Annotated in this window: 56 protein-coding genes (1 of these 56 cut by a window edge); 27 read left to right on the plus strand and 29 right to left on the minus strand. The window is 73.0% G+C overall.

The window, feature by feature from the left end; genetic code table 11:
• Positions 1-554, minus strand: partial view of a HAMP domain-containing sensor histidine kinase gene (locus tag AB0B33_RS26820; RefSeq protein ID WP_360776719.1) — the 5' end (the start) only. It extends 697 nt beyond the left edge of the window; 554 of the gene's 1,251 nt are visible here — the first part of the coding sequence; the start codon lies at positions 552-554; its stop codon lies beyond the left edge, outside the window.
• Positions 551-1,216 (minus strand): response regulator transcription factor, encoded by a 666-nt coding sequence (locus AB0B33_RS26825; RefSeq protein WP_360776721.1) that lies wholly within the window; start codon positions 1,214-1,216, stop codon positions 551-553. Before AB0B33_RS26825 ends, AB0B33_RS26820 begins: the two co-directional genes overlap by 4 nt.
• Before the next feature lie 33 nt (positions 1,217-1,249).
• On the opposite strand from AB0B33_RS26825, the gene AB0B33_RS26830 reads away from it, so the two are divergent.
• The 6 genes from AB0B33_RS26830 to AB0B33_RS26855 all read left to right on the plus strand — a co-directional run bounded on the left by AB0B33_RS26830 (position 1,250) and on the right by AB0B33_RS26855 (position 7,729).
• The gene (locus tag AB0B33_RS26830) at positions 1,250-1,984 is read left to right on the plus strand and encodes a LuxR C-terminal-related transcriptional regulator (RefSeq protein ID WP_360776723.1); all 735 of its coding nucleotides are present in this window, start codon (positions 1,250-1,252) and stop codon (positions 1,982-1,984) included.
• Complete coding sequence (locus AB0B33_RS26835) at positions 1,984-3,630, plus strand: right-handed parallel beta-helix repeat-containing protein (protein ID WP_360776724.1); 1,647 nt, start codon at positions 1,984-1,986, stop codon at positions 3,628-3,630. The genes AB0B33_RS26830 and AB0B33_RS26835 overlap by 1 nt, the downstream gene beginning before the upstream one ends.
• Positions 3,631-3,639: 9 nt before the next feature.
• The gene (locus AB0B33_RS26840; RefSeq protein ID WP_360776726.1) at positions 3,640-4,296 is read left to right on the plus strand and encodes a response regulator transcription factor; all 657 of its coding nucleotides are present in this window, start codon (positions 3,640-3,642) and stop codon (positions 4,294-4,296) included.
• A 92-nt stretch (positions 4,297-4,388) separates the two neighbouring features.
• Positions 4,389-5,039 carry a cutinase family protein gene (locus tag AB0B33_RS26845; protein ID WP_360776728.1) on the plus strand — a complete coding sequence of 217 codons (651 nt, stop codon included), beginning with the start codon at positions 4,389-4,391 and terminating at the stop codon, positions 5,037-5,039.
• Positions 5,040-5,117: 78 nt separating this feature from the next.
• Positions 5,118-6,272 carry a histidine kinase gene (locus AB0B33_RS26850; protein ID WP_360776730.1) on the plus strand — a complete coding sequence of 385 codons (1,155 nt, stop codon included), beginning with the start codon at positions 5,118-5,120 and terminating at the stop codon, positions 6,270-6,272.
• Positions 6,269-7,729: a BTAD domain-containing putative transcriptional regulator gene (locus AB0B33_RS26855; protein ID WP_360776732.1), complete on the plus strand. Its 1,461-nt coding sequence runs from the start codon at positions 6,269-6,271 to the stop codon at positions 7,727-7,729. Before AB0B33_RS26850 ends, AB0B33_RS26855 begins: the two co-directional genes overlap by 4 nt.
• A gap of 123 nt (positions 7,730-7,852) precedes the next feature.
• Here AB0B33_RS26855 and AB0B33_RS26860 read toward each other — a convergent pair whose 3' ends face one another.
• Complete coding sequence (locus AB0B33_RS26860) at positions 7,853-8,536, minus strand: ABC transporter ATP-binding protein (RefSeq protein WP_360776734.1); 684 nt, start codon at positions 8,534-8,536, stop codon at positions 7,853-7,855.
• Positions 8,533-9,600: an ABC transporter permease gene (locus tag AB0B33_RS26865; RefSeq protein ID WP_360776736.1), complete on the minus strand. Its 1,068-nt coding sequence runs from the start codon at positions 9,598-9,600 to the stop codon at positions 8,533-8,535. The genes AB0B33_RS26860 and AB0B33_RS26865 overlap by 4 nt, the downstream gene beginning before the upstream one ends.
• Positions 9,601-9,791: 191 nt before the next feature.
• Here AB0B33_RS26865 and AB0B33_RS26870 point away from each other — a divergent pair, with 191 nt between their 5' ends.
• From AB0B33_RS26870 to AB0B33_RS26885, 4 genes are all read left to right on the plus strand, one after another.
• On the plus strand, positions 9,792-10,994 hold the full coding sequence (locus AB0B33_RS26870) for a sensor histidine kinase (protein WP_360776738.1): 1,203 nt from the start codon (positions 9,792-9,794) through the stop codon (positions 10,992-10,994).
• 70 nt (positions 10,995-11,064) lie between these two features.
• Positions 11,065-11,193 carry a hypothetical protein gene (locus AB0B33_RS26875; protein WP_360776740.1) on the plus strand — a complete coding sequence of 43 codons (129 nt, stop codon included), beginning with the start codon at positions 11,065-11,067 and terminating at the stop codon, positions 11,191-11,193.
• A gap of 124 nt (positions 11,194-11,317) precedes the next feature.
• Entirely contained in the window at positions 11,318-11,449 is a 132-nt protein-coding gene (locus AB0B33_RS26880; RefSeq protein WP_360776742.1) for a hypothetical protein, read from the plus strand.
• Positions 11,446-12,081, plus strand: a complete 636-nt coding sequence (locus AB0B33_RS26885; protein ID WP_247022687.1) for a response regulator transcription factor — start codon at positions 11,446-11,448, stop codon at positions 12,079-12,081. The genes AB0B33_RS26880 and AB0B33_RS26885 overlap by 4 nt, the downstream gene beginning before the upstream one ends.
• Here AB0B33_RS26885 and AB0B33_RS26890 read toward each other — a convergent pair.
• Positions 12,068-13,312 carry a PHB depolymerase family esterase gene (locus tag AB0B33_RS26890; RefSeq protein WP_360776744.1) on the minus strand — a complete coding sequence of 415 codons (1,245 nt, stop codon included), beginning with the start codon at positions 13,310-13,312 and terminating at the stop codon, positions 12,068-12,070. The two genes, AB0B33_RS26885 and AB0B33_RS26890, sit on opposite strands and share 14 nt — an antisense overlap.
• Positions 13,313-13,412: 100 nt before the next feature.
• Here AB0B33_RS26890 and AB0B33_RS26895 point away from each other — a divergent pair, with 100 nt between their 5' ends.
• Genes AB0B33_RS26895 through AB0B33_RS26905 form a run of 3 tightly spaced genes read left to right on the plus strand, consistent with a single transcriptional unit; the run spans position 13,413 to position 16,737 of the window.
• Positions 13,413-13,616: a cation transporter gene (locus AB0B33_RS26895; RefSeq protein WP_360776746.1), complete on the plus strand. Its 204-nt coding sequence runs from the start codon at positions 13,413-13,415 to the stop codon at positions 13,614-13,616.
• Positions 13,617-13,645: 29 nt separating this feature from the next.
• Positions 13,646-14,509, plus strand: coding sequence for a hypothetical protein (locus AB0B33_RS26900; RefSeq protein ID WP_360776748.1), 864 nt, complete (start codon positions 13,646-13,648; stop codon positions 14,507-14,509).
• An 11-nt stretch (positions 14,510-14,520) separates the two neighbouring features.
• A complete protein-coding gene (locus tag AB0B33_RS26905; protein WP_360776750.1) occupies positions 14,521-16,737 on the plus strand; it encodes a heavy metal translocating P-type ATPase in 2,217 nt (738 codons plus the stop codon).
• On the opposite strand, the gene AB0B33_RS26910 is transcribed toward AB0B33_RS26905, so the two are convergent.
• Entirely contained in the window at positions 16,709-17,626 is a 918-nt protein-coding gene (locus AB0B33_RS26910; protein WP_360776752.1) for a LysR family transcriptional regulator, read from the minus strand. The genes AB0B33_RS26905 and AB0B33_RS26910 overlap by 29 nt on opposite strands.
• 89 nt (positions 17,627-17,715) lie before the next feature.
• Between AB0B33_RS26910 and AB0B33_RS26915 the strand changes: the two genes are divergently transcribed.
• The gene (locus tag AB0B33_RS26915; protein WP_360776754.1) at positions 17,716-18,825 is read left to right on the plus strand and encodes a tartrate dehydrogenase; all 1,110 of its coding nucleotides are present in this window, start codon (positions 17,716-17,718) and stop codon (positions 18,823-18,825) included.
• A gap of 288 nt (positions 18,826-19,113) precedes the next feature.
• On the opposite strand, the gene AB0B33_RS26920 is transcribed toward AB0B33_RS26915, so the two are convergent.
• Complete coding sequence (locus AB0B33_RS26920; protein WP_360776756.1) at positions 19,114-19,815, minus strand: GntR family transcriptional regulator; 702 nt, start codon at positions 19,813-19,815, stop codon at positions 19,114-19,116.
• 101 nt (positions 19,816-19,916) lie between these two features.
• On the opposite strand from AB0B33_RS26920, the gene AB0B33_RS26925 reads away from it, so the two are divergent.
• From AB0B33_RS26925 to AB0B33_RS26940, 4 genes are read left to right on the plus strand one after another with little or no spacing between them, the layout of a single operon-like run.
• Entirely contained in the window at positions 19,917-21,185 is a 1,269-nt protein-coding gene (locus tag AB0B33_RS26925; protein WP_360776758.1) for an MFS transporter, read from the plus strand.
• Positions 21,182-22,120: a phosphoglycerate dehydrogenase gene (locus tag AB0B33_RS26930; protein ID WP_360776760.1), complete on the plus strand. Its 939-nt coding sequence runs from the start codon at positions 21,182-21,184 to the stop codon at positions 22,118-22,120. The genes AB0B33_RS26925 and AB0B33_RS26930 overlap by 4 nt, the downstream gene beginning before the upstream one ends.
• Before the next feature lie 5 nt (positions 22,121-22,125).
• Positions 22,126-23,490: an acyclic terpene utilization AtuA family protein gene (locus AB0B33_RS26935; protein ID WP_360776762.1), complete on the plus strand. Its 1,365-nt coding sequence runs from the start codon at positions 22,126-22,128 to the stop codon at positions 23,488-23,490.
• On the plus strand, positions 23,483-23,830 hold the full coding sequence (locus tag AB0B33_RS26940) for a DUF4387 domain-containing protein (protein ID WP_360776764.1): 348 nt from the start codon (positions 23,483-23,485) through the stop codon (positions 23,828-23,830). The genes AB0B33_RS26935 and AB0B33_RS26940 overlap by 8 nt, the downstream gene beginning before the upstream one ends.
• Here AB0B33_RS26940 and AB0B33_RS26945 read toward each other — a convergent pair.
• Positions 23,819-25,216: a hypothetical protein gene (locus tag AB0B33_RS26945; RefSeq protein WP_360776766.1), complete on the minus strand. Its 1,398-nt coding sequence runs from the start codon at positions 25,214-25,216 to the stop codon at positions 23,819-23,821. The two genes, AB0B33_RS26940 and AB0B33_RS26945, sit on opposite strands and share 12 nt — an antisense overlap.
• Positions 25,217-25,276: 60 nt before the next feature.
• Between AB0B33_RS26945 and AB0B33_RS26950 the strand changes: the two genes are divergently transcribed.
• Positions 25,277-25,816 (plus strand): helix-turn-helix domain-containing protein, encoded by a 540-nt coding sequence (locus tag AB0B33_RS26950; protein WP_247022699.1) that lies wholly within the window; start codon positions 25,277-25,279, stop codon positions 25,814-25,816.
• Between the two features lie 47 nt (positions 25,817-25,863).
• Positions 25,864-27,072, plus strand: a complete 1,209-nt coding sequence (locus AB0B33_RS26955) for an FAD-dependent monooxygenase (protein WP_360776768.1) — start codon at positions 25,864-25,866, stop codon at positions 27,070-27,072.
• Positions 27,073-27,102: 30 nt separating this feature from the next.
• Here AB0B33_RS26955 and AB0B33_RS26960 read toward each other — a convergent pair whose 3' ends face one another.
• Positions 27,103-27,375, minus strand: a complete 273-nt coding sequence (locus tag AB0B33_RS26960) for a hypothetical protein (protein WP_360776770.1) — start codon at positions 27,373-27,375, stop codon at positions 27,103-27,105.
• A gap of 234 nt (positions 27,376-27,609) precedes the next feature.
• Between AB0B33_RS26960 and AB0B33_RS26965 the strand changes: the two genes are divergently transcribed.
• The gene (locus AB0B33_RS26965; protein ID WP_360776772.1) at positions 27,610-28,137 is read left to right on the plus strand and encodes a hypothetical protein; all 528 of its coding nucleotides are present in this window, start codon (positions 27,610-27,612) and stop codon (positions 28,135-28,137) included.
• Positions 28,138-28,200: 63 nt separating this feature from the next.
• Here the strand turns inward: AB0B33_RS26965 and AB0B33_RS26970 are convergent, their stop codons facing one another.
• A complete protein-coding gene (locus AB0B33_RS26970) occupies positions 28,201-29,241 on the minus strand; it encodes a ketoacyl-ACP synthase III family protein (RefSeq protein WP_360776774.1) in 1,041 nt (346 codons plus the stop codon).
• Complete coding sequence (locus tag AB0B33_RS26975; protein ID WP_360776775.1) at positions 29,228-29,524, minus strand: hypothetical protein; 297 nt, start codon at positions 29,522-29,524, stop codon at positions 29,228-29,230. Before AB0B33_RS26975 ends, AB0B33_RS26970 begins: the two co-directional genes overlap by 14 nt.
• Before the next feature lie 511 nt (positions 29,525-30,035).
• Between AB0B33_RS26975 and AB0B33_RS26980 the strand changes: the two genes are divergently transcribed.
• On the plus strand, positions 30,036-31,355 hold the full coding sequence (locus tag AB0B33_RS26980) for a GH25 family lysozyme (RefSeq protein WP_360776777.1): 1,320 nt from the start codon (positions 30,036-30,038) through the stop codon (positions 31,353-31,355).
• A 47-nt stretch (positions 31,356-31,402) separates the two neighbouring features.
• A complete protein-coding gene (locus AB0B33_RS26985; RefSeq protein WP_360776779.1) occupies positions 31,403-32,131 on the plus strand; it encodes a D-Ala-D-Ala carboxypeptidase family metallohydrolase in 729 nt (242 codons plus the stop codon).
• A 686-nt stretch (positions 32,132-32,817) separates the two neighbouring features.
• Here the strand turns inward: AB0B33_RS26985 and AB0B33_RS26990 are convergent.
• The 5 genes from AB0B33_RS26990 to AB0B33_RS27010 all read right to left on the minus strand — a co-directional run bounded on the left by AB0B33_RS26990 (position 32,818) and on the right by AB0B33_RS27010 (position 37,555).
• Positions 32,818-33,912, minus strand: a complete 1,095-nt coding sequence (locus tag AB0B33_RS26990) for a helix-turn-helix domain-containing protein (RefSeq protein WP_360776781.1) — start codon at positions 33,910-33,912, stop codon at positions 32,818-32,820.
• Between the two features lie 141 nt (positions 33,913-34,053).
• Positions 34,054-34,794 (minus strand): DUF1206 domain-containing protein, encoded by a 741-nt coding sequence (locus AB0B33_RS26995; protein WP_360776783.1) that lies wholly within the window; start codon positions 34,792-34,794, stop codon positions 34,054-34,056.
• Between the two features lie 97 nt (positions 34,795-34,891).
• On the minus strand, positions 34,892-36,109 hold the full coding sequence (locus AB0B33_RS27000) for a sigma-70 family RNA polymerase sigma factor (RefSeq protein WP_360776785.1): 1,218 nt from the start codon (positions 36,107-36,109) through the stop codon (positions 34,892-34,894).
• A complete protein-coding gene (locus tag AB0B33_RS27005) occupies positions 36,109-36,486 on the minus strand; it encodes a YciI family protein (RefSeq protein WP_247022711.1) in 378 nt (125 codons plus the stop codon). The genes AB0B33_RS27000 and AB0B33_RS27005 overlap by 1 nt, the downstream gene beginning before the upstream one ends.
• Positions 36,487-36,610: 124 nt before the next feature.
• Positions 36,611-37,555: an ABC transporter substrate-binding protein gene (locus tag AB0B33_RS27010; RefSeq protein ID WP_360776787.1), complete on the minus strand. Its 945-nt coding sequence runs from the start codon at positions 37,553-37,555 to the stop codon at positions 36,611-36,613.
• A 927-nt stretch (positions 37,556-38,482) separates the two neighbouring features.
• Between AB0B33_RS27010 and AB0B33_RS27015 the strand changes: the two genes are divergently transcribed.
• Positions 38,483-41,314 carry an AAA family ATPase gene (locus AB0B33_RS27015; protein WP_360776789.1) on the plus strand — a complete coding sequence of 944 codons (2,832 nt, stop codon included), beginning with the start codon at positions 38,483-38,485 and terminating at the stop codon, positions 41,312-41,314.
• Between the two features lie 106 nt (positions 41,315-41,420).
• On the opposite strand, the gene AB0B33_RS27020 is transcribed toward AB0B33_RS27015, so the two are convergent.
• From AB0B33_RS27020 to AB0B33_RS27030, 3 genes are all read right to left on the minus strand, one after another.
• Complete coding sequence (locus AB0B33_RS27020; RefSeq protein ID WP_360776791.1) at positions 41,421-42,539, minus strand: MFS transporter; 1,119 nt, start codon at positions 42,537-42,539, stop codon at positions 41,421-41,423.
• 222 nt (positions 42,540-42,761) lie between these two features.
• A complete protein-coding gene (locus AB0B33_RS27025; protein ID WP_360776793.1) occupies positions 42,762-43,046 on the minus strand; it encodes a hypothetical protein in 285 nt (94 codons plus the stop codon).
• Positions 43,043-43,903 carry a 3-hydroxybutyryl-CoA dehydrogenase gene (locus tag AB0B33_RS27030; RefSeq protein ID WP_360776985.1) on the minus strand — a complete coding sequence of 287 codons (861 nt, stop codon included), beginning with the start codon at positions 43,901-43,903 and terminating at the stop codon, positions 43,043-43,045. Before AB0B33_RS27030 ends, AB0B33_RS27025 begins: the two co-directional genes overlap by 4 nt.
• A gap of 114 nt (positions 43,904-44,017) precedes the next feature.
• Here AB0B33_RS27030 and AB0B33_RS27035 point away from each other — a divergent pair, with 114 nt between their 5' ends.
• The gene (locus AB0B33_RS27035; protein WP_360776795.1) at positions 44,018-44,674 is read left to right on the plus strand and encodes a TetR family transcriptional regulator; all 657 of its coding nucleotides are present in this window, start codon (positions 44,018-44,020) and stop codon (positions 44,672-44,674) included.
• A gap of 1 nt (position 44,675) precedes the next feature.
• On the opposite strand, the gene AB0B33_RS27040 is transcribed toward AB0B33_RS27035, so the two are convergent.
• A complete protein-coding gene (locus AB0B33_RS27040) occupies positions 44,676-45,482 on the minus strand; it encodes an adenylate/guanylate cyclase domain-containing protein (protein WP_360776797.1) in 807 nt (268 codons plus the stop codon).
• 27 nt (positions 45,483-45,509) lie between these two features.
• The gene (locus tag AB0B33_RS27045) at positions 45,510-46,565 is read right to left on the minus strand and encodes a putative sulfate exporter family transporter (protein ID WP_360776799.1); all 1,056 of its coding nucleotides are present in this window, start codon (positions 46,563-46,565) and stop codon (positions 45,510-45,512) included.
• A 98-nt stretch (positions 46,566-46,663) separates the two neighbouring features.
• Here AB0B33_RS27045 and AB0B33_RS27050 point away from each other — a divergent pair, with 98 nt between their 5' ends.
• On the plus strand, positions 46,664-47,410 hold the full coding sequence (locus AB0B33_RS27050) for a GntR family transcriptional regulator (protein ID WP_360776801.1): 747 nt from the start codon (positions 46,664-46,666) through the stop codon (positions 47,408-47,410).
• Here the strand turns inward: AB0B33_RS27050 and AB0B33_RS27055 are convergent.
• Entirely contained in the window at positions 47,395-48,945 is a 1,551-nt protein-coding gene (locus AB0B33_RS27055) for a long-chain-fatty-acid--CoA ligase (protein ID WP_360776803.1), read from the minus strand. The genes AB0B33_RS27050 and AB0B33_RS27055 overlap by 16 nt on opposite strands.
• A gap of 79 nt (positions 48,946-49,024) precedes the next feature.
• Positions 49,025-49,690, minus strand: coding sequence for a GntR family transcriptional regulator (locus tag AB0B33_RS27060; RefSeq protein WP_360776804.1), 666 nt, complete (start codon positions 49,688-49,690; stop codon positions 49,025-49,027).
• A gap of 23 nt (positions 49,691-49,713) precedes the next feature.
• Between AB0B33_RS27060 and AB0B33_RS27065 the strand changes: the two genes are divergently transcribed.
• Positions 49,714-50,487 (plus strand): alpha/beta fold hydrolase, encoded by a 774-nt coding sequence (locus tag AB0B33_RS27065; protein WP_360776806.1) that lies wholly within the window; start codon positions 49,714-49,716, stop codon positions 50,485-50,487.
• On the opposite strand, the gene AB0B33_RS27070 is transcribed toward AB0B33_RS27065, so the two are convergent.
• The 6 genes from AB0B33_RS27070 to AB0B33_RS27095 form a co-directional block, all read right to left on the minus strand.
• On the minus strand, positions 50,456-50,788 hold the full coding sequence (locus AB0B33_RS27070) for a hypothetical protein (RefSeq protein ID WP_360776808.1): 333 nt from the start codon (positions 50,786-50,788) through the stop codon (positions 50,456-50,458). The two genes, AB0B33_RS27065 and AB0B33_RS27070, sit on opposite strands and share 32 nt — an antisense overlap.
• Before the next feature lie 217 nt (positions 50,789-51,005).
• On the minus strand, positions 51,006-51,314 hold the full coding sequence (locus AB0B33_RS27075) for an SMP-30/gluconolactonase/LRE family protein (protein WP_360776810.1): 309 nt from the start codon (positions 51,312-51,314) through the stop codon (positions 51,006-51,008).
• On the minus strand, positions 51,229-51,678 hold the full coding sequence (locus AB0B33_RS27080; protein WP_360776993.1) for a hypothetical protein: 450 nt from the start codon (positions 51,676-51,678) through the stop codon (positions 51,229-51,231). Before AB0B33_RS27080 ends, AB0B33_RS27075 begins: the two co-directional genes overlap by 86 nt.
• Before the next feature lie 61 nt (positions 51,679-51,739).
• Positions 51,740-53,827, minus strand: coding sequence for an iron ABC transporter permease (locus AB0B33_RS27085; protein WP_360776812.1), 2,088 nt, complete (start codon positions 53,825-53,827; stop codon positions 51,740-51,742).
• A gap of 2 nt (positions 53,828-53,829) precedes the next feature.
• The gene (locus tag AB0B33_RS27090; protein WP_360776814.1) at positions 53,830-54,807 is read right to left on the minus strand and encodes an iron-siderophore ABC transporter substrate-binding protein; all 978 of its coding nucleotides are present in this window, start codon (positions 54,805-54,807) and stop codon (positions 53,830-53,832) included.
• 20 nt (positions 54,808-54,827) lie between these two features.
• Positions 54,828-55,619 carry an ABC transporter ATP-binding protein gene (locus AB0B33_RS27095; protein WP_360776987.1) on the minus strand — a complete coding sequence of 264 codons (792 nt, stop codon included), beginning with the start codon at positions 55,617-55,619 and terminating at the stop codon, positions 54,828-54,830.
• Positions 55,620-55,839 lie beyond the last annotated feature (220 nt).

Raw genomic sequence — 55,839 nt, forward strand, 5'->3', positions numbered from 1 at the left:
GTGACCAGCAGCGCGCAGCCGCCGACCACCAGCAGGACGAACCGGGTGTGCTCGGCTGAGGCCGCCGCCGTGTCCTCGACCGCGACCACCGCCGCGAACGGCTTGCCCGTGCGGCTCAGCAGCGGCTCCGCCCGGACCTGGACCAGCTCGCCGCCGGTGCCGCGCTGGTAGCCCGTCACGACCGTGCCGCCGCGGACCGCCTCGGTGGCCAGCCCGTCGAGCACGCCGGCGTCGACCGGCACGCACGTGCGCCGGGACAGGTGCGCCTGGAACCCGGCCGCGCCGCCCGGCAGGATCGCGAACTGCGGGCACTGCTCGTTCAGCACGTCGGTGTTGACCAGCGAGAGGTCGATCGCGGCGTCGTAGCCGACCAGCCTGCTGACCGACGACGTGACGCGCAGGAGTTCGGCGTCGATCCGCTCGGTGCCCTTGTCGGCGTCCTCGCTGATCATGAACCACGCGAACGCGACCAGCCCGATGGCGTTGACCGCGGTGAACAACGCCGTCAACGCCCAGCGCAGCCGGCGCAAGCGGTCGGCCGACGAGCGGTTCACCGGTCGCCCAGCCGGTAACCAAGGCCGCGGACGGCGTGGATCAGCTCCGGTTCCCGCAGCTTGCGGCGCAGCCGCCGGACCGTCACGTCGACCACGTTCGACATCGGGTCGGTCGTGCTGTCCCAGCAGTGCTCCAGCAGCTCGGCCCGCTCCACCGGGTCCCCGCCGCGCACCATCAGGTACTCCAGCACCGCGTACTCCTTGTTCGACAACGTCAGCAGCACGCCCGCCCGGCGCACTTCGCGGCGCGCGCAGTCCATCACCAGGTCGTCGTGCCGCAGCACCGACGGCCGGTCCAGCGAGGCGCGGCGGCAGAGGTTCAGCACGCGCTCGGTCAGCTCCGCCACAGCGAACGGCTTGACGAGGTAGTCGTCACCGCCGTGCTCGAAGCCCGCGACCCGGTCGGCGAGGGCGTCGCGCGCGGTCAGGAACAGGACCGGCGTGCGCCAGCCTTCGACGCGCCTCGCGTGGACGTACCCGATCGCGTCGCCGTCGGGCAGCATCCGGTCGAACACGACGCAGCCGTGCCGGCCCGCGCGCAGGGCCTGGTCGGCGCCCGCCAGATCGCCCGCGACCTCGACGTCGAGGCCGGCCGCGCCGAGCCGCGCGGCCACCGCGACCCGCAGGTTTTCGTCGTCTTCGACGACCAGGACGGTTGTCATCGAAACCTCAGGTGCCCGGGGGAGAGTGGCCACATGCTCGAGCACGTTAACGCGTCGGCGAGCGGAGACCAGCGGATCCGCGGGATCTGGCATGAACCGGCCGCGGCGAAACGAGGGGATGGCGCGATGAACCAGGGAAGCGGGCTCAGTCTCGTCGAGGGGACCGGACCGGACGCGCTGCCGGACACGGCGGTCAGCGAGGTCCTGATCATGAGTGCCGACACTAGTGCGGCGTCCGTCGGCGAGTTCCGCCGGATCGCCCACGCGAACCTGCGCGCGGGGGTGCCCTGCCGGGCGCTGTTCCCCGACTCGGCACGGCTTTCGGGCACCGCGCGGGCGCTCGCGCTCGCCGGCGCGCAGGTGCGCACCGACACGGAAGTGCCGATGGACGCGCTGGTGCTGGACCGCAAGTCCGTCGTGCTGCCCGCTGAGCGGCCGGGCCCCGCGATAGCCGCGTTTCGCTTGCCGGGGATGGTCACCGCGACGGCCGGGCTGTTCGAACGGGCCTGGCGGACCGCGGTGCCGCTCGGGCCGTCGGAGCTGCCCGAGCCGGGCGACGACGAAATGCTGACCGCGCGCGAGCAGGACCTGCTGGTGCTGCTCTGCTCCGGCAGCACCGACGAGTCGGCCGCGGTCCAGCTGGGCATCTCGGTCCGCACGGTCGGGCGGATGGTCGCCGACATCATGAACCGCCTCGGCGCGCGCAGCCGCTTCCAGGCCGGCGCCAAGGCCGTCGACCGCGGCTGGCTGCTGGCCGAGGCGGGCTGATGACCGGCCGCACCCTGGCGGTCGCGGCGCGGCCCGGCGCGTACGCGACGATCGGCGACGCGCTGGCCGACGCCGGCGACGACGCCGTGATCACCGTCGCCGCGGGCACCTACCACGAGGTTTTCGAACTGGCCGGCCGGCGCGTGACGATCGAAGCCGCGGCCGGCGCGGCCGTGATCGTCGACGGCGGTGGCGCCGACCAGCCGGTCTTCGCCATCCACGGCGGATCCCTTGCACTGCGCGGGATCGAGGTGCGCGCCGGGGGCGCGGGCGCGATCTCCGCCGACGACGTCGTGCTCACCGTCCGGCAGTGCGTCTTGGCCGGCGGCCGCGGCCCGGCCATCCGGATCCGGGGGACCGCGGGGTTCGAGGTGACCGGGTGCGCCGTCGCGGGCGGGGAGCAGGGGATCGTCGTCGAAGGCGGGTCCGGCACGCTCGCCGACACCACGGTCCAGGACGTCACCGGCGATGGTGTCATCGTCGCGATGGGCGCCGACCCGGTGATCCGCAACTGCGCGGTGACCGGGTGCGGGCTGCGCGGGCTGTACGTCTACCAGTACGCGCGGCCGGTCGTCGAACGCTGCGAGATCACCCGCACCGGCCAGGAGGGCATCGCGGTGGCGCACCACGGCGCACCCGAGCTGGCCGGCTGCACGGTCCGCGACACGCGGGGCGCCGGGATCGCGTTCGCCACCGGCTGCGGGGGCCGCGTGGCCGGCTGCCGGGTGGAGAACACCGCCGAACCGGGCATCGTGGTGGCACCGGGGGCGACGACCACCGTGGTCGCGGCAAGCGACCCGGCGGCGCCCGGTGGCCTCGGCAGCCAGGAGCTGGACGACCTGCTGGCCGAGCTGGACGCGATGGTCGGCCTGCCGGGCGTCAAGGCCGAAGTGCGGGCGCTCGTCGACGAGCTGCAGGTCAACGAGTGGCGCCGCCGGGCCGGGCTGCCGGTCGGCGCGACCGGCCACCACCTGGTGTTCGCCGGCGCGCCCGGTACCGGCAAGACGACGGTCGCGCGGATCTACGGGAAGCTGTTGAAGGCACTGGGTGTGCTGCCGCGCGGCCAGTTTCGCGAGGTGTCGCGCCGGGACCTCGTCGGCCAGTACATCGGGCACACCGCGGAGAAGACCGCGGTCGTGGTCGAGGAGTCGCTGGGCGGCGTGCTGTTCATCGACGAGGCCTACATGCTGTCGCGGGCGGCGTCGGCGGGCGGCGACTTCGGCCAGGAAGCCATCGACATGCTCGTCAAGCTGATGGAGGACCGCCGCGACGACGTGGCCGTGATCGTCGCCGGCTACACCGCCGAAATGGCGGAGTTCATGTCGGCCAACCCCGGGCTCGCGTCCCGCTTCGGCAAGACGATCGAGTTCGCCGACTACACCCCGGGCGAGCTGCTCGGCATCGTCGGCCGGATGGTGTCGGCGGGGGACTACGCGCTGGACCCGGCCGCGCGCCCGGTGCTGACGGAGTTCTTCACGCGCGCCGCCGCCGAGCCGAACTTCGGCAACGCGCGGGACGCACGGCGGCTGTTCGAAGGCATGCGCAAGGCGCAGTCGCAGCGGTTGCGGCAGCTGGGCCGGATCCCGGACGTGGGCGAACTGCGCGAGCTGCTCGCCGACGACGTCGTGGCAGCCGCCGCACGCTAACGTGCTGGGGTGCGGGTGCTGGTGACCGAGGACGACAAAAATCTGCGGGTGGCGCTCGACGCCGCCCTCCGCGCCGCCGGGTTCGCGGTCGACACCGTGGCTGACCTGCCGGCCGCCGACGAGGCGCTGTTCGTGAACCCGTACGACTGCGCGGTGTTCGACCGGATGCTGCCCTCGGGCGACGCGCTGCGGTACGTGAGCGGGCGGCGCCGCGAGGACTGGCCGATGCCGGTGCTGTTCCTGACCGCCCGCGACAGCGTCGCCGACCGGATCGACGGCCTGCGCTTCGGCGACGACTACCTCGTCAAGCCGTTCGCGATGCCGGAACTGGTGGCGCGGGTGCGCCGGCTGTGCCGCCGCGACCTGACCACGCGGCCGGACGTGCTGCGCTGCGCGGACGTCGAGCTGGACAACGGCAAGCACCAGGTGACCCGCGCCGGCGTGCTGCTCACGGTGACCCGCAAGGAATACCTCGTCCTCGAACGGCTGATGACCGCCGCCGGCCGCCCGGTTTCGCGCACCGCGTTGCTGGCGTACGCCTGGGACGAGGCGGCCGACCCGGGGTCGAACGTGCTGGAGGTGGTGATCGGCCGCCTGCGGCGCAAGCTGCGCGACCCGGTGCTGATCCACACCGTGCGCGGCGTCGGTTATCGCATGACCGGGTGAACGAGTGCGCGGTTTCATCGGAATTTCATGATCGCTCGGCAGCATTCCCCGCGTCGAGGTCAACCGGGCCGCGACAGTTCAAGGGGGTTGCTGTGAAAAAGATTTCGATCCTGCTGACGGGCATTCTCGCGTCGGCCGGGCTGGGCCTGCTTTCCCCACCCGCGGCGCAGGCCGCGTCGTGCGACGGCACTTACACGATCGTGGTCGGCGGAACGGGGGACAACGATTCCAACGCCCCCTATTGGCAGGGCAACATCAGCCAGCGCGTCGGGTACCCGGCCCAGCCGATCGGCTACAACGCCCGCCAGGGCGTCAACGAGCTGAACCGGCTGATCCGCGACCAGCGCAACGCGTGCGGGGGCCAGCACGTCAAGGCGGTCGGGTTCTCGCTCGGCGCCGCGGTGGTGCACACGTGGGTGACCGAAAACTGGCAGACCTTCGACAACGTGAACGCCGTGCTCATCGCGGACCCGAAGCGGGCACCGGGACCGGGCAACGCCGGGGCGGCGGGCCACCCGCTGATCGCGCCCATCGCCGGTTTCCCGCTCGCCGGGGTGGACGACTTCTTCGGGAACATCCCCACGTTGACGTTGTGCACCGATGACGTCATCTGCGACATCGACGCGGCTTCGGGCCTGCCCGGTTACCTCTGGGAAGGCAAGCACGGCAACTACAACTTCAACGTCGACGTCTATTCCGACGACGCCGGCGGCCAGTGGTACAACGGCGTTTACCACCCCTGATCCGCGATATCCGGAAGACAGGCGAGGCGAGCCGGCCGGGTGCCGGCTCGCCTCGCCCTTTAGGGTGAAGGTGTGAGAATGCGGGATCGGCTGGAAGCGAGCCTCGCCCAGTCCCGGATCGCGTTGCCGTGGTGGGTCGCGGTCTGCACGAACGCCTTCACCGGGTTGCTGGCCGCCACCGCCATCGCGCAGCGGGCGGGGGTGCTGCCGCCGCTCGTGCTCGTCCTGGTCGCCCTGCTCGTCGTGGCGACGAGCCTGGTCTGGCTGGCCACCGGCCGCATCCTCCCGGTGTGGACCAAGTGCGTCACGGTGGCCGGCGCGGTGACGATCCTGCTGACCGAACCCCGCCTGCCGGACTTCGCCCCGATCGTGCTCGTGGTGTTGGCCGCCGAGGTGGCCTCGATCGCCCGGCCCGCGGTCGCGTTCCTGTTCCTGGGCCTCGACCTCGCGGTGCTCGTCCTGGCGGCGGCCGGGCCCGGGCTGACCGGGGCGGCGGTGTACCTGGCCGCGGTGCTGCTCGGGCACTCCGGCGGCTTCATGCTCCGCTGGTACGTCCGCGCGCTGGCCGCCGAGCGCGCCGGCCGGGACGCCGAACGCGAGCACACGATCCTCACCGAACGCCAGCGCATCGCGCGCGAGGTGCACGACGTCGTGGCGCACTCGCTCAGCATCACGCTGCTGCACCTGACCGGTGCCCGCCGCGCGCTGCAGCAGGACCGGGACGTCGACGAAGCGATCGAGGGGCTCACCGAGGCCGAGCGGGTGGGCCGGGCGGCGATGTCCGACATCCGCCGCACGGTCCGGCTGCTCTCGCACGCGCCGGCCGAACGGCACACACTGCCGGGCGCCGGTGACATCGCCGGGCTGGTCGCCCACACCCGCGGGGCCGGCCTGGACATCCACTTCGAGCAGGAAGGCGACGCCGCCGACGTGACCGACCTGGCCGGGCTCACGCTCTACCGCATCACCCAGGAATCGCTCGCGAACATCGCCAAGCACGCGCCGCGCAGCACCGCCCGGATCCGGCTGCACGTCGGCCGGAACGAGGTCCGCCTGAGCGTCCGCAACACCCTGCCCGACCGGCCGGCCGAGTTCTCGACCGACGGCTCCGGGCTGACCGGGATGGCGGCGCGGGCCGAACAGATCGGCGCCCGCCTGCGCGCCGGGCCCGACGGCGGCGACTGGCTCGTCGACCTCGCCGTCCCCCCGACGGCGACCGGAGCGGTGTCGTGATCCGGGTCCTGCTGGTCGACGACCAGGAGCTGGTCCGGTCCGGGCTGCGCCGGATCCTGCGGCAGCGCGACGGGTTCACCATCGCCGGCGAGTGCGGTGACGGTGCCGAGGTGCCCGCGGCGCTCGCCGCGGCCGAAGCCGACGTCGTCGTGATGGACCTGCGGATGAAGCACGTCGACGGGATCGAAGCGACCCGTCGGCTGCGCGAGACCGGCCCGCGGCCGCCGGTGCTGGCCCTGACGACGTTCGACGACGACGAACTGCTCGCGGGCGTGCTGCGCGCGGGCGCGGTCGGGTACGTCCTGAAGGACTCGCCCGCCGAGGACCTGATCCGGGCGGTCCGCGCGGTGGCCGCGGGTGACGCGTGGCTCGACGTCGCCGTCACCGCCCGCGTGCTGACCACTTTCCGGCACTCGGCCGGGCAGCCGGAGCCGCGGCCGGGCGCGCTGACCCCGGAGCAGCTCGAGGTGCTGCGCGCGGTCGGCCGCGGCGGCACCGACGCCGAGATCGCCACCTCGCTCGGCATCCCGGAAGCGGCGGTGAAGACCCGGTTCGCCCGCCTGCTGAAGGAACTCGGCCTGCGCGACCGGGCCGCGGCCGTCGTGTACGCGTTCGACCACGGCATCGTGACGGCCGCCCGGACCCCCGCCGTCGTCCCGGCACCGGCGCCGCGGCCTTCGGTGGCGCAGCTGCGGTTCTCGGTGCTGGGCCCGCTGCGGGCGTGGCGCGGCACGGCCGCCCTCGACCTCGGCCCGGTCCGGCAGCAGGCGCTGCTGGCCGCCCTGCTGCTGCGCCCGGACGTCGTGGTCACCGACACCGGCCTCCTCGACGACGTCTGGGGCCTCGAACCCCCGGGCACCGGCACCGGCGTGCTCCCGACGTACGTGCTGCGGCTGCGCGCGTGTCTGCGCGCGGCGAAGGAGACGAGCAAGGAGTCGGTGATCCGCCGCGGCCGCGCGGGGTACTTGTTCGCGAGCAACGGCGTCTGGACCGACCTCACGCGACTGCGCGAACTCGACCGCGAAGCGAAGGCGGCCGCGGACACCGGAGACCTGACCACGGCGGCCGAGCGGTGCGCCGACGCCATCGGCCTCTTCCAGGGCGAGCCCCTGGCGGGTTTGCCGGGCCCCTTCGCCGAAGGCGAGCGGCTGCGCCTGCGCGAGTACCGCCTTTCGCTGGCCCAGCGCAAGGCGGACTCCCAGCTGCGGCTGGGCCGCTACGCGTCGGCCGCGGAGGAGCTGTCCACGGAGCTCGCGGCGCACCCGCACCGCGAGCCGATCGCGGCTCTGCTGATGCGCGCGCTTTATGCCCGCGGACTGCGGACGGACGCGCTCGCGGTGTACCAGCGGATCCACGACCGGCTGCGGCATGATTTCGCGGTGGAGCCGGGCGCGGAGCTGAACCGGACCCGGACGGCGGTGCTGGAGGGCGACGATCGGTCTCTCGGGTTCGCATGAGCGTCGTCGGAGCTTTCAGCCGGCGGGTACCGAGCCCGATCGTGGCTTTGCTGATGGGCGCGCTTTCCGCCCGCCCGGCGCGGAGCTGAACCGACCCGGACCGCCTGAGCACCGCCGGAACGCTCAACCCGCCGGTGCCGAAACCCGCAGGCGGCCGTCGCGCACTTCGGTGATCCGGTCCGCCGCCGCGAGGTGGGCGCGGTCGTGGGTGACGAGGACAGTCGCGGTGGCTCGCTGGTGGGTGAGGCGGGTGACCAGATCGATGACGGCGGCGCCGCGGTCGTGGTCGAGGGCGCTGGTGGGCTCGTCGATCAACAGGACCGTCGGGTCGTTCATCAGGGCCCGGGCGATGTTCACGCGCTGGCGCTGACCGCCCGAGAGCTGGTGCGGACGGCGTCCCGCCTGGGCGGCGAGGCCGACCGCGTCGAGCAGGTCCAGCGCGCGCGTGCGAGCTTTGGCCGCCGAACGCCCGTCGATGCGGGCCATGACCTGGAGCTGTTCGGCGGCGGTCAGGGCGGGCAGCAGGTTGGGCTGCTGGAAGACGATGCCGATCTTGTGGCGGCGCAGGTCCGTGCACTCGCCGCGGCTCAGTCCGGCGGTCGTGGTGCCGTCGACGGTGACCGTGCCCGAGTCGGGCGTGATCAGCGTGGCCGCGACGGCCAGCAGGCTCGACTTGCCGGAGCCGGACGGCCCGACCACCGCGGTCAGGCTGCCCCGCGGGACGGCCAGGCTGACGTCGTCGAGTGCGGTCAGGCGGGTGTCGCCGTCGGGGTAGGTGAGGGTGACTCCGGTCAGGGTGAGGCTCATCGGGCACTTCCCAGGGCGGTCAGCGGGTCGACGGCGGTGACCCGGCGGATGGCGAGCGCGGCACCCAGCCCGCCGAGCAGGACCAGCACGGCGGCCGGGACGAGCACGGTGGCGGGGGTCAGGACGAAGGGGATCGCGGAACCGGCCAGCGCGGCACCGGCGGCGACGGCGAGACCGGTGCCGGCGAGGGTGCCGCCGGCGAGCAGGACGGCGGCTTGGCCGAGTGCGTCCGTGAGCAGCCCGGCCGTGGTGGCGCCCAGGGCTTTGAGGATGGCGACGTCGCCGCTGCGCTGGATGGTCCAGACGGTGAAGAAGGCACCGATGACCAAGGCGGAGATGACGAACAGGAAGCCGCGCATCAGTTGCAGGGAACCGTTTTCGGACCGGTAGGAGCCGATCGCCGACAGCGAGTCGTCCCGGGGGACCGTCCGGGTGCCGGCGGCGTGGTCGGTGGCCGCGAGGTCGGCGCCGGACGTGGTGGTCAGGGCGATCACCGTGGCGTCGCCGCCGGTCGGCGGGGCGATCGCCCGCCAGACGTCGAGGGTGGTCCAGACGACGGGGGTGTGGCTGAACGAGGCGTCGCCGGCCACCGCGGCCACGGTGAGCTGCCGTCCGGCCAGCGTGATCCGGGCACCGGGCCCGGTGTCCAGGTCGGCGGCGGCCGCGACGGACAGGACCACGGTGTGCCCGGTGAGCGCGCCGCCGTCCGGGGCGAGCCCGGATCCGGCTCGGACGCCGAAGGCGGAGACCCCGCTGCTCCGGGCACCGGCGGTGGCCTTGGTGGTGGTGATGCCCAGCGGTTCGGCGCCGGTGATCCCCGGTGCGGCGGCCCACTGACGCCACTGCGCCTCGGTGACGGTGGAGTCGGCGTACGACGGGTCCTGGCCGCCGCCGAAGGCGATCCGGTCGGCGGGTAGGCCGGTGATGGCGGAGACGTTCTGCCTGCCGAGCCCGGCGGTCAGTCCGGACAGCAGGCCGACCAGCAGGGTGATCAGCACGATGACGGTGCCCATCAGGGCGAAGCGCCCCTTGGCGAACTTCAGGTCTCTCCAGGCGACGAACACGGCGTCGGTCTGTCCTTTCGGGAGGGGAGCGGGTACGTCCCCACAGTCGTCGCCGGTGCCCCGGTGGGGCATCCGGCCGGGGACGGCACTTCCCGGGCCGGACGGTGGCGCGCCGGTTCCCCCTTTCGATAGAGGTGGTTCCCGCCGCGGCTCCGTAACCTGGACGCACTGTGAACGCCGCCGCTCCTGCCTTGACGCCGACCACCCGGGTGCTGACCTGGTGCCTGCACCTGCTGCTCGTCGCCCTGCTGGTCCTGGCGGCCGCGCGGGCCGTGGCCGGGGGTCAGCCGCGGGCCGGGGCGGTCGTCGCGGTGGCGGTGGCCTGCGCCGTGGTGTACGCGGCCGGGCCGCTCCTCCCGCCCGTCCGCACGTCCCGGCGGGCCGCCGCGGCGTGGCTGGGCGCGGTCGGCGCCGGGTGGCTGGCCCTGGTGGTGCTGACCGCCGACGGCGTGTGGGTCGCCTTCCCGCTGTACTTCCTCCAGCTCCACCTGCTGTCCCGCCGGGCGGGCCTGCTCGCGGTGCTCGCCACGGCCCTGACCGCGATCATCGCTTTCGCCGCGCACCAGGGCACCTTCGGCCCGGCCGCCGCGATCGGCCCGGCGCTCGGCGCGGCGGTCGCGGTCGCCGTGGTGTGGGGGTACCAGGCGCTCTACCAGGAGAGCGAACGCCGCCGTCGCCTGATCGAGGAGCTCACCGCGGCCCGGGCCGACCTGGCCGAGGCCCAGCACACCGCCGGGGTGCTGGCCGAGCGGGAACGCCTGGCCCGCGAGATCCACGACACCCTCGCCCAAGGGCTGTCCAGCATCCAGCTGCTGCTGCGCGCCGCCGGGCGGTCCCTGCCCGGAGAACCGCAGGGGAACGCGGCCCGCTACGTGGAGCAGGCCCGGCAGGCCGCCGCGGACAACCTCGCCGAAGCACGCCGCTTCGTCGCCGCCCTCACCCCGCCGGCGCTGGACGGCACCACGCTCGCCGGCGCGCTGGAACGCCTGTGCGCCACCACCAGCGTCCGCCACCGGATCACCGCGCGCTTCCACCGCACCGGCGACCCGGCACCGCTGCCGGCGGCGCACGAGGTCGCGTTGCTGCGCATCGCCCAGGCGGCGCTCGCCAACACGGTCCGCCACGCCGGCGCCACCACCGCCGAGGTCACCTTGAGCTACCTCGGCGACGAGATCGCCCTCGACGTCGTCGACAACGGCACCGGCTTCGAACCCGGCGAGCTCCCGGCCCCCGACCCCGGCGAGGGCGGTTTCGGCCTGGCGGCCATGCGCGCCCGCACCCACGCACTGGGCGGCTCGTTCACCATCGAGTCGGCCCCCGGCCAGGGCACGGCGCTGGCGGCCCGCCTGCCGCTGCCCCGGCCCGCCGAAGCCCAGCCGGAGGTGCACCGTTGACCGGCAGCTTGATCGGGTCGGCGACCGAGCCCGGGGCGCGGTTCGCCGAGGTGCAGCGGGAGGCCTGCCGATGACGGAGATGCCGATTCGGGTGTTGCTGGCCGTCGACCTCCTGGTGCGGGTGGGGTGGGTGGCCGAGCCCGGTCTCGAGGTCGCCGGGGCGCGGTTCGCCGAGATGCTGCGGGAGGCCTGCCAATGACGGAGATGCCGATTCGGGTGTTGCTGGCCGGCGACCTCCTGGTGGTACGGGCGGGGCGGGCGGCCGAGCCGGGTCTCGAGGTCGCCGGGGCGCGGTTCGCTGAGATGGAGCGGGAGGCCCGCCGATGACCGAGATGCCGATCCGGTTGTTGCCGGTCGACGACCTCCTGGTGGTACGGGCGGGGCGGGCAGCCCAGCCCGGTCTCGAGGCCGCCGTTGCCCGGGCCGCCGAGATGCAGCCGGAGGCCCGCCCATGACCGAGACCCCGATCCGCCTGTTGCTGGCCGACGATCACCCCGTCGTCCGGGCCGGGTTGCGGGCCGTGCTCGAGACCGAGCCCGGTCTCGTCGTGGTCGCCGAGGCCGCCACCGCCGAAGCCGCGGTGGCGCGGGCCGCCGGTGGGGACGTCGATGTCGTGCTGATGGATCTGCAGTTCGGTGCCGGGATGACCGGAGCCGAAGCCACCGCGGCGATCACCGCCCGGGCCGGGGCGCCCCGCGTCCTGATCGTCACCACCTACGACACCGACGCCGACACGCTGCCCGCCATCCAGGCCGGTGCCACCGGGTACCTGCTCAAGGACGCGCTGCCCGAGGACCTGGCCGCCGCGGTGCGCACCGCGGCGGCCGGGCGCACCACCCTGGCGCCCACCGTCGCCGACCGGCTGGTGGACCGGATGCGCCGGCCCGGTGCCGCGGTGACCCGGCGGGAGATCGAAGTGCTCGCCCTGGTCGCCGACGGCCTGTCCAACCGGGCCGTCGCCGAGCGCCTCCACCTCACCGAAGGCACGGTGAAATCGCACTTGGCCCGCTGCTACACCAAACTCGGCGTCGACTCGCGCACCGCCGCCGTCGCGGCCGCGACGGACCTCGGCCTCATCCGCCGTTGACCTTGCGCGCCATCCACTGCCACAGGTGGGTTCCGCGCGTGCTCGGGTCGTTGCGGGCCGCGTAGATCCACGACCAGTGCCCCGGGAACTGGTGCCCGTTCCGGATCACGTGGTCGTACAGCGTCAGTTCGGCACGCGGGATGAGGTCGTGCGCGTGGACGGAGTTGGCCAACGGGTCCACCGTGTCGTCGTCGCGGGAGGCGATCAGCCAGGTGGGCGTGGTGATCGCGGTCAGCTCGGGGTCGGGGATCAGCGGTGGGTCGCCCGCTTTTCGCCCGGCGACGACGCCGCAGACCGGCACCGACGAAGCGAACGTGCCGGGGTAGACCGTGGTCATCTTCAGGCTCATGTAGCCGCCGTTGCTGCAGCCGGCGACGTGCACGCGGGCGGGGTCGACGGGGTGCGCGCGGACGACGTCCCGGACGATCTCGCGGATGAGCGGGGCGAAGCGGGGGCCGTCGTCCATCCAGGCCGCGGTGCATTGCGGCGCCACGACGTAAGCGCTTTCAAAGGTCGCCTGCGCTTCCCGGGTCGCGAAGCCGAGGGCACCGCGGTTGGCGCGCAGCGTGGTCTCGTTGTCGTAGTAGCCGTCGGGCAGCCAAGCGCCTTCCCCGCCGCCGTGGAGCCAGACGACCAGCGGTCTCCGGCCGTGCCGCTCCGAGGGCGAATACAGCCGGTACTTCATCCCCGAACCCGAGACGTGGTGGGTGAAGGCGTCGACTTCGGGGTTGACCAGCCGGTCCTGGGTGAAGCCGCCGATGTTGACCGGACGGCCGTGCCGCCGGACGGGGGCGTTCTGCGTGATGGTGTAGACCAGGTCGAGCCGGACGTTGCGGCCCTTGCCGTTGATGTAGCCGAGGGTGCCACCGCCCGTCTGGCCTTCGCCGTGGCTCAGTTCGAGCACGATGTTCCCGCGGTGGTCGAGCCGCGCGGCCGTGACGGGCCGGTCGAGGTCGTAGCCGATGTCCTGGCCGCCGGTGTCGATGGGGCTGGTGGCCTTGACGTGCACGCCGAACGTCGTGGTGGTGAGGCTCGCCGGATCGAGCGGGCCGAGCCGGGCGGTGCCGAGGGTGAGCGAGGTGATCTGCTCGCCGCCGTCGAGGGTTTCGGCGTCGAGGGTGAACCCGACGCGGCCGGTCGAAGAGGCTCGGGCTACGCCGGGGAGCGCGAGCCCGGCGGTGATCCCGGGGCCGGTGAGCAGAACGGTGCGCCGGCTGAACGCTTTGACCATGCGGAACTCCTTTGTCCGATGCAAGCGCTTCCATCGTCACGCAGATCCGGGGTGATCGCCATCACTTGAAACCCATACCCCGTAGGGGTACCTTCGAGTCATGGAGAGCACCTACACCGTGACCGGCATGACCTGTGCGCACTGCGTGGCTTCCGTCAGCGAGGAGGTCGGCGCGGTCGAGGGCGTCAGCGCCGTCGCCGTCGACCTGCCCACCGGAACCGTCACCGTCACCAGCGAGCGGGCGCCCGAAGCCGCGCGGATCCGCGCCGCTGTCGAGGAAGCCGGCTACACCTTCGCCGGCTGAGCCGGGCGAACGGATCGAGGGGAGTTGCCATGAACACCGCAGCACGGCTCGCCGCGTTCGGGGGAGCGCTCGCGCTGCTCGCCGCCGGGGGGTTCGCCGCCGGGACCGCGGCCGGGCCGGTCGCCGCCGCGCCGGGGGAAGGCACCGGACACGCGGGCATGGCCGGGGAAAGCGCCGGTCACGCCGAGCTGGCCGCGGCGGGTGAGCTGCCGGGCGGGCTCGCCGCGAGCGGGGACGGCTACACCTTCACCCTCGCCGGCCCGACGCCCGAACCCGGCCGGTTCTCGTTCGCGATCACCGGCCCGGACGGCAAGGCCGTCACCGCGTTCGACGTCGAGCACGAGAAGAAGCTGCACTTGATCGTGGTCCGCCGCGACACTTCGGGCTTCCGGCACGTCCACCCCGATCTGGCCCCGGACGGCACGTGGAGCGTCCCGTTGACGCTGCCCGCCGCGGGTTCCTACCGTGCGTTCGCCGACTTCGCGCCCACCGGCGGCAAGCCGATGACCCTCGGCGCCGACTTTTCGGTCGCGGGGGACTACCAGCCGGTGACCTTCGCGCCCAGCCGCGTCGCGAACGTCGACGGCTACCGCGTGGAGCTCACCGGGGACCTGGTCGCGGGGAAGACGTCGCCCCTGACGCTGACCGTCGGCCGCGGCGGCGTCCCGGTCACCGATCTGCAGCCGTACCTCGGTGCTTACGGGCACCTGGTCGCGTTGCGCGGAGGCGACCTCGCCTACCTGCACGTCCACCCCGAGGGCAACCCCGGTGCCGGGCCCGAGGTGAAGTTCGCCGCCGAGGTACCCAGCGCGGGGACCTACCGGCTGTTCCTCGACTTCCGCCACGGCGGTGTCGTGCGGACCGCCGAATTCACCCTGACGACCGGCCACTGACGGAGGCGACCATGACCGAGATCGAACTCGCGATCGGCGGCATGACCTGCGCGTCCTGCGCCAACCGCGTCGAGCGCAAGCTCAACAAGCTCGACGGCGTAACCGCTTCGGTCAACTACGCGACGGAGAAGGCCCGCGTGCGGGCGCCCGGGAACGTCGATCCGGCCACCCTCGTGGCCACGGTCGAAGCCGCCGGCTACCGCGCGACCCTGCCGCGGCCGGAGCCGGCCGAGCCGGTAGGCCCGGCGACCGATCCGCTGCGGCAGCGGCTGATCACCAGTGCCGTGCTCACGGTGCCGGTGATCCTCCTGGCCATGGTGCCCGCGCTGCAGTTCACGTACTGGCAGTGGATTTCGCTGACGCTGGCCGCGCCGGTCGTCACCTGGGGCGCGTGGCCGTTCCACCGGGCGGCGTGGACGAACCTGCGCCACGGCGCCGCGACCATGGACACGCTGGTGTCGATGGGCGTGCTGGCCGCGTTCGCCTGGTCGCTGTGGGCCTTGCTGTTCGGCACGGCCGGGACGCCGGGGATGACCCACCCGTTCGAGCTGACGATCGCGCCGTCCGACGGCGCCGGCGCGATCTACCTCGAGGTCGCCGCGGGCGTCACCACGTTCATCCTGGCCGGCCGGTACTTCGAGGCGCGGTCCAAGCGCCGCGCGGGCGCCGCGCTCCGGGCGCTGCTGGAACTCGGCGCGAAGGAGGTCGCGGTGCTGCGGGGCGGCGCCGAAGTCCGGATCCCGACGGCCGAGCTGGCGGCGGGGGACCGGTTCGTCGTGCGGCCGGGCGAGAAGATCGCGACCGACGGCGTCGTCGAGACCGGCAAGTCCGCCGTCGACGCCTCGATGCTCACCGGCGAATCGGTGCCCGTCGAGGTCGGCGAGGGTGACGCCGTCACCGGCGCGACGGTGAACGCCGGCGGCCGGCTGGTCGTGCGGGCCACCCGCGTCGGCGCGGACACGCAGCTCGCGCGGATGGCCAAGCTGGTCGAGGACGCCCAGAGCGGCAAGGCCGGCGTCCAGCGGCTGGCCGACCGGATCTCTGGGGTGTTCGTCCCGATCGTGATCGGGCTGGCCGTGGCCACGCTCGGCTTCTGGCTCGGCAGCGGCGCCGGGACCGCGGCGGCGTTCACCGCGGCGGTCGCGGTGCTGATCATCGCCTGCCCGTGCGCGCTCGGCCTGGCCACGCCGACGGCGCTGCTCGTCGGCACCGGCCGCGGCGCCCAGCTCGGTGTGCTGATCAAGGGCCCGGAGGTGCTGGAGTCGACCCGCCGCGTCGACACGGTCGTGCTGGACAAGACCGGCACGGTGACCGCGGGCCGCATGACGCTCACCGGCGTGCACGCGGCCGGGGGCGTCGACGAGGGCGAGCTGCTGCGGCTGGCCGGTGCGCTGGAGGACGCGTCGGAGCACCCGATCGCGGCGGCCATCGCCCGCGGTGCCCGTGAGCGCGGCGAGCTGCCCGCCGTCGAGGACTTCACGAACGTGGAAGGCCTTGGCGTGCAGGGGATCGTTGACGGGCACGCGGTCCTCGTCGGCCGCCCGGCGCTGCTCGAAGACTGGAGCCGGCCGTTGCCGGCGGACCTCACGGCGGCGAAGGCGGCGGCCGAGGCGCGCGGGCACACCGCGGTCGCGGTGGCCTGGGACGGCGCGGCCCGCGGCGTCCTGGTGGTCGCCGACACCGTCAAGCCGACATCGGCCGAAGCGATCGCCCGGCTGCGGGCGCTCGGGCTGACCCCCGTATTGCTGACCGGGGACAACGCCGCGGTCGCGCGCACGGTGGCCGCGGAGGTCGGGATCGACGAGGTGATCGCCGAGGTGCTGCCGGCGGACAAGCTGGACGTCGTCAAGCGGCTGCAGGACGAGGGCAAGGTCGTGGCCATGGTCGGCGACGGCGTGAACGACGCGCCGGCGCTGGCGCAGGCCGATCTCGGGCTCGCCATGGGAACGGGCACGGACGTCGCGATCGAGGCGAGCGACATCACCCTGGTCCGCGGCGACCTGCGCGCGGTCGCCGACGCGATCCGGCTGTCCCGCCGGACGCTGCGGACGATCAAGGGCAACCTGTTCTGGGCGTTCGCCTACAACCTGGCGGCGCTGCCGCTGGCCGCGGCGGGGCTGCTGAACCCGATGATCGCGGGCGCGGCGATGGCGTTCAGCTCGGTGTTCGTGGTCGGCAACAGCCTGCGGCTACGCGGTTTCACCGGCTCGGGCGCCGCGAAGCCGTGATCGCGTCCGGCAGCCGGGCGGCCAGGTGGGTGACCAGCTCGGCCGTCCGGCGCGGGACGTGGGCGTCGTCGGCCAGCAGGGCGTAGATGTCCGCGGGCGGCGTCGGCACGCCGGGCAGCACCCGCACCAGGGCGCCGCTGTCCAGGTGGGGCCGGACCTGCCATTCCGAGCGCATCACGATCCCGCGGCCTTGAAGCGCCCAGTCCGTGACGATGTCGCCGTCGTTGCTCGCCAGGCTCCCGCGCACCCGCACCTGCCGGGGCTGGGCGGCACCGCCGAAGCGCCACACGGCGAAGTCGCCCTCGTTCTCGCGCAGCACGATGCAGTCGTGCGAGGCGAGGTCCTCGATCCGTTCGGGGGTCCCGCGACGGTCCACATAGGACGGTGCCGCGCACGGCACCCGGCGGTTGCGCGCCAGCCGGCGCATCCGCAGCGTCGAGTCCGGCGGCGTCCCGACGTGCACGGCGAGGTCGAACTCGCGCCGGTGCGGCCGCAGCGGCAGCGCCGAGGTGTGGAGCCGGACGCGCACCCGCGGGTGCCGCGCGGTGAACTCGCCGATGAGCGGCGCGACGTGCGCGCGGCCCAGCCCGAGGGTCGCCTGGACGACGATCGGGCCGCGCAGGTCGCCGGCGCGGTGGCCGACCAGGTCGTCGAGCTCGCGCACCTGGTCGAGGATCGCCTCGACGCGGGCCGCGTACAGCTCGCCCTCGGCGGTCAGCGCGAGCCGCCGGGCGCCGCGGTGCACCAGGCGGACGTCTAGCCGTTCTTCCAGTGCCTTCAGGCGCTTGCTGACCACCGGCAGCGAGACGTCCAGCTCGCGCGCGGCGGCGGTGAGCGTCTCGCTGACGGCGACCACGTGGAAGAAACCGAGGTCGTCGAGCCTTTCCATGGGGGAAAGGATAGGTTGCCGCGAGCGATCTTGCCGGGGTGCCGGGCGGCCGTCCACAGTGGCGGGACCCCTACTTCGAGGAGCGGCTCGTGCACCACCGCATCGCGGTCATCCCCGGCGACGGCATCGGGCGGGAGGTCGTCCCGGAAGGTTTGCGCTGCCTGCGTGCCGCGGCCGACGTCCACGGCTTCGGGCTCGAGACGACGGAGTTCGATTTCGCCTCCGCGGACTATTGGCTGGAGCACGGCGAAATGCTGCCGCCGGACTGGCAGGAGATCCTTTCCGGCTTCGACGCGATCTTCTTCGGCGCGGTCGGGTGGCCGTCGGTCGTGCCCGACCACGTGTCGCTGTGGGGCAGCCTGCTGAAGTTCCGGCGCGGGTTCGACCAGTACGTCAACCTGCGGCCGGTCCGGCTGCTGCGCGGGGTGCGGGGCCCGCTGCGCGGCCACGGGCCGGGGGACATCGACTTCCTCGTCGTCCGCGAGAACACCGAGGGGGAGTACTCCAGCATCGGCGGCCGGATCTTCGAGGGAACCGACCGCGAGACGGTGCTGCAGGAGACGGTGATGACCCGGACGGGCGTGGACCGCGTGCTGCGCTACGCCTTCGACCTCGCCGCCGCCCGGCCGCGCAAGCACCTGACGTGGGCGACCAAGAGCAACGGGATCTCGATCTCGATGCCGTACTGGGACGAGCGCGCGGCGGCGATGGCCGCGCGGTACCCGGAGGTCACCGCGGACAAGGACCACATCGACATCCTCGCGGCCAAGTTCGTGCTGAACCCGCGGGCCTACGACGTGGTCGTGGCGAGCAACCTCTTCGGCGACATCCTGTCCGACCTCGGCCCGGCGTGCACCGGCACGATCGGGATCGCGCCGAGCGCCAACATCAACCCCGACCGCACACGGCCGAGCCTGTTCGAGCCGGTCCACGGCTCGGCCCCGGACATCGCGGGGCAGGGCATCGCGAACCCGGTGGCCCAGATCTGGAGCGGCGCGATGATGCTGGACCACCTCGGCGAGCCGCAGGCCGCCGCACACGTCGTCGCGGCGATCGAAGGGGTGCTGGAGGAGCGGCCGGAGGTGCTCACTCCCGACCTGGATGGTTCGGGAACGACCGAGAGTTTGGGTGCGGCGATCGCGGAGCGGATCGGTCACGGGTCGCGGCGGGCGTCTTCCGATACCGGTGCCTCCGCCTGAACCGCCGGCGCGTAGTGCGCGGACCAGTGCGGGTGCTGGTGGAGCGGTCGGAGGTGCTCACTCCTGACCTGGGTGGTTCGGGAACGACCGAGGGTTTGGGTGCGGCGATCGCGGAGCGGATCGGTCACGGGTCGCGGCGGGCGTCTTCCGATACCCGTGCCTCCGCCTGAACCGCCGGCGCGTAGTGCGCGGACCTGTGCGGGCGCCGGAGGTGCTCACTCCCGACCTGGGTGGCGAGGGAACGACCGAGGTCCGGAGTGAGCGATCGCGGAGCGGCTCGTCACCGCGTCATGAGCTCGCGAGCAGGTCCCCGAGGCCGCCCCTGGCGTCTTCCAGTACCAGCGCCTCCGCCTGAACCGAATCGCCCGCCCGCAGCGCGCGGACCAGTGCGCGGTGGGTCTCGTAGCGGTCGAGACCGAACGTCTCGTCCACGCTGACGCGCTCGAGCACCCGCGAGCGCCGCTCCGGGTAGGAGAACACCCGGGTCTGGTCGAGGAGGCGGACGAGCACCGGGTTGCCCGCGCACGACTCGACCAGGCCGTTGAAGCGCTGCAGGGCGTCGAAGAGCCGGCCCACGTGCTTCTCGACGTCCTGGCCGGATTCGTGGCGCTGCTTGATGAGGATGAGCAGGTCGTCGGCCTCGTCGAGGACCGCGTCGAGGCCGTCCAGCTGCTCCGGCGTCGCGTGGCGGGCGGCGAAGCGGGCCACCATGCCGCGCAGGCCGACCTCGACCTCGGCGAGGTCCTGGACGGCGGCGCCGCCGAACACCGCCACCTTCACCGTGCGCGGGCCGGCGCGTTCGATCAGGCCGTCCTGCTCGAGGCGCCGGATGGCCTCGCGCACCGGCGTCGGGCTGACCGACAGCCGCTCGGCGAAGCCGCGCTCGGTGACCTTCTGGCCCGGGCGCAGCTCGCCGGTGGTGATCGCGTCGCGCAGCGCCCGGTACACGCGGTCGGCGAGCGTGTCGGTCTGCAGTGCCTCACCCATCATGCGCCCAGCCTACTGGCCATGGCAAAACTTGTTTGCAACTATTGACCATCTTGCTATAGCAAAAGTACGGTGGCGGCCATGCCCAAGGGAAGGTGCCGACGATGACGTTGACCACCCCGCGCGTCCGGCCGGGACGCATCACGTTCTTCGTGGCTCTGGCGGTCTTCGCGCAGGAGTCGACGTGGAACCTCTACGACTCCCAGGTCCCGCCCCTGCTGCGCGAGCACGTCGGCAGCGCCGCGCTGATCGGCGCCCTGATGGGCATGGACAACCTGCTCGGCATCTTCATCCAGCCGTGGATGGGCAACCGCTCGGACGGCACCCGGACGGCGTGGGGCCGCCGCATCCCGTACCTCGTCGCCGGCATGCCGGTCGCGGCCGTGCTGTTCGTGCTCATCCCGCACGCCGCGGTCTCGCTGCCGCTGCTCGTCCTGGTGATGTTCGGCTACGCGCTCGTCGCGAACTCGTTCAAGCCGATCGCCGAGTCGCTGCTCCCGGACTTCATCGCCCCCGAACGCCGCGGCCGGGCCAACGCGGCGGTCAAGATCGCCTCCAGCATCACCGTGATCGTCGCCGCGCTGATCAGCCTCTTCCTCATCGACGACTTCCCGAAGCTGTCCTTCGCGATCCCGGCGGTCCTGATGCTGGTGTCGATCGGCGTGCTCGCCTGGCGGGTGCGCGACAGCGACTCCCCGGCCTACCGGGCCGCGCTCGAAGAAGACCGCGCCGGCCACGCGGAAAACTCCCCGCGGGTGCGGATGCGGGACGTCCTGCTCGACATCCTGCGGGACACCGACCGCAGCCGGCTGCTGGTCATCCTGGCCGTCTTCGCGTTCGGCGGCGCGTGGTTCGCGTCGCGCTCCCTCGTCACCAACTACGGCATCGAGACGCTCGGCGTGTCCCGCGGTGACGCCGGCGGCCTCACCCTGCCCAGCGGCCTGGCGTTCCTCGCGGCCGCCTACCCGGTGGCGCTGTTCGCCGAACGCTTCGGGCGGCTGCGGGTGATCCTGATCGGGATGGCCGTGTTCGCCGCGGCCATGGTGCTCGGCACCGTCGTGCGGACACCCACCGGCACGATCGTCGCGATGTGCGTGGCGGCCGCGGGCGCGGCGGCGTTCATGGTCAACGCGGCGGTCGTCCTGTGGAACCTCGCGCCCTCGGCCCGCGTGCTCGGGACCTACACCGGGCTCTACACCGTCGGCTGGTCGAGCGGCGGGTTCCTCGGGCCGGCGCTGGTCGGCGGCATGGTCGACGTGACCGGCTGGCCGTTCCTGCTGCTCGACATCGCGCTCGTCACGGCGATCGCGGTGCTCCTTATCGCCCGCGTCGCCGTGCTGCAGCGGCGCCGCACCGACGGGCGCGTCCTGTGAACCGGGTCCTGGTCACCACCGACTACCTGCGCCCCGGCGACGAGGTCGACGAATACCTGCGCGGCGCCGGGCTGGAAACCGTGCACGCTCCGATGAACGGCAAGCGCGATCCCGAGCAGCTGGTCGAGGCGCTCGACGGGATCGACGCGGCGCTGGTCGCCAACGAGCCGCTCTCAGCCGGCGTGCTGGCCCGCGCGCCGAAGCTGCGCGTCATCGTCCGGACCGGCGTCGGCTACGACTCCATCGACGTCGAAGCCGCCGCCCGCCGGGGGATCAGCGTCAGCACCCTGCCCGGCGTCAACGCGAACGCCGTCGCCGAATACACCATGGGGCTGCTGCTCGCCGGTGCGCGGCGGCTCGTGCAGTCGGCGTCCGGGGTGGCGGCGGGAAAGTGGCCGCGCGAGGACGGGCGCGAACTGCGCGGGTCGACGCTCGGGCTCATCGGGTACGGCGCTTCCGCACGGGCGGTCGTGCCGCTGGCGCGCGCGTTCGGGATGACCGTCGTCTGCACGTCCGGCCTGCGCGGCCCGGACGTCCGGTTCACCGGGCTGCCCGAGCTGCTGTCCACTTCGGACTACGTCTCGGTGCACACGTCGCTGACCGACCGGACGCGGGGACTGCTGGACGCCTCGGCGTTCAAGCTGATGAAGCCGGCGGCGGTGCTCGTCAACACCGCCCGCGGCGCGATCGTCGACGAGGCGGCGCTGGTTTCGGCCGTGGTGTCCGGCGAGATCGCCGGCGCGGTGCTCGACGTCGTGTGCGAAGAGCCGTTGCCGCTCGACAGCCCGTTGCGCGGGGTGGCCGGGATCGTCGTCTGTTCGCACCTGGCCGGGCAGACCGCCGAAGCACGCCGGGCCGCCGGTTTGCGCGGTGCCGAAGAACTGGTCGCGGCCCTGGACGGCCGGGCCCGGTACGTGGTGAACGGAGAGGGATGAGGGACATGGACAAGGTGCGCGTACTGGCGCCGAGCGGGATGCTCGGTGCGGGCTGGGACCACGCCACGGTCGAACGCGGCATCGCCCTGGGGGCCGACGTCATCAGCATCGACGGCGGGTCGACGGACTCCGGCCCGTACTACCTGGGTGCCGCGACGGCCAAGACGACCGCCAAGGCCGTGGCGCGCGACCTGCGCAGCCTGTTCACGGCCGCCGCGGGCGCCGGGATCCCGGTGATCGTCGGGTCGTGCGGGACGAGCGGGACCGACGCCGGCGTCGACTGGGTCGCCGGGATCGCCGCCGAGGTGCTCGCGGAGGAGGGCCTGGACCTGAAGGTCGCGAAGATCTACAGCGAGCAGGACGCGGCCGAGCTGAAGGAGCACCTGGACGCGGGCCGCGTGCACCCGTTGCCCCCGTTGGGGGAACTGGCCGCCGAGACCCTGGAAAGCTGCACGCACATCGTCGGCGCGATGGGGCACGAGCCGATCGCCGAGGCACTGCGCGCTGGCGCGCAGGTCGTCCTGGCGGGCCGGGCGACCGACACGGCGGTGGCGGCGGCGTTCCCGCTCCTGAAGGGCATGCCGGCCGGGCCGACGTGGCACGCGGCCAAGATCGTCGAATGCGGCGGCCAGTGCACGGACAACCCGCGCGCGGGCGGCGTCCTGGCGACCATCGACGCCGGCGGCTTCACGATCGAGCCGCTCGACCCGGGCGCGGCGTGCACGCCGATCCTGGTGGCGGCGCACATGCTGTACGAGACGGCGAACCCGTTCGAGATGCGCGAACCCGACGGCACGCTCGACGTCCGCGAGGCGGTGTACACCGCCGTCGACGACCGGACCGTCCGCGTCACCGGGTCGCGGTTCCACGTCGCGGACCAGCACACGATCAAGCTGGAGGGCGCGCGGATCACCGGGTACGAGACGATGTCGTTCGCGGCGATCCGCGACCCGCTGGTGCTGGCCGACATCGACGAGTGGGCCGCCCTGATGCGTGCGCTGATCACGCAGCGGGTGGGTCAGACGCTGGGCCTCGCCGCCGACGAATATGCGTTCGACCTGCGGCTGTACGGTCACAACGCGGTGCTGGGCTCGTTGGAGCCCGAGGCTGGTCCGCCGCGCGAGGTAGGCGTGATGCTGCTGGTCAACGCGCCGGACCAAGCCACGGCGACCGCGGTGGCGAAGGTGGCCAACCCGCTGATGCTGCACCTGCCGACGCCGTCGATGGACTACCTGCCGAGCTTCGCGTTCCCGTCGTCCCCGGCGGAGGTCGAACGCGGGGCGGCGTACGAATTCGTGCTCAACCACGTCGTCGACTGCGCGCCATCGGACCTGTTCCGGATCGAGTTCGAGGGGAAGACCCATGCCTGAAACCACTTTGGCGGACCTGGCCTACGAGGTCCGCTCCAAGAACGCGGGCCCGTTCTGGGTGACGATGGAGTTGTTCATGCGCGACGCCGACGGCTATCGCGTGGCGGCGGACGAGGAATTCCTGAACGAGCGGGTGGTGGCTTTGCTTTACCACGTCGACGAGGCAACGGTGCAGATCTTCCGCATTCCGTCGTTGAACGTCGTGAAGATTTCGTTCCCCCGGCCGGTGAGCCAGGGTTCGCTGCGGGACCGGGACATGCACGCGGGTCAGCACCACGTACCACTGGCGGGAATGGTCGTGCGTCACGCGTCGGATCCCCACCGCGCTTCAGTTCGATGAGGTCGAACGCCTCGAGCCCGGTCGGCCGCGGCCCCGGCGCCGCAGAAAGCGCTTGATCCACCGGCTTCCGCGGTGGTTCGTGCTCTCGGGTCGAGGATCTGTGGAGGGCCGGGCGCGCCGGGAGCCCGGCCGCGCCTGGGCGGCCAGCCACCCGGCGATGTCGGCGACCACCGCCGGGTCGACGTGCTGCGGTACCTCGTACCCCGCGGGCGTCGACGGCCCCTCGCCGCGGAAGAACAGGTGGTCGTCGGCGTCGTGGACGCGGATCGTGACGTCCGGCCGGTGTGCCAGGCCCGCCCGCCAGCGGGCCAGGTCGCCGGCCGCCGTCACCTGGTAGTCGCGGCCGCCCTGCAGGATGAGCATCGGCTTGGCGAGTTCGGCCGCGGTCGCCACCGGGTCGTAGGTGCGGAGGTCCAGCCAGTACGACGCCGGCCAGCCGAAGAGCAGGTCCGCCGCCGGGGTAGCGGGCGTCAAGCCGGGGCTTTCGACGAGCGCGGCCTGCCGGGTGACCGCCTCGACGGCCGCCGTCATGGCCGGGCCGGGGTCCAGCTCGGCGAGGTAGCGGACGACCCGGACCGCGGCCCGGGGCAGCGGCAGCGTGTCCCCGGCGAGGCTCACCAGGCCGGCGATCGACGCGTCGGCGGCCGCGACCCGCGGGGCCGCCTTGCCGCCGCCGCTGTGGCCGAGGACGAAAACCCGCTCGGCGGCCACCGTCCGCTGCTCCCGCAGCAGGCGGACGGCGGCGAGCGCGTGCGGCACGTACTCCTCGGCCATCGTGAACCCGGGTTCGGCGCCGACGTGGGGGTGCGTGCCGGTCACCTTGTCGAACCGGGCCACCGCGACGCCCCGGCTCGCCAGCCCCCACGCCAGGTCCTTGAACGGCTTGTTCGGACCGGTCGTCAGGTCGCGGTCGAACGGTCCCGAGCTGAGCAGCACCAGCCCCGGCCACGGGCCGCGCCCGGCCGGGACGGTCAGCGTGCCGGGCACCGCCGGCGGGCCGGAACCGACGGTGACTTCCCGCTCGGTGAACCGTTTCGGGGTGGCGTAGTCCGGTGGCTCCCAGGCGGCGCCGGCGGGCGGCCCCAGCCGCAGGCCGTGCAGCAGGCCGGCGTGGTCGACCGACATGACCACCGTGAGCCCGCCGCGCTCGCAGGTCACCGGGACGCGTACCCGGACCAGCCCCGCTTCGCCCGGCTCGCTCACCGCGCCCCCGACCGCCGAGACCGGCCCGATCTTGGCGATTTCGCCCTCCCAGCCGACGCGCAGCGTCTCGGCCGAGGCCACCGCTCGCAGCCTCGGCGCGAACAACGCCTCGACGTCGGCGAACCGCCGTTCGGTGGCCAGCCCGACCACTGCCGCGGCGACCGCCGCCGGTTCCTCGTCCACGTTCTCCCCCCACCATTCTCGCTTTTTGCGAACGGTAGCACCGTGTGAGATCGTTCGGTAGTGGACACCTTGGAACTGCTGGCGCACCCGGTCCGGCTGCGGATCGTGCACGCCATGCGCGGCGGCCGGACGCACACCACCGCCCAGCTCTGCGCGGTGCTGCCGGACGTCTCGAAGGCCATGGTCTACCGGCACGTCGAGCTGCTCGCCACGGGCGGGATCCTGCGCGTGGCCGACGAACGGCGCGTGCGCGGCGCGGTCGAGCGCCACTACGAGCTGCGCCCGGAACGCGCGTCGATCGATCCCGAGACGGCCGCGGCACTGTCCACCGAGGACCACCGGCGCGGGTTCGCCGTCGCGGTCGCCGCCCTCGTCGCCGAGTTCAACGCCTACCTCGACCGCGAGAACACCGACCCCGCCACGGATCCGGTCGGTTACCGGCAGCACGCGGTCTGGCTCAGCCGCGACGAACTGATCGCGATGAACGACGAACTGCGCGCCGCCATCCTGCCCCGGCTGGCCCACCCGCCTGCCCCCGGCCGCACCCGGTACCTGCTCAGCCCCATCCTCTTCCCCAGCGAGGAGCCCGCTGCCGACTGACGTGCCGCTGTACTATCCCGGCACTGATCCGAACGGCAGGGGGAACGATGAGCGGTATCAGGGTTTTGGTGTCCGGCGCCAGCATCGCGGGGCCCGCGCTGGCCCACTGGCTGCGCCGCCGCGGGGCCGAGGTGACCGTGGTGGAGCGGGCGCCCGGGCTGCGTCCCGGCGGGCAGGCGGTCGACGCGCGCGGCGTGACCAAGGAAGTCATCCGGCTGATGGGGCTGGACGAGGCGGTGCGCGCGGCCCGCACGCAGACCGCCGGCGCGCACACCGTGGACGCGGACGGGAACGTGCTGGAGACCTTCAGCGCGGAGGACGACGGCGGCGACGGCTACATCACCGAGATCGAGATCCTGCGCGGTGACCTGTCCCAGGTCCTCTACGACGACACGCGCGACGGCGTCGAGTACGTCTTCGGTGACCGGATCGCCGAGCTCAGCCAGGACGGCAGCGGCGTCGACGTGACGTTCGCGAGCGGTGACTCGCGGCGCTTCGACCTGGTGATCGGGGCCGACGGGCTGCACTCGTCGGTGCGGGGAATGGTCTTCGGGCCGCGCGAGCGGTTCGTCCGCCACCTCGGGCACGTGCTGGCGTTCTACAGCGTGCCCAACGAATTCGGGCTGGACCGCTGGCTGCTGGACTACCAGGAGCCCGGCCGGTCGGCCTGCCTGCGGCCGATCGGGGACGCCACCCGCGCGATGGCCATGTTCTCCTTCACCGCGGCCGACTTCGACGTCGACTACCGAGACATCGAGGCCCAGAAGCGGTTGCTGCGCGAGCGGATGGCGGACTTCGCCTGGCTGACCCCGCGCATCCTCGCGCACGTCGACGACACCCCGGACTTCTACCTCGACCAGGTCGCCCAGGTGGTGATGGACCGCTGGTCGAGCGGGCGGGTCGGGCTGCTCGGGGACGCGGCGTTCAGCTCGTCGCCGCTGTCCGGGCAGGGCACCGGGCTGGCCCTGATCGGCGCCTACCTGCTGGCCGGGGAGCTGGCCGCCGCCGGCTGGGACCCGGCGGCCGGGTTCGCCCGGTACGAGGAGCTGATGCGGCCGTTCGTCGAGGCCAACCAGGAGATCGGCCGGTTGCACGCGAAGATGCGCGGCATCCCCGACCCGGACGCCGAGCCGGCCGCGGAGCCGGACACCGAGTGGCTCACCGACCTGGTCCAGCGCGCGGTCAACGGCGTCGAGCTGCCCGATTACGCGGGGGTGCCGGACTCCGGGCCGTCGGTCACCTCGGTGTCGCGGTAGGGCTCCGCCGCGGTCGTCCGATGTGGACTGTCAGCGGTCCACATCGGACTTCCGCGGCGGGCCGAGTTCCTCGGCGAGCACGGCGTCGACCTTCGCGGCGGCCCGGCGCAAGGCGAGCACGGCCCAGACGACCACCGCGATGATCGCGATGGCGGTCGTCCAGGCGTAGCCCTCGTCGGCGGGCACCACCGCGATCGTGGCCGCGGCCAGGAACGGCCAGCGGCCCGCCGGGGTCGTGCGGAGGTGCCATCGGGGGGAGGCGGAATCGTGGGCGGTCAGGAAGACGGGGCCATGAGCGCTCACCAGGCGTCGACCTTTCCTTCGGGGGTGTGGCAACGCACGGATAGTCGACCGGGAGAGCCTTCGGGTTACTGACTGCGACCGCATTGGCCGCGAACGGGTGGAAAATACACTCGAACGAGTGATCCTCGGTTCCAAAGTAGCGGAGGCAGCCTCCGTAACCCGAAGAGGTTACTTCCCGCGCTCGGCCGGCCCGGCCGCTCTACGGTGATTTCAAGATCGACCAGGGGAGCCACCGTGCGTCTTCGTTCCATCACCGCAGTCGTCCTGCTGGCCTGCACCTCCGCCGTCGTGCCGGCCGTGACGGGCGTGGGTGCGCAGGCCCTCGCGCTGTACCCGTGCCCCGAGGTGCGGGACCCGCCCGACTACACGTTCTCCAACCCGTCGCGGTCGTGGCTGCCGACGAACCTGCGCAGCGACTACCTCCGCGGCCCGGGCACGATCACCTACAACAAGACGGCGACGTCGACGGTGAACGCGTCGATCACGGGCACGACCAGCGCGGAAGCGGGCGTGATCTTCGCGAAGGCCAGCGTCTCCCTCGCGGTGAGCGTCGGCGCGAGCTACGCGAAGTCCGACTCGTGGTCGTACGCCGCGACGGTGCCCGCCGGGAAGCTCCTGCGGCTGCAGCAGTACAAGGAGGCGCGGACGTTCACCGTGCGCAAGTACCACATCGTCCCGCCGTGCACGACGAAGTACCTGTGGACGAAGAAGGTCTCGGCGCCGGTCAAGAACGCGAGCTACCTCTGGCAGCTCGTCGGCTGAGCCGGCCCGCCGTCGTCGGCTGACGGCGCCTGCCCGGCGAGGTGGCCTCGCCGGGCAGGCCGGTCAGTGCGCGGCAGCCGGGCCGAGCTGCAGGACCACGGCCGTCCACGTCATGCCGACGCCGATGCCCAGCAGCAGCACGTGGTCGCCCGGGCCGGCTTCGCCCGTGCGGAGCAGGTGGTCGAGCGCCACGATCTGGTCGCTGGCGCCCAGGTGGCCGACCCGCAGTCCCAGCTCGGTCATCGTGCGGTGCTCCGGGATGCCGAGCGGGCGCAGGATCTGCGTGTGCACCAGGCGGCGGCCGTAGTGCGGGGCACAGATCCGGGCGATGTCGGGCAGGTCGACACCCGCGTCGGACAGTGCGGTCTTCACGACGTTCGTGACGCCGTCGGCGTTGCGGCTGTCGACGTGCGCCGGACCGCCGTGGCGGCCGAGCCACTGGCGCTTGCGGGCGCGGATGTCGAGCGACTGGTGCGCGGTGATGCTGGCCGGGCGGAACGGCTCGTTGCCGCGCTGCAGGCCTTCCAGCGACGGATCGGTGTAGGAGGCGATCGCGCGGATCCGCGCCAGGCCGGGCCGCCGCGACAGCACGACCGCGCTGCCCGCGTCGCCGTAGACGATGCCCGTGTCGGTGGACCAGTGCGGGAAGCCGGGTGCGCCGAACCGGTCGCCCGCGGTGATGAGCGCGGCGTCGTGGTCCGGGCGGCCGCGCAGCACGCTCGCCGCGACGTCCAGGCCGGCCACCAGGCTGTTGCTCATCGCGCCGAGCTCGAGCGTCAGGCCGGGACCGGCACCGACACCGAGCTGGTCGCGCACGTAGGACGCGGCGTGCCAGAAGTCGATGCCGGAGTGGTAGATCCCGGCGTGCAGGCACAACGTCGGGAACACCGGCCCGCCGCCGGTGCTTTCCGCCTGGCGCAAGGCCTCCCGCCCCGCGCGCACCGCGAGTTCGGGGCCGGGCAGCCCGGCGACGGCGGTGGAGAGCTGGCCGGTCCGGCCGGCGTCGGCGACGGTGAACTCACCGGCCGCCAGCGGGGCGGCGACCGGGGTCAGCGCCCCGACGTCGGTGCCGATCCCGTTGAGGTGCAGGTCATCCACGCGCATCCGTGGCCACCTCCGGCAGTACGGCTTCGATCTCCGACAGGGTGTCGTCGAGGTGGAGCGGGGGAGCGGACACGCAGCCGGCGACGGCGAGCTCGGCGGCGACGGCTGCGGCGCTTCCTCCGGCGAACCGGTGGAAACCCGCGAAGCAGGCCGGTCCGGTGCCCGGAACGGCGATGGCCAGGTGCGCCCAGCCGGTTTCGCGGTCCCAGCGCACGATCAGCCGGGTGGGCCCGGTGACGGTGTGGGTCTCGCGCAGCACCTGTGTCAACGTCGTGGCGGTCAAGCAACTTCCTTTCGGCACGGCGAACAGCACGCACCGAGGGGCGCGCGTTGGCGAAGGATGGACGGGGACGCGTCGTCGGGCCCCTGGGAACACCGGGAAACCTACCGCGATGATCATGCGCGGTCTGCCACCCCCCGATACACAGAGTGATCGAGCGAACTGCTACTGGAGTGGATTTTCCCCAAACAGCCAGGAATCCCGTGGGGACGATCATGAGATTCCTTCGGGTGTTGATTACACTCGGTAGTGTTCGAGTGGTCGGCCGACGAAGTCGATGCGCAGCCCGGTGCAGAGGGCGAACATCCTCGACCGCCGGCTGACCGAACTCGGCGTCGGCCGGCGCGGAAGGCCTGTGGACGCAGGACTTCGGCACCCCACACGGGCGCAGCCGTCCCAGCGCTGTCCCACCGCGCCGGCGTTGTCGCTGGTCCGGTGGGGTGGGACTGTCCCGGCGTCCCGAGCCGGGCGCGGAACCGCCACCGGCGGGCCGGGTGCTGCCAGCCTGCTCGCCATGCAAAGACTCGCTCTGGCCGTCGCGGTGGTGCTGGTGCTGCCCGCCGCGGCCGCCACCACCGCCGCGGCCGCACCCGTCGCGGTGTGCGGGCACACCAGCGCCCAGCCCACCCTCAAGCAAGGGGCGACCGGCACCGAGGTCGCCGAAGCCCAGTGCCAGCTGAACCTCGCCACCAAGGCGAGCCGGTACACGCCCATCGGCGCGGACGGCTCCTTCGGCCCGGCGACCGACGCCCGGGTGCGCGTGTTCCAGGCGTGCGCCGCGCTGAGCGTGGACGGCCAGCTCGGGCCCAACACGTGGGCCGCGCTGAACACCTGGTCCGCGCACCCCCGCAAATGCGCCACCCAGGGCACTTCGAGCACCGCGCAGAGCGTCGTGTGCGGTCACTCCACCGCCCGGCCGACCCTGCAGAGCGGCTCCACCGGCGTGGCGGTCAAGGAGCTCCAGTGCCGGCTGAACCTCGCCATGGAGCCGGGCCACTACCCGCCGCTGACGATCGACGGCAACTTCGGGGACGGCACCCGCAACCGGGTGATCCAGTTCCAGCACTGCGTCAACGCCAGTGCCGACGGCGTCGCCGGGCCCACCACCTGGGCGAAGGTCACCGACTGGTCGAGCCGCAACGCCTACTGCGTGCCGCCGAAGCCCGCCGGGCACCCGATCGACGGCGTCGACACGGCGAAGTACCAGCACCCCGGCGGCGCGCCGATCAACTGGGGCGCGGTGAAGGCGTCCGGCGTGGAGTTCGCGACGGTCAAGGCGACCCGCGGCCTCAACGTCACCGACGAGTACCTGGCCACGGACCTGCCCGCGGCCCGCAACGCCGGCCTGGCCGCGGGGCCGTACCACTTCTACACGGGCACCGCGGCCAATACCGGTGGGGCGCAGGCGGACCGGTTCATCGCCGCGGTGAAGGCCACCGGGTACACCGGCAAGCGCGCCGGTGACCTGCCGCCGGTGTTCGACCTGGAGTGGAAGGACGACGGCTCGGGCGGCTGCCCGCCGTACGTGACCGTCGCCGACGCCAAGGCGTGGCTGGACAAGGTGCAGGCGGCGTTCGGCCGGACCCCGATCATCTACACCCAGAAGTCGTTCCTGGACGCGTGCCTCGGCGGCACCACGGCGTTGTCGGGCTACCCGATGCAGCTCGCGGACTACCGCCAGTCCGTCACGCAGCCGGCGCTGCCCGCCGGGTCGAAGACGTGGCTGATGTGGCAGTACACCGACGCGGCCATCCCCGACGGCATCCCCGCGCCGGCGACCGGCGACGTCTTCAACGGCACCCAGGCCGACCTCGACCAGCTCGCCAACCGCTGAACCCCGCCCGAAATCCCCGCTAGGAAAGGACGAGAATGAGTCTCCCCATGAGCCGCCGCACGGCGCTGCGCGGCGCGGCGGTCATCGGCACCGCCGCCGTGGTCAGCCCGCTGCTGCTGGCGGGCACGGCCCAGGCGTACCCGTGGTCCCGCACCCTGGTGCAGGGCACCACGGGCGCCGACGTCACCGAGCTCCAGATCCGCGTCGCCGGCTGGGCGGCCGACTCGCCCAGCCACAGCCGCGTCTCGATCGACGGCGAGTTCGGCCCCGGCACGGCAGCGGCGGTCCGCCGCTTCCAGGCGGCGTACGGCCTGGGCGCGGACGGCCAGGCCGGCCCGGCCACGCAGGCGGCGCTCAACGCGCTGGAGCAGAGCGACGGGTCGACGGTGCACTTCGACTTCAGCGAGTTCACCGACCGGATCAGCGGAACGTTCAACGGCGGCAAGGTCAGCGCGGCCACCGCCAAGGAGAACGCCCGCCGCTGCATGTACAAACTGGAGGCGGTGCGCAAGAAGCTGGGGAACAAGCCGATCACGGTGAACTCCGGGTTCCGCAGCATCGCGCACAACGCGGACATCGGCGGCGCGACCGACAGCATGCACCTGTACGGCACGGCGGCCGACCTGAACGTGCCGGGCGTGGCGAACAAGACGGTGTACCAGAAGGCGGAGACCAGCGGGTTTTCCGGGCTGGAGACGTACAACACCGACCACCAGCACGTGGACAGCCGAGCCGACCTCGGCCGCGCGTGGTGGTGGGAGAACGGCACGGTCTGACCGGCCGGCCGGGGGCTGCCGCCGGAACCCGACGGGACGCCGAGGGTTCCGGCGGCAGCGAGCGCCGGCCGCGGGCTGGGCTTTGGGGGAGCGGGTCTCGGCGCGGGGCTGGTGTTGCCGGAAGCCGGTTCTGGCCGGTGCCGCAGGCCTGAGCGAGCCGGAAGCCGGTTCTGGCTGGTGCCGCGGGCCTGAGCTAGCCGGAAGCCGGCGCGGTCGGGGCCGCGGGGCCGTGCTTTTGCAAGCGATTCCCGGTGCGGGCTTGTGTTCACCGGAAGGCAGTTCCGGTCCATGCCTCGCGGCCTGAGCGAGCCGGAAGCCGGCGCCGTCGGGGCCGCGGGGCCGTGCTTTCGGAAGCGATTCCCGGTGCGGGCTTGTGTTCACCGGAAGCCGGCCCCGGTCCATGCCTCGCGGCCTGAGCGAGCCGGAAGCCGGCGCCGCCGGGGTCGCGCGGCGACCTGCGGCGTCGGGAAAAGCGGGCGGCGGAGCCCGCGCGTGCCGCGGTGGCTTGTGGTCGCCGGAAGGTGTGGGCCCGGTCCGTGCCGCGGGGCCCGCGCCCTCCGGAACCAAGTCCCGGCGCGGGGCTTGTGCTCGCCGGAAGCCGGCCCGGTCCGTGCCGCGGAGTCCGTGCCCTCCGGGTCCGTTCGCGGGCCGCCCCTCGGGGAGGGCTCGGGCTCCGCCCCGCTCGCTCAGTGCGGCGGGGTGTTCTGGAGCGCCGCCGAGCAGGCGGGCCAGTCGTGGAAGTCGTGGCGGGCGGCCCACAGGCGGTGGGCCGCTTCGATGTTCCACGCCGGGTCGAACGCCTGGCGTGGGGTGCCACCCAGTTCGAGGAGGCGGGCGTCGGAGATCTGGAAGACGCCCCAGTTGCGGCTGCCGTTCGTGTTCGGCAGCACCCACAGCGGGTCGAGGAACGAGGCGCAGCGGGCGATCGCCACCGCCGTGTCCGGCGCCTCGGTGAACACGGTACGGACCCGTTGCTCCACCATCGCCGTCGACCAGCCCGCCATGCTGGTCCGGTGGTCGTACAGCGCGTTCTTGGTGGCTTCGTCGACGACGCCGCGGGCGGGCAGGCCGGCCAGCACCTGGAACGCCGTGACCCGGCGCAGTGTCTCCGGGCCGAACGAGCCGTCCACCGAAAGCCGGGCCTGGGCCGCGGTCAGCAGGTTCTGCACCTCGGTGACGCACTCGTCGTGCTGACCCATGCTCACCGGCGGCTGGCAGCCGGGGGAGAACAGCACCCGGTCGGCGTACCGGCCCGGTGCGGGCCCGCCCGCCGTCCCGCCGACGGCGGCCCAGGCCAGGCCGCCCGCCAGCAGGGCCGCGATCGTGATGGCCACCGCGACGTACCCGCGTCTGCGCGGCGACCGGAACGATGACCGCGCCGGCAGCGACCCGGCTTGCCCGGCCGGCACTTCGCCGGCCTGCGCGGCCGGCACCACGCCTGCCCCCGCGGCCGCTGCCTCGCCGGCCTGCGCGGCCGGCACCACATCTGCCTGCTCGGCTGGCGCTCCGGCGACCTGCTCCGACGGCACCTCCTCGACCCGTCCCGCGTCGGCCAGGGCCCACAGCTGGTGCAGCTCGCGCAGCTCCTCCGTGGACGCGCCGCAGACCTTGGCGAACGAGTGGACCACCCGGTAATCGGCGGGCACGCTCTTGCCCGAGCAGTACCGGTGCAAACTGGAACCGCTGACCCCGGCGCGCCGGCCGAGGCGTTCGTAGCCCTGCCCGCTGCGGTCCTTCAACATGCGCAGGTAGGCGGCGAACTTGTCCATGTGCGGAGTCACGGTGACAGAACCACCTCGCTCGGGCCGCGGATGACCGACGGAAGTTAACACCGTCCCACCGGTTGCCGGGCGAAAACCGACGGATTGGTCCACACGGCCGGTTACGCGCCGCCCAAGTGGTGGCACACCAACGGTTCCGCGTCAGATCTTGCGGTAGCGGCTCTCGAACAGGGCGAACACCCCGAAGACCGCGATGCCGGCGGCCAGCGCCAGCAGCATCGCCTGCCCGTAGGGCTGGACCGCCAACGTCTTCAGCGCCGGGTCCAGGCCGCCGGCTTTGGCGGGGTCGTACTCGACGGCGGCGATGACGAACATCGCGCCGACCGTGCCGTACGCCAGTGCCATCGCGCACCAGCCGACCTGGCCGAGGCGGACCGTCGAACGCTTCACGGCCGGGGATGCCCCGCCGAAATCGAGGTCGTGGACGAACTTCTTGCGGATGCCGCGGTAGGCCAGGAACGCGGCGACCGCGAGCACCGCGCCGCCCGCCGTGATCACCGCCGCGGCTCCCCAGGGCTCGGCCAGGGCCGTGGCCACGATCGAGCCCGCTTTCCCCGAGCCGCCGGTCGCGATCTTGCCCGCGCTGTAGGCGACCAACGCGTACAGGACGACCTCGACGCCGCTGGTCACGCGCCGCACCCGGCGTCGGCGTGCGGGTGCGTTGCGGTGGCCCGTGATCGCCTCGGTGAGCTGCCACAGCGCCAGCAGCCCGGTGCCGCCGGCGATCAGCCAGAGCAGCCACGCGCCGCCGCCCGCCGCCACGATCTGCAGCGCGCCGGCCTTGTCGGCCTTTTCGTTGTCGCCGAGCGCCACCTGCGCCGCCAGCCACGCCACGACCAGGTGCACGATGGCGTAGCAGACGAGGCCGATTCGGGCGAACAAGCTGAATCCTCGGATGTCGGGCACCCGCGCATCCTGGTCCATCACGGCTCGCTTGACCAGGGTTCCGCCGGACAGATGCCGCGAAGCACGTGAGACGTCAGTCCAGCGCGGCCGCCTTCCGCAGCAGCACCGAGCGTTCGCGCTGGTTGCTGCACAGCCGGGCGGCCAGGTCCAGCTCGGCGCGGGCCTCGGGGCGCCGCCCGAGCCGGGCCAGCAGCTCGCCGCGGACGGTCGGGACCAGGTGCGATCCGGGCAACCGGTCCGTGGCGACCAGTTCGTCGACGATGGCCAGTGCGGGCTCCGGCCCGGTGGCCATGGCCACCGCGACGGCCCGGTTGAGCTCGACCACCGGCGAGGGAGCGACCCGGCCGAGTGCCTCGTACAGCACCACGATCCGCTCCCAGTCCGTCTCGTCGACCGAGGGCGCCGTCGCGTGGGTCGCGGCGATCGCGGCCTGCAGGCCGTACGGGCCGAGGCCGTGGGGAGCCGCCTTGGCCAGCGCGGCCAGCCCGCGGTGGATCCCTGCGTGGTCCCACGTGCGCCGGTCCTGGTCCTCGAGCAGGACCGGCTCGCCGTCCGGGCCGGTCCGGGCCGGGAAGCGCGCGGCCGTCAGCTCGCACAACGCGAGCAGGCCGTGCACCTCGGGCTCGGCCGGCAGCAACGCGGCGAGCGTGCGGGCCAGCCGGATCGCCTCGTACGCGACGTCGGGGCGCACCAGCCGGTCTCCCGACGTGGCCGTCGACCCCTCGGTGAAGATCACGTAGAGGACGCTGAGCACGCCGCCCAGCCGCGCTTTGCGCTCGTCGGCCGGCGGCACCTCGAACGGCACCCCGGCCGCGGCGATCGTCTTCTTGCCCCGGGTGACGCGGGCCTGCACGGTCGGCACCGGCACGAGGAACGCGCGGGCGATCTCCTCGCTGGTCAGGCCGCCGACCACACGCAGGGTCAGCGCCACCCGGGCTTCGGGGGACAGCACCGGGTGGCAGCTGGTGAACACCAGCGCGAGGACGTCGTCGTCGATCCGGTCCGGGTCGGCGTCTTCGACGGCCGGTTCGTCGTCGGCCGCCAGCAGGGCGTAGCGGTCCTGGAGGGCGGCGCGGCGGCGGATCGCGTCGATGGCCCGCCGCCGGGCCGTGGCCCGCAGCCAGCCGGCCGGGTTGGCCGGCGGGCTGAGCGGCCACGACACCAGCGCCTCGGCCACCGCTTCCTGCGCGGCGTCTTCGGCGAGCCCGAAGTCGCCGGTGAACCGGGTCAGCGCGGCGACGATCCGCGCCGACTCGATCCGCCAGACGGCTTCGACGGCGGCGGCGTCCATCAGGACTCGCCGCCGGTCTCGGGGGTCTCGTCGCTGCCGGCCACGCGGCGGACCTCGATCTTGGACCCGCGGGCCGCCGGTACCCGCGTGGCCCACTCGACCGCCTCCTGCTTCGTGGCGACTTCGAGCAGGAAGTAGCCGCCGAACAGTTCCTTCGTCTCGCCGTACGGCCCGTCGGTGACCACCGGGGTCTCGCCGCCGAAATCGACCACGACACCGTTGCCCGGCAGGTCGAGACCTTCGGCCGCGAGCAGGACACCGGCCTTGAGCAGCTCCTCGATGAACTTCCGGCTCGCGGCCATCATCTCGTCGATGTCGGCCATCATGGCCGCGTTCGACTCGTCGGTGCCCCGCATGATCAGCATGTACTTCGGCATCGTGCGCTCCTCGTCCGGCGCGGGCCGCCGCTCGGCCCTCGCCCCCCTTTGTCGAACGGGCGGCGCGCGGATCAACACGACCCCGGAAAAACTTTTCGCCCGGCCGAGGATGGCACACCGGGCGTCATCTGCCGGCTTGCGGTCCGATCATCGAGTTCACGTCGATCGGGGACGGGATGGCGCCGAGCTGCAGCAACAGGTCCGGCACCCGCTGCAGCCGCCGCGAGTCCAGCACCGAGCCGTAACCCGGCAGGGTGAGCAGCTTGGCCGTGTCCTCGTCGATCTTGGCGAACCGCACCAGCAGCGGCTCGACCTTGCCGCGGTCGATCAGGGTCTCGTGGGTGGCCTTCTGCAGCGCGCGCTGGAACGCGGCCAGCGACTTCGGGTTCTCCCGCACCCACTTGCGCGTCGCGCCGTAGCCGGTCAGCGGGAAGTCCTGGGTCGCGCCGGTGTTGATGTCGATCACGGGGATCGCGCCGACCGTCTTGGCGGCCTGCGTGATGTAGGGCTCCGGCAGGTAAGCGGCGTCGGCCTGGCCCTGCTGGAGCGCGGCGGCGATGTTCGGCAGGGCGACCAGCGTCCATTTCACCTTGCCGAAATCGACGTTGTGGTCCTGCATCACCGACCGGGTGAGCAGATCGGACGCGGTGTTCTTGGCCGTGATCGCGATCTTCTTGCCCGCCAGGTCGAAGATTGTCTTCACCGGGGAATTCGGGACCGTGACGATCGCATTGGACTTGGGGTTGACCGACGTCGCGTCGGCGACCAGCTGCATGTCGGCGGAGCCGGAGCTGCGCGCGATGAAGAACGGCGGGTAGGTGGAGAACGCTATGTCGGCTTCGCCGGAGATCGCTTTCGACAGCGACGCCTGACCGCTGGAGGCGATCACGGACTCGACCGTGAGGCCCTCGGCCTGGAAGTAGCCGCCCTCCTGGGCCAGCCAGAACGGCCCGAGGTCCGTGGTGGGCAGGATGGAGACCTTCAGCGTGTGCTTTTCCAGGCCGCCGCCGCTCGAGGCGGAGTTCGAGACCTCCGCACCGAGTGCGCCGCAGCCGCCGGCGGCGGCCATGACGGCCGCGACAGCGAGCGCGACGTGACGAGTGCGAACCCGGCTTCTGCTCCTGGCTATTCCGAACAAGGCCTTGCTCCTCGACAGGAGATCATGGGTGAGGTACCGAGTCCAAGGGGTGTGTGTGAATCATTCCCCGGAGTCAGGCAGGTCACTGTAGGCACCCGTTCGGCACTTGACAACGCGGCCGTACATCGAAAACGGGAATTCACCACAATGGCCGCACGAATGCTTGACCGAAGATCTTGTTTATGGCCGCGAGGTGTCGTTGTCGGCTACGAATTGTTTCGCCGGAAAGGGGGTGGGCCCGCTGATTCCGGAGAGGTGCGCCCCGCGTTCGGTGATTCGGGACGGTCCGGTTCGGCCGTCCGGCATTTGCCGGGTGAACACGTTCCGTGAACACCTCGGCAGGCGCTCGGCGGTGTCCGGTGGGCCGGCGACCCCTGGGCAGGTGGCCGGGGAGCGGGTGCGGAAAACGTGGTCCGATGCCGTCCGGCGAGGCGGAAAACAACGAATGGCCGCCGCCCGGCAACGTCGAGTTCAAACGCTCGCCGGGTGCCGCGGGTACGGATCTTTGGGGGCACCGCGGCCTCGTCGAAATCTTCGAACTGCCGGGCGGGCGGACGCGGGACGACCGGCGGCGCGTCGCGGTCCCTCGGTCGAAGTCCTTGTCGGTGACCGGATCCGTCGGCGGTAACGCCGTTTTCCCGCGTTCCGTCCGGGTGGCCGTCTCGGCGATCTCCGTCGCCGCGCACGGCGGGACAAGCCATTCTTCCGCGCAGCGGAATCACGCTCGGATCACGAAACGGGATTATTATCGAAATGGATGTTTGCCCGGAAGGGAAGCCTTGGTTAACGGCCGGGCGATCCGGGTTCGCCCCACCATACCTCTTGTTGGGCAACAAGTTTTCCTCTTATTATCTCCGTGTGCGACCGCTCACCGACGGTACCGAGCTGCTGGTCGGTCGGGACAGTGAGCTGTCCTGGCTGGTCGCCTGGATCCGTGACGTGGGCACCGGCCGCGGCCACGCCGTGCTGGTGGACGGCGAGCCCGGCATCGGCAAGTCCGCGTTGGTGCGCACGGCTTGCGCGACCGCGACCGACGCGGGCTGCCAGGTGTACTGGGGCGCGGGCGACGAGCTCGGGCAGGCACTGCCGCTGCTGCCGCTGCTGGACGCGTTGCGGATCACCCCGGCCGCGCGGGATCCCCGCCGGGTCGCCATTTCCAAGCTGCTGCGGGGCGGCGCCGTCGCGGGCAAGGGCGCCGACCTCGCCGCCCGGGCCGCCGAGCAGCTGATCGCGCTGGTGGACGAGCTGTGCCAGGACGGCCCGGCGGTGCTGGTCGTCGACGAGCTGCAGTGGGCCGACCGCACGACGGTGGCGGTGTGGAGCAGGCTGGCCCGGTCGGTCCGGCAGCTCCCGCTGCTCCTGGTCGGCGTGCTGCGCCCGATCCCGCGCCGCGACGACCTGCGCTCGCTCTTCCGGATCGTCGGGCCGGGCGAGCGGTTGCGGCTGGGCCGGTTGCCGGAACCGGCGGTGCTGGAACTGGTGGCCGAGCTGGCCGGCGGCAAACCGGGCGAAGACCTGGCGCGGCTGGCCGCCGGCGCCGCCGGTAACCCGTTGTACCTCACCGAACTCCTCGACGCGCTGACCAGGAGCTCGTGCCTGGAGGTCGACACCGCGGGCATCGCGGAGCTGACCGGCGCGGCGACACCGGACTCGCTGCCGGAGGCGATCGCGGACCGGCTGGGCTTCCTCCCGGAGCCCGCGCGGGGCGTGCTGCGCGCGGCGGCGCTGCTCGGCGTCGGCTTCTCGGTCGCGGACCTGGTGACGGTGACGAACACCCCGCTCGCCGACCTGCTGCCCGCCCTCGACGACGCCCGTGCCGCCGGGGTGCTGGTGGCCGCGGGAGACGACCTGGAGTTCCGGCACCCGCTGATCCGCACGGCGTTGTACGACGACATGCCGACGGCGGTCCGGGTCGCCTGGCACCAGGGTGCCGCGTGGGCGCTGGCGGAGGCGAACGCGCCGGTCGAGCGGGTCGCGCGGCAGCTGCTGCCGATGGTGTCCACAACGGACAGCCGGGTGCCGGTGCCCGCGTGGGCCGTGCGGTGGCTGCTCGACGTCGCCACGCCGCTGATCGGCCAGGCGCCGGTGGTCGCCGTCGCGCTGCTGCGCCGCGCGGTGCGGGACGCGCCGCTCGACGACGCCGTGACCGGCGCGCTGGCCTGCCGGCTGGCCGACGCGTACTTCGGGGTCGGCAACGTCGCGCAGGCCGAGCGGATCGCCGGCCGCGCACTGGATCGCGTGCGCGACCCCGACGTGCGCGTCGACCTGTACACCACGGTCGTCCAGTGCCGCGCGATGACCGGCCGGTCCGCCGAGTTCCTCGTCGAGCTGAACGAAGCCCTGACCCAGCCCGGCTTGCTGGCCCGGCACCGCGCCCGCTTGCTGGTGCTCATCGCGCGCACGCACCGCTACATCGGCGAGGTCGACACCGCGGGCCGGGTCGCGACCGAGGCACTGTCCGAGCTCGGCCCGGTCGAAGACCGCTGGGCGACCGGGTGGGCGTTGCACGTGCTGAGCCTGGTCGCGATGGTGCGCGGCGAATGGACCGAGGCGCTGCCGCTGTTCGAGCGCGCGATGGCCATCGTGCGGGGCGATCCGGCGCTGATCGACCTGACCCTGCAGCTGCGCATCAACCAGTCGGTCACCTTCGGCGCGCTCGACCGCTACACCGAGGCGCACGCCGCCGCCGCGCAGGCGCGGGAACTGGCCGACCGCACCGGCAGCGTCGTGCGGCTGAGCGAGGCCCAGAGCGCGCTCGGGCAGCTGCTGCTCGGGGCCGGCCGGTGGGACGACGCGCTCGCCGAGGTCGACGTCGTCCCGGACGATCGCAAGGACCCGAGCGTGGTGTGCTGCGACCACGGCGTCGCGGCGATCATCCACTTCCACCGCGGCGAGGCGGCCGCCGCCCGCCAGCACCTCGACGTCGCCGCGGCGTACTGGGAACGCATCGGCGACCGGGTGGTGGAATCCCTGGTGCGGGCCCGCAGTCTCGCCTTCGAGTACGCCGGCGCGCCGGAGCGGGCGCTCGCCGTGCTGACGGCCGTGCTGGCCGGCGTGGACGCGGGGGAGGACCTGCTGGGCGACGCCGCCCGGCTGGCCACGACGATCGGCGACGTCCGGACCGCGACGGAGATCGAGGCCAGGGTGAGCGCGCTCGCCGCCGGATCCGCCGTGCCGCACCTCGGCGCGCTCGCGTTGTACTGCCGCGGGTTGCTCGACGGAGACGCGACGACGTTGCTGCGCGCGGCCGACGGCTACCGCGACGCGGGCCGGCCGCTGTCCCGGGCGAAGGCGCTGGAGGCCGCCGCCATCGCGTTCGCCAGGGCCCGCGAGGAAGACCGCGGTTCGGCGCGGGCCGCGTTCACCCACGCGGTCGACCTGTACGCGGAGCTGGACGCGCAGTGGGACGTGGCCCGCCTGCGCGCCCTGTTCCGGGCGTTCGGCATCCGCCGCGGCCCGACGGTGAAGCACCGCCAGACCACCCACGGCTGGGACAGCCTCACCCCGACCGAGGGGAGAATCGCCGCGCTGGTGGTCGAAGGCCTGTCGAACCCGCAGATCGCGGCCCGGTTGTACCTGTCCCCGCGGACGGTGGGCACGCACGTGTCGCACATCCTGAACAAGCTGGGGGTGCATTCGCGCATCGACATCGCGAGGGAAGCGGCCCGGCACCAGTCCGCCTCGGGCTGAGGCGAATCCGGTCAACCCCCGACCTCCGGCGCGCCGCCCTGGTGGCAGGCGCGCCGGAGGTGCCGGAAGTGGCTTCGCGAACGTCCGAACCACCCTCCTCGATCGTTCAGACCCCGACCTCCGGCGCGTCCCCCTGACGGCGCGCGAAGAGCGGACGCGGAACCAGCGAAGCCAAAGTCCGCCGCGTGACGGCGGCGTGCCCGCTCGCGACCTGGCCGGCCAGCACGGCCAGCACCAGCAGCAGCGGGGTCCGCCACGTGCCGGTGAAGGTGTGCAGCCAGCCGCAAGCCAGGACGCCGAAGCCGGCGATGACGTACCCCACGCCCTGGACCACCGCGGACAGCGAGAGCGAACGGTCCTTGCTGCGCAACGAGATGGTCGTCAGCGCGAACGCGAGCGACCCCATGCCCGCGCCGGTCGCGGCGGCCCACAGCCAGGGTGCGGCCGCGGGGGCGAGGAGCAGCCCGGTCACCCCGATGACGTTGGGCGTGGCCAGTGCGACGACGAGCAGCGTCTGGTTGCGCCACCGGCGGGTCCAGCCCGGGACCAGCAGCATCATGGGCAGCCCCATGGCCATCGACAGCGCCAGGCAGCCGCCCGCGGTCGTCGCCGGGACCCCGGCGTCGCGCAGGATGCCGGGTAGCCAGCCCATGACCAGGAACGTCACCGTCGAAATCAGTCCGAAGTGGATGGTGAGGGCGAACGCGGGCATCGTCCCGGAGGCCGGTTGCGGTGCCGCGAACTCGCCGGGGACGCGCTGCCACACGTACAGGGCCACCAGCGCCACGCCCGCCCACAGGCCGAGGGCGACCTGCCACGACGACGAGAGCACCACCGCGGGCGTGACCAGCGCGCCGGCCGTGCTGCCGAGCCCGAGCCCGAAGGTGAAGGCGGCGGAACCCCGGGCCAGCAGGGGCAGGATGGTCCCGAGGACGGCGATCGACAGGCAGGTCAGCGCCGTCCCGATCAGCAGCTGCGCCGAGCCCCCGAGTACCCGCCCGCCGAGCGAAAGCACCAGCGCGCCGAGCGCCGCGGCGACCGTCCGGTACGTCCCGACCCGGTTGGCCAGCCACGGCGTCGCCCAGCCGCCGAGACCGATGGCCCACAACGGCAACGCGACGAGCACCGCGGCGACGATGTTCCCGGCGGCCGAGATGTCCGGCAGGGCCGCACCCAGGCTCGTCACGGCCGGCCGCAGGTTGATGGCCAGCAGGAAGATCACCACGGTGGAGACGGTGGTAGTGGTAGCACGCAACATCGCTCCTCCTCGGGTCTCGAGGTCGGAGCGTCGGGGCCCCGTAAAGCAATGCTTCGCGGTACCGGTGGATCAGACATCCGTCACCTGACGGATGTACGAGTTTTCCTGTCCCTCAACGGTTTCGGTGTGCGAATGGCCGTGCATCGGCACGGCCGGACGGCTCACCCGTCGGCTCTTGCACCGACGCCGTCAGCCCGTCGTGGCCGCCTTCGGCCACCGGGCGGACCGCTCACCCGGCCGGGCGAGCGCGGCGGCGTCCCAGTCACGGGCGTCGAGGCGTCGTGGCTGCTCACCGGGCCGCCGGAGCGGGTGGTGACCCCGGTGGCGGTGCGTGGCGCGGTGGCACGGCGGGCACGCGGGGACGAACGTGCCCGGGCTTCCCGGCAGCGGAACCGAGTGCCCGGGTTCGGCGGTGCCGGTGCAGATGTGGTGCTCGTGGCCGGCCGGGGCGCACAGGCAGCAGCACTCGCTCATGGCCGCTCGTAGGTGTAGAAGCCGCGACCGGTCTTGCGGCCGAGCAGGCCCGCGTCGACCATCCGGGCGAGCAGCGGCGGGGGTGCGTAGAGCGGTTCCTTGAACTCCTCGTAGAGGGATTCGGCGACGGCCTTGGTGGTGTCGAGGCCGATCAAGTCGGCCAGCGCCAGCGGTCCCTGCGGGTGCGCGGCCCCGCGGACGAGGCCTTCGTCGATGGCCTCGCGGGTCGCGAAGCCGGACTCGAACATGCGGATCGCGGCGAGGATGAACGGGATCAGCAGCGCGTTGACCACGAACCCCGCGCGGTCCTGGCAGAGGATCGCCTGCTTGCCGAGCACGTCCTGGGCGAAGGTCCGGGCCCGCTCGACCGTGGCTTCGGCGGTGAGCAGGCTGGGCACGAGCTCGACCAGCGCGAGCACCGGCACGGGATTGAAGAAGTGCACGCCCACGACCTGGGCGGGCCGCTCGGTGGCGGTGCCCAGCTTCATGATCGGGATGGAGGAGGTGTTGGACGCCAGGACCGCGTCCGGCGCGGTCACGATCTTGTCGAGCCGGCCGAACAGCTCCGTCTTGACGGCTTCGTCTTCGACGATCGCTTCCACGACGAAGGTGCGATCGGCGAGGTCGTCCAGGGATTCGGTGACCCGGATCCGCTGCAGCACCGCGGCGGCGTCGGGGATCTTGCCCTTCTTCTCCGCCCGCGCGAGCGACGTTTCGAGCCGGTGCCGCCCGGCCGCCGCCGCGTCCGGACTCGATTCGACGACCACGACGTCGAGACCGGCCCGGGCGCACACCTCGGCGATCCCGGCACCCATCTGCCCGCACCCGACCACGCCCGCGCGTTCCATCGCCGCCACCTCTCTGGGACTCGGTACCATGTGAACGGTACTGAGTACCGACGAGTAGCTGAAGGCCCTCGGCTATGACGACCGCCACGCCCTAGGCTGGGCCGCGAGCGGGAGGAGCGGTGGATGGCGGCGAAGGAACGCCTGGTCGAGGCGGCGTTCGCGCTGTTCGCCGAGCGCGGCTACGACCACACGACGATCGACGACATCACCGAGCGCGCCGGCGTCGGCCGCACGACGTTCTTCCGCACCTTCCGGGCGAAGGAAGACGTCATCTTTCCCGACCACGAGGTGCTGCTCCAGGCCATCGAGGCCCGCTTGGCCGGTTCGACCGGGCCGACCGCGCTGCTCGCGGTCACCGAAGGCACCCGGCTGGTCCTGCGGCACTACCTCGCCGAGGGGGAGCTGGCGCGCACGCGCTACCGGCTGACGCGCAGCGTGCCGGCGCTGCGGGACCGCGAAATCTCGGGACTGCAGCAGTACCAGCGGCTCTTCCGGGGGTTCCTGCACCGCTGGATGGGTGGCGGCGAGGACACGGCGTTGCGCGCGGAGCTGATGGCCGGCGCGGTGGTGACCACGCACAACCACGTGCTGCGCCGGTGGCTGCGCGGGCAGTCGGACGACGCGGAAGCGGAGTTCGACGCGGCGATGGCGGAGACCGTCGACCTGTTCACCCGGCCGGAGGACGACGGCGAAGCGTCCATTGTGGTCTTCCGGACGACGAAGGACCTGGCCGCCGTGCTGCCCGAGCTCGACCGGGTGCTGGGCCCGCGCCGCTCCTGAGTCAGGCCTCGTCGTACCGCGGGACGACGGCGAACACCTCGAGGTCGCTGGGCGCGCCCTTCGCGCGGAACCGGCGCCGGCGGCGGACGGTGAACCGCTCGGTGTCGAGGCGCGCCAGCACGTCCCCGGTGATGAGGACCTCGCCGCCGGCGGCCGCGTCGGCGATCCGGGCCGCGATGTTGACGTCGACCCCGAAGTAGTCGCGGCCGACCTTGCGCGGCCGTCCGGTGTGCAGGCCGGCCCGCAGCTGCGGGCGGTAGCCGCCGAGGTCGATGGCGCTGACCGCGCCGCACGTCTCGTACGCCGCCTCGACCGCGGCCGCCGGCTCGCCGAAGACGGCCATCAAGCCGTCGCCGAGGCCCTTGACGACCCGGCCGCGGTGGCGCGAGATCGTCGCCTCGCTCGCGGTCGAAACGGCGCGCAGCAGCTCGAGCGCCCGCGCGTCGCCGACGTCGAGGGCCCAGCTGGAGAAGCCGACCAGATCGGTGAACACGATCGTCGCCTCGCCGGTCTCGCCGTGCCGTCCCTGGGCGACGGCCTGCCAGAGCTGGACGGCCGCGAGCCCGAGTTCGCGCACCGCACTGGGTTGCTCGGCCTTCGCCTCGGCGAGCAGCCGGGCGACCCGGTCGGAGGGGTGACCCGCCGTCGTCGACAGCGCGTCACCGAGTTCGCGGTCGCCGGGGACCAGGCGGCGCACCGCGCGGGCGGACCGGATCAGGCCCGGGCGCCGGTCCGCCTCCCGCAGCAGGTCGGCGAAGCGGGACACCTTCCGGGGCCGGTCCGGCCGGTCGCCGTCGCTGTCGATCACCCGCCGAATGCTACCGGGGGCGGCGGCTCAGAGCGTGCCGGTGAGGGACTGCAGGCCGAGGCTCGTCGCGGCGACGGCGATCCAGAGCAGCCCGCCGAGCAGCAGCGGCCGGGCGCCCGCCCGCCGCATGTCCGCCAGGCGCAGGGAAAGCCCGATCCCGGCCAGCGCCGTCGTGATGAGGAACGTGCCCAGCGCCGAGAGGGCGGGGTGCCACGAGCCGGGGATGACGCCGAGGCTGTTCAGCGCGGCCGCGGCGAGGAAACCGAGCAGGAACAGGGGCACGATCCGCCGCCAGGGCAACGCGGCGACGGTGTCGCCCGGTCCGGCCTGCCGGGCTTCGCGGCGGGCCTTGAGGACGGCCAGCACGATGACGATCGGGATCAGGGTGAGCGTGCGGGTGAGCTTGACGACCAGGCCGTAGGAACCGGCGTCGTCGCCGTAGGCGAAGGAGGCCGCGACGACCGAAGACGTGTCGTTGATCGCGGTGCCCGCCCAGAGGCCGAAGGCGTGCGGGCTCAGGCCGAGCAGGTGCCCGAGCGGCGGGAACAGCAGGACGGCGGCGATGTTGAAGGTGAAGATCGTGCCGAGGGCGTAGGCGACGTCGGCCTGCTTCGGCTTGAGGACCGCGGTGGTCGCGGCGATCGCGGACGCGCCGCAGATCCCGGTGCCGACGCCGATCAGCGTCTGCGTGTCGCCGCGGACGCCGAGCCACCGGCCGAGCAGCCACGCGCCGCCGAGGGCGACCGCCAGCGTGCCGAGCATGACCGGCAGCGAGCCGCCGCCGACCGCCAGCACCTGCCGCAGCGACAAGCCGGTGCCCAGTACCACGATCGAAGCCTGCAGCACGGTCTTGGACGCGACTCCGTAGCCCGGCGTCCAGCGCTCGCCGCGCAGCCGCGGCACGACGGCGGCGGCGAGCGCGCCGAGCAGGATGCCGAAGACCGGGCCGCCGACGACCGGGACCAGCGTGCCCAGCGCCGTCGCGACCGCGGCGACCGCGACGGCCACCAGCAGGCCGGGTGCCACGCCCGGCCGGCGGACGGGCGCCGGCGGTGCGGCGGGGGCGTTCCGGATCGTGGTCACCGTTTTCCTCCGTGCTGAAATGTACGTACATTCAACTTAGATGATGTACGGACATTTGGCCACGGGTAGGGTCGGCCGCGACCAGCCGGGAGGAAGTCATGCCACCGCGGACGCTCAGCCGCTCCGGCTCCGAGCCGCTCTGGCGCCAGCTCCAGCGCGAGCTGCTGACCAGGCTGGATGCCGGCGAATTCACCGATCAGTTCCCGGGCGAGCTGGCGCTCGTCGAGGAGTACGAAGTGAGCCGCAGCACGGTGCGGCAGGCGCTGCGGCAGCTGCGCGCGGACGGGGTCATCGTCGCCGAGCGGGGCCGCCAGCCCCGGGTGGCGCCGCCGGCCGAGATCGCCCAGCCGCTGGGGGCGCTCTACAGCCTGTTCGCCTCGGTGGAGGCGGCCGGGCTTTCGCAGCACAGCGTCGTGCGGACCTTCGACGTCCGGGCGGACGCGCTCGTGGCCGAGCGGCTGGAGCTCGAAGCCTCGACGCCGCTGGTGTACCTCGAGCGGCTGCGCCTGGCCGGGGACGAGCCGCTGGCCCTCGACCGCGTCTGGCTGCCGGCCGCGCTCGCGAAACCGTTGCTGCCCGCGGATTTCACGCACACCGGCCTGTACGCCGAACTCGCGCGGCGCACCGGGGTGCGGCTCGACCACGGCCGTGAAGAGGTGCGCGCGGTGATCCCGACCGCGGCCGAGCGCGTCCAGCTCGCGTGCGCGCACGACGTGGCGGCGTTCGCGATCAACCGGCTCAGCCACGCCCGCGGCCGCCCGGTGGAGTGGCGCCACACGCTGGTGCGCGGCGACCGCTATGCGCTGACCGCGGAGTTCTCGGCCGCGGGCTACCGGCTGGTGTAGTCGAGTCCTGCGCGTTCCCACACGTCGGCGCAGTTCGTGCCTTCCGCGGAGAGCTGCCGCTTGACGACCTTGAACGTCGACGTCCGCGGCAGTTCCCGGACCGTGCGCACGTAGTCGGGTACCTGCTTGGGCCCGAGATCGGGCTGGCCGGCGAGGAAGCGCCCGAACCCGGCGGGGTCGAGCGGCGTGCCGTCGGTGACGATGGCGGCCATCACCCGGTCGCCGGTCACCGGATCGGGCACCGCGTAGACGGCGGCGTCGGTGATCGCGGGGTGCCGCAGGAGGATCCGCTCGATCGGTGCGGTGCCGAGGTTCTCGCCGTCGACGCGGAGCCAGTCCCCGAGCCGCCCGGCGAAGTAGCAGAACCCGGCGGCGTCGGCGTAGGCGAGGTCGCCGGTGTGGAACATGCCGTCGCGCAGCCGTTCCGCGTCGGCCCCGGGATCGCGGTAGTACCCGGCGAACCAGCCCGCGCCGGTGGTGTTGACCAGCTCCCCGACGGCCTCGCCGGCGTTGACCAGCCGGCCTCGGCCGTCGAACTCGGCCGGCGGACACGGGCGGCCGGTGTCGGGGTGCAGGATGGCGACGTCACCGGCCGGCCTGCCGAGCGAACCGGCGGGGGTGTCCTCGGTGCGGGCGAACCCCACACCGCCTTCGGTGGACCCGAACGCGTCGACGACCTTGCAGCCGAACCGTTTCTCGAACGCGGCGAGGTCGGCGCTCGCCCCTTCGTTCCCGTAGACGAGGCGCAGGGGGTTGTCCGCGTCGTCCGGGCGCGGGGGAGTGGCGACCACATAGGACAGTGGTTTGCCGACGTAGTTGGCGTAGGTGGCGCCGAACTTCCGGACGTCGGGGAGGAAACCGGAGGCGGAGAACCGGCGGCGCAGGGCGATCCGGGCGCCTGCCGCGAGGCCGACCGCCCAGCCCGCCATGATCGCGTTGGAGTGGAACATGGGCATCGTGACGTAGACGGTGTCCGATGTGGACAGCCGGAAGCGGTCGGCGAGCATGGCGCCGGGGAACGCGATCTTGCCGTGCGTGCAACGGACGGCTTTCGGGTCACCGCTGGTGCCGGAGGTGAAGATCAGCATGAGCAGGTCGTCGGCGGTGGCGGCGACGGGCTCGGCCGGGGTGTTCGCCGCGGGTAGCCCCGATTCCAGGTCCAGCACGCGGATGTCGCCGAGGTCCAGTCCGTCGAGGAGGGTCCGGTACTTCGGTTCGGCGAGCACGAACTGGCAGTCGGCGAGCTTGACGTCCCGGGCGAGTGCGTCTCCCCGGCGGGTGGGGTTGAGGCCGACGAGCACCGCCCCGGCGAAGGCGCAGGCGCCGAGGAGGATCGAGAACGCGGGCACGTTGTCGGCGAGAATCCCCACGTGGGGCGGTTTGTCCCGGTCCAGTGCCGTCCGGAGGTCACTCGCGCGGCGTGCGGAGGCTTGGACGTGCTCGGTCCAGGACCAGGTCCGGTCTTCGAAGAGCAGGCCCGGGCGTTCGTCGCCGGCGCGGGCCAGGAGGAGCTCGGTCACCGTCGGGACGCTCATCCACGGACCTCCCCGGCGCCGGTGAAAACTGGAACAGGTTCTATTTCTAGCATGGAGCCTGCCGGGGGTCCAGCGCGTTTCACCGGCCGAGGCGGTGGGCGCTTTCCTCCGCCCGGCGCAGCGCCGTCAGCAAGGCGGCTCGGCCCGTCTGGTCGATGTCCTCCGTCAAGGCGTCCGTCGCGGCCTCGCCGCCGAGGCTGAGCTTGACCACCAGGCGGCGGTGGATCGCCGCCATCGTCGCCGCGTCGAAGGCGGGGCGGACGAAGGCCAGGAGGAGGCGGACCTCGTCTTCGCAGCGGTGGTAGCTGTCGAGCACGTGGTCGTTGCCCGCCGCCGTGACGATCGCGCGGTGGATTGCGCCGTGGACCTCCGTCAGCTTGCGCCACGACGGCCGTGGGGTCCGCTCGGCCAGTGCTTCGAGCCGTTCCACCTCGGTGACGACCGGGGTCAGGTCCGTGCCCCGATCCAGGGCCATGCGCAGCGCGCCGAGCTCGAGGACCTTGCGGTAGTCGAAGATCTCGTCGATGCGCGCCCGGCTCAGCGGCGCGACGACCGCCCCGCGGTGGCGTTCGTGGCGCAGCAGGCCGCGGTCGGCCAGCAGCCGCAGCGCCGAGCGGACGGTGTGGCGGCCCACGTCGAAGCGGGCCGCCAGGTCTTCCTCGCGGAAGCGGGTGCCGACGGGGTGCGCGCCGTCCAGCAGCTCACCGCGCACCACCGCGGCGATCCGCTCGGGTGCGGCGACCACGGCCAACCTCCTTGTCGCCGCCGGTGCTGCTGCTTCTCGGCGGCGCCGAGGGCTGTGACGACTTCTTCCCCGGCCTGCCCGAGGGGCTGGTGGCCGATCCCGGCGCCCGCATGATCCGGCACGACCGGCCGGGCACCTGGGCATCCACTGTGGACGGCTCGCTGGCCGGAGCCGCGGCGTACCTCGGCTCGCTCGTCGAACGGCTCGGCCTCGGTCCGGTCGTGGTGGTCGGCCAGAGCCTCGGTGGCGCCGTCGGCGTCCTGCTCGCCCGCGAGCGCCCCGAGCTGGTCGCGGGCCTGGTCCTGCTCGACCCGACCCCGATCAACGACGCCAAGGTCTGCGCGGGCCTGGAACGCACGATGAGGGTCCTCGGCCGGCTGTCGGCGGTGCCGGGGTTGCGTCAGGTGCTCGCCAAAGCCCTCCGCACGACGGCCCTGCGCACCGGCCGCGACCTGCGCCCGGACTGCCAGGCCGCCCTCGAGCGCACGGCGGACCTCGACATCCCGACGCTGGCCCGCGCGGTCCGCGGCGTCACCGACCTGGCCCGCGACCTGCGCGAGTCCGACCTCCCGCGCCTCCCGTCGGTGGTGGTGACGGCGGAGGCGCAAACCGGACCACGCGGTCCACCGCGCCCACGAACGCCTGGTGACGGCGTTCGGCGCGCAGCTGGTGAGCTGGCCGGGCGCGACGCACAGCGTCCACCTCGACCACCCGGACGAAGTCTTGGCGACGGTCCGCGAAGTCGTCGCCGGTTGAACCCCGCCGTCAGACGCAGGGCATCACCGTCGACACGCTGATCGCCGGGCTCCAGCCGGCGCTGTCGTACTGGATCTTGAGCCACTCGCGGGTCCTGGATCCGCACGGGGTCTGGTAGGTGAGACGGGCGAAGATCGTCCGCTGCTCGCCCGCCGCCAGGGTGATGCTGCCGCTGTCGTCGTAGATGGGCTCTGTGCCGTCGAAGTAGAGGGACGTCTCCAGCTCCCAGTGAACCGTGCGAGCGCTGGTGGCCCGGTTCACCAGGCCGAGGTAGCCGCGGTCCAGGCAGCTGTCGTGGTCGCAGTTGTACCGGACGCAACCTGGTACGCGATCTTGCCCCACCCCTCGGTGCCGGAGCACACCGGTGAGACGGCGGCCGACGCCGGTGCGACGCCACTGACCGGGGCAGCGGAAGCCGGCATGGCCACGGACAGCGCCACGGTGAGCGCGAGCCCTGCGGCCGCCGCGATTCTACGGAACGACATCGGTGTGCTCCTCTTGCCGAGCCCCGGCTGGTCCGGGGTGTCGGTGTCGCACACGCCTTCCGCCGCCCCGCGGTTTAGTACGGCCGGCCGGGGACGTTCAGCCGGACGCTGTACAGCCCGAAATCACCGCTTTCCCCGCCGCGCGAAGGGGCTCCCGGCGTGATGTACAACGTCTTCCCGTCCGGCGCGCCGAACGCCGCGTTCGTGGCGTTGCGCCCCGCCGAGATCGTCCCCGGCTCCGCGCCCGATGGTGACAGGACGTGGACGATCCCGTCGCCACAGGTCACCTGGTACACGCTATCCGCGCAGTCGATCGTGCCGCCGTCCGTTCCGCCCGGTGACGCGAAATCGCTGCGCGCACCCGTGCTCCCATCGGCGTTCACCGGGTAGCGGTAGATCTTCCGGTCGCGTTTTCGTCAGCAGGAGGGCCTGGCTCGCCTTGTCCCACATCGGACCCTCGAGGAAGGTGAAGCCGCCGCGGATCTTGGTGGCGCTCAAGTGGTTCGCGGGTGGCGGGGAGCCGAACGGGCCTGGTGGGCAAGGACCGTCGGCAGCGGGCAGGGTCCACGTCTGGGCCGGGCCGGTGCACGACCACAGCTGCACGCGGGGTGCTGCCGGGGCCTCGAGGCACTGGCAGCCGATGTTGGTGATCCGGCCGGGGACGGCGGCCTTGGCCGGGGTGGCGACGAGCACCCCGGCCAGGCGAAGAACCGCCACCGCGAGGCGGCGTCCGAAGTGGACGGTCATGCCGGGACCGCCCGGTGCCGGTTCGGGCCGCGTAGCCGCGGTTACCGGTTCCTGCTGCCGGTCACCGGGAAAGGGCTGAACCACGGCGGTGCCGGTAGAGGAGCCACACGAAGTACGGCGCGCCGATGATCGCGGTCATCAATCCGGCCGGGAGCTGGCCGGGAGCGATGACCGTGCGGCCGACGGTGTCCGCCACGCAGACCAGGATCGCTCCCAGCAGCGCCGCGGCCGGCAGCAGCCGGGAATGCCGGCTGCCCACGATCGCGCGCGCCGCGTGCGGGGCGACCAGCCCGACGAACGTGAGCACCCCGATCCCGGCGACGGCCGCGCCGGTCAGCAGCACGGCGCACGTGAGCAGCAGCAAGCGTGACCGGGCGACCGGCACGCCCAGCACCCGCGGTGTCTCGTCGTCCAGCGCCAGCAGGTCGAGCTCGCGCCGCATGCGGACCAGCACAGGCACCGCGAGCACCAGCACCAGCGCCATCGGCACGAGGTGGGTCATGGTCCGGCCGTAGGTCGAGCCGCCCAGCCAGGTCAGCGCCTTGGTCTCGTTCCACGGGTCGGACAGCGTGATCAGCAGCGTCACCACTGCCTGCGTCGCCGCGTGCACGCCGAAGCCGATCAGCACCAGGTGTTCGCTCGTGAAACCGCCCCGGGCCGCCACCGCGAAGACCACGGCCATCGCGAGGGCGGCACCCAGGCCCGCGGCGCCGGTCAGGGTCCAGAACCCGACCCCGGACACGAGCGTGATCACGGTGACCGCGCCGAGGCCCGCGCCGCCGACGACCCCGATCATCCCCGGTTCGGCCAGCGGGTTGCGGGCGACGGCCTGGGTGAGCGCGCCGCCCAGCGCCAGCGCCGCGCCCGCGAGGAGCGCGGCGACCACACGCGGTACGCGGGTGTCCAGCACGCCGGTGACGAGCGGGCCCGCCTGGCCGCTCAGCCAGTTGACGACGTCACCCAGCAGCAGTTTCGCGTCCCCGAGCAGGACCGCGCCCACGGCGACGCCGACCGTCGCGAGCGCCAGCACGACCAGCACCACCCGGTACCGGATCGCGCTGACGCCGCTTCGCGCGCCGGCCGCCGGGGGTTCGGCGGTCGCCGAGGTGATCCGGGCGGTGCGGGCCAGCACGATGAGGAAGATCGCGCCGAGGATCGTCGTCACGACGCCGGTCGGCACTTCCAGGGCGCGCTGCGGGCTGATGATCGCGCGCAGCAGCACGTCGGCACCGAGCAGGAGCACCGCGCCCAGCGCCGCGGAGAACGGGATCAGCGCCGCGTGCCGGTGCAGGCCCGGCACGACCGGCGCGAGCAGCCGGGCCAGCGCAGGTGCGGCCAGGCCGACGAAACCGATGGGACCCGCCAGGGTCACCGCCGCCGCGGCCAGCAGCACGGCCAGCCCGATCGCGGCGAAGCGGACCCGTCCGACGTGGACACCCAGCGTCCGGGCGTGGTCGTCGCCGACGTGGACCAGGTCGAGCCGCCGGGCCAGGCCGAGCAGCGCGGCCAGCGCCAGGCCGACGAGTGGGCCGAGCGTGCGCACCCCGGCGAGCCCGTTCTGCTCCAGCGATCCCTCGCCCCAGGCGAACAGGCCGCGGGTTTCCTGGGCGTACAGCAACAGGAGGACCTGGGTCACCGAGATCAGCGCCAGCGCGATCGCGGTGCCCGCGAGCACCAGCCGCACGATCCCGGTCCCGCCGGTGCCGGACAGCGCGAGCACGAACACCGCCGCGGCCAGCCCGCCCGCGAACGCGACGCCGGCCGCACCCAGCAGGGGCAGCGAGACGCCGAACGCCGCGACGGCGACGACCGAGAGGTGCGCCCCGGCGTTGACGGCCAGGGTGTCCGGCGACGCCAAGATGTTGCGCGACACCGACTGCAGCACCGCGCCGGCCACGCCGAGCGCGGCGCCGACCAGCAGCGCCGAGAGCAGCCGCGGCAGCCGCGACTCGACGACGACCGCCGTCGTGTCGCCGGACGCGCCGCCGAACACCAGCCGCAGCACGTCGAGCGCGTCGACGCTCGCGGTGCCCTGCGTCAGGTGCACCGCCGAACCGAGCAGGAGCAGGGCGGCGAGCCCGGTGCCGAGCAGCGCCGCCCGCCCGCGGCGGCGGACCGCGGGCGGGCCGGGCTTGGTCAGGGTGAGCACCGCTAGTTCTTCAGCGCGCCGACGGCCGCGTCGACGAACTGCTCCATGGACTTCGGGCCGCCGAACATCCAGAGGGAGTCCGGGAAACGGCGCACCTTGCCGCTCTTGACGAACGGGAGGTTCTTCCAGATCGCGTTGTTCGCCAGCTCCTGCTGGTACGGGTCGCCGTCGGCGTTGTTGGCGATGTACCAGAACCGGACGTCGGGCAGCTGGGTCAGGCCCTCGACGTCGGCCTGCGCGAGGCCGTAGGCGGGATCGCCCGCCATCGGCCACGCGGTTTCGAGGCCGAGCTTGCCGAACACCGCGGACACCAGCGCGCCCTTGGTGTAGGGCCGGATGCTGACCGAGCCGGACGTGACGTAGGCGTCGGAGAACGCGACCTTCTGGCCGAGCGCGCCCAGCTTCTCGACCTCGGCGCGGCCCGTCGTGAGCTTCTGCTCGAACTCGGACTTCAGCTGCGCGGCCTTGGTTTCGGTGCCGGTGGCCTTCGCGATCACGTCCAAGCCGGCGTACATCCCGGCGATCGGGTCCTGGGCGTTGCCGCCCTTGATGACGATCACCGGCACCTTCGCCTCGATCTGCTCCAGCGCGCCCTCGGTCACGCTGTCGGTGACGATCACGAGGTCCAGCCCCAGCGAGCCGAGCGTGTCGAGGCTCGGTTCGCCGCGGGTGCCGATGTCCTTCGGGGTGCCGTCGAGCTTCCCGGCGCTCACCCACTGGCCGTAGCCCTTGATGTCGGACACGCCGACCGGCATGACCCCGAGCGAGACGAGGTGCTCGACGCCGTTCCACTCGGTCGCCGCGACGCGCTTGGCCGGGTGGGGCAGCTTGACCTCCTTGCCGCGCGAGTCGACGACCGTGACGGGGCCGGCTTCGCTCGTGGCGGCCGCGTTGCTCGTGGGCTCCTCGGTGGTGCCGCAGGCGGCCACGAAGAACGTGGCGGCCGCGGTCAGGCCGAGGATCATCCGGGTGATGCGCATGGTTCTCCTGTTTCGATGGGTCAGACCGACGCGGTCCGCGCAGCGGTGTCGTTGAAGCGGCCCACGGCGCGGGCGTGGATCCGCCCGTCGGCGGGGTCGAGCGCGACGTCCACGCGGATGCCGTAGGCACGGCTGAGGTGCGCCGGGGTCAGCACGTCGGCGGGGGAGCCTTCGGCGGTGACCCGGCCGCCCTCGAGCAGCAGCACCCGGTCGGCGACCGCCGCGGCCTGGTCGAGGTCGTGCAGCACCACGCCGACCCCGACCCCCTGCCGGTCGGCGAGGTCGCGGACGACGTCGAGGATTTCGACCTGGTAGCGCAGGTCGAGGAAGGTCGTGGGTTCGTCGAGCAGCAGCAGCGCGGTGTCCTGGGCCAGGCAGCTCGCGAGCCACACCCGCTGCGCCTGCCCGCCGGAGAGGGCCTGCACCGGCCGCTCGGCGAGGCCGGCCAGCCCGGTCAGCTCCAGCGCCCGCTCGACGGCGGCGGGTCCCTCGGGGTCGCGCCCGCCCCAGCGCGACCGGTGCGGGTGCCTGCCGAACTCGACGAGCTCCCGCACGCACACGCCACCCGGCGCGGTCCGCTGCTGCGACAGCAGGGTGATCCGCTTGGCGATGTCCTTTGCGGACAGTGCACGCAGGTCCGCGCCATCGGCGAAGGTGACGGACCCGGCGACCGGCGGGTGCAGCCGCGCCAGCGCGCGCAGCAGCGTCGACTTCCCGCTGCCGTTCGGGCCGATCAGCGCGGTGACGGTACCGGCGCGCAGGGAGAGGGAGGCGGCACGGACGACGACGTCGCTGCCGTAGGCGACATCGATCTCGCGGGCGTCGACACCGGTGTCGGCGGGGTGGGGGACGTGGGGCACGCGAGAACAATAAGGTCAGGCTTACCTAACTGCAAAGGTGTCGATCGGCACATAACGGGCGGTGATCGGGGAGACACGGGTCCCCGTCCGGGAGCCGGGCTGCCCGGCCTCGCATCGCAGGCGGTGATCGGTGGAACACCCGGGCCGGTCCGGGAGTTGAGCTGGGCATGGA

It is taken from the genome of Amycolatopsis sp. NPDC049159, assembly GCF_040648295.1.
GTDB classification, from domain to species: Bacteria; Actinomycetota; Actinomycetes; order Mycobacteriales; family Pseudonocardiaceae; genus Amycolatopsis; species Amycolatopsis pretoriensis_A.

Coding starts and splice junctions, on each gene's coding strand:
- AB0B33_RS26825 (WP_360776721.1), bottom strand. CDS start 1,216: ATGACAACCGTCCTGGTCGTCGAAGACGACGAAAACCTGCGGGTCGCG.
- AB0B33_RS26830 (WP_360776723.1), top strand. CDS start 1,250: ATGCTCGAGCACGTTAACGCGTCGGCGAGCGGAGACCAGCGGATCCGC.
- AB0B33_RS26835 (WP_360776724.1), top strand. CDS start 1,984: ATGACCGGCCGCACCCTGGCGGTCGCGGCGCGGCCCGGCGCGTACGCG.
- AB0B33_RS26850 (WP_360776730.1), top strand. CDS start 5,118: ATGCGGGATCGGCTGGAAGCGAGCCTCGCCCAGTCCCGGATCGCGTTG.
- AB0B33_RS26860 (WP_360776734.1), bottom strand. CDS start 8,536: ATGAGCCTCACCCTGACCGGAGTCACCCTCACCTACCCCGACGGCGAC.
- AB0B33_RS26875 (WP_360776740.1), top strand. CDS start 11,065: ATGACGGAGATGCCGATTCGGGTGTTGCTGGCCGTCGACCTCCTGGTG.
- AB0B33_RS26880 (WP_360776742.1), top strand. CDS start 11,318: ATGACCGAGATGCCGATCCGGTTGTTGCCGGTCGACGACCTCCTGGTG.
- AB0B33_RS26885 (WP_247022687.1), top strand. CDS start 11,446: ATGACCGAGACCCCGATCCGCCTGTTGCTGGCCGACGATCACCCCGTC.
- AB0B33_RS26890 (WP_360776744.1), bottom strand. CDS start 13,312: ATGGTCAAAGCGTTCAGCCGGCGCACCGTTCTGCTCACCGGCCCCGGG.
- AB0B33_RS26895 (WP_360776746.1), top strand. CDS start 13,413: ATGGAGAGCACCTACACCGTGACCGGCATGACCTGTGCGCACTGCGTG.
- AB0B33_RS26900 (WP_360776748.1), top strand. CDS start 13,646: ATGAACACCGCAGCACGGCTCGCCGCGTTCGGGGGAGCGCTCGCGCTG.
- AB0B33_RS26905 (WP_360776750.1), top strand. CDS start 14,521: ATGACCGAGATCGAACTCGCGATCGGCGGCATGACCTGCGCGTCCTGC.
- AB0B33_RS26910 (WP_360776752.1), bottom strand. CDS start 17,626: ATGGAAAGGCTCGACGACCTCGGTTTCTTCCACGTGGTCGCCGTCAGC.
- AB0B33_RS26920 (WP_360776756.1), bottom strand. CDS start 19,815: ATGATGGGTGAGGCACTGCAGACCGACACGCTCGCCGACCGCGTGTAC.
- AB0B33_RS26925 (WP_360776758.1), top strand. CDS start 19,917: ATGACGTTGACCACCCCGCGCGTCCGGCCGGGACGCATCACGTTCTTC.
- AB0B33_RS26935 (WP_360776762.1), top strand. CDS start 22,126: ATGGACAAGGTGCGCGTACTGGCGCCGAGCGGGATGCTCGGTGCGGGC.
- AB0B33_RS26940 (WP_360776764.1), top strand. CDS start 23,483: ATGCCTGAAACCACTTTGGCGGACCTGGCCTACGAGGTCCGCTCCAAG.
- AB0B33_RS26955 (WP_360776768.1), top strand. CDS start 25,864: ATGAGCGGTATCAGGGTTTTGGTGTCCGGCGCCAGCATCGCGGGGCCC.
- AB0B33_RS26970 (WP_360776774.1), bottom strand. CDS start 29,241: ATGCGCGTGGATGACCTGCACCTCAACGGGATCGGCACCGACGTCGGG.
- AB0B33_RS26980 (WP_360776777.1), top strand. CDS start 30,036: ATGCAAAGACTCGCTCTGGCCGTCGCGGTGGTGCTGGTGCTGCCCGCC.
- AB0B33_RS26985 (WP_360776779.1), top strand. CDS start 31,403: ATGAGCCGCCGCACGGCGCTGCGCGGCGCGGCGGTCATCGGCACCGCC.
- AB0B33_RS27000 (WP_360776785.1), bottom strand. CDS start 36,109: ATGGACGCCGCCGCCGTCGAAGCCGTCTGGCGGATCGAGTCGGCGCGG.
- AB0B33_RS27005 (WP_247022711.1), bottom strand. CDS start 36,486: ATGCCGAAGTACATGCTGATCATGCGGGGCACCGACGAGTCGAACGCG.
- AB0B33_RS27010 (WP_360776787.1), bottom strand. CDS start 37,555: ATGGCCGCCGCCGGCGGCTGCGGCGCACTCGGTGCGGAGGTCTCGAAC.
- AB0B33_RS27025 (WP_360776793.1), bottom strand. CDS start 43,046: ATGAGCGAGTGCTGCTGCCTGTGCGCCCCGGCCGGCCACGAGCACCAC.
- AB0B33_RS27035 (WP_360776795.1), top strand. CDS start 44,018: ATGGCGGCGAAGGAACGCCTGGTCGAGGCGGCGTTCGCGCTGTTCGCC.
- AB0B33_RS27050 (WP_360776801.1), top strand. CDS start 46,664: ATGCCACCGCGGACGCTCAGCCGCTCCGGCTCCGAGCCGCTCTGGCGC.
- AB0B33_RS27055 (WP_360776803.1), bottom strand. CDS start 48,945: ATGAGCGTCCCGACGGTGACCGAGCTCCTCCTGGCCCGCGCCGGCGAC.
- AB0B33_RS27080 (WP_360776993.1), bottom strand. CDS start 51,678: ATGACCGTCCACTTCGGACGCCGCCTCGCGGTGGCGGTTCTTCGCCTG.
- AB0B33_RS27090 (WP_360776814.1), bottom strand. CDS start 54,807: ATGCGCATCACCCGGATGATCCTCGGCCTGACCGCGGCCGCCACGTTC.